We start from the raw sequence: 57,671 nt of genomic DNA on the forward strand, positions 1-57,671 counted from the left end.
ACATGCACAACGAAAACCCAAAACCATTCCAATGGACCGCTACGCCGGATTCCATCTTCGAGAAAATGAACCACTCGCTTTCTTAAGTGAATTTAACTCGCGGGACACTAGCGTGTTTTCGCAGCGGCAGAGAGGCCCAGAAATTCTTCGGCGAAATGCACCATGTCGCGGTAAACGCCGTCGGCGGGCGGGTCATTGGCTTCCAGCTCTTCGACCGAATGGCTGCCCGTGGCGACCACGTAAGAACGCATGCCGCCGGCCTTGCCCGCGAGGACATCGAATGGCGAATCGCCGACCATGATCGACGTCGCCGGGTCGGCCTTCATCTGCTCCAAGGCATACTGTGAAAACTCGGGCTCAGGCTTACGCCAGGGCGTGTCGCCGGTGCCGATAATGCCATCGAGATAGGCGTCGTAGCCGAGGTGGGCCAGGATCGCGCGCGCACCGTTGCCCTCCTTGTTCGTAAAGACCGCCGACTGCACGCCCTGCTCTTTCAGCGCCTGCAACAGCCACTCGACACCGGGCAGCTCGACCAAATCCTCGAGCATGATCTCGTCAAAATGCTTGCGAAAATGCTTCACCCCCTCGGGCGCGCGCTCCTCTCCGATCAGCCGCGCCATCGTCACCGGCACCGAGCCGCCGACGGTCGCCTTGACCTTTTCGTAAGTGACGGGCGGCAGGCTCATCTGCTCCACCGCGTATTTATAGCAGCGGTAAATGCACATGAAGTGGTCGATCACCGTGCCGTCCAAATCGAAGAAAACCGTTTTAATGTCGGATCGCATAAGGCTCAATAAGCAAGCCCCACGCCGTAACGCAAGGCAGGGTAAATTTCGTTGCGGGCTCTTAACACTCCTCCTCGACGATCGGGTTCGTCAGTTGGCCGATGCCTTCGATTTCGACAGTGCACGTGTCGCCCGGCTGGAGCCACACATAGGGGTCGCGGCCCATGCCGACGCCCGCCGGTGTGCCCGTGAGGATCACCGTGCCGGGCAGCAGCGTGGTGCTGCCACTGAGGAATTCGATCAGCGTCGGCACATCAAAAATCATGTCCGCCGTGTTCGAGCCCTGCATCTGCTCGCCGTTGAGCGTGGTCGAGATCGCCAGCGCATTCGGGTTCGGAATCTCGTCCGTGGTCACCAGCGTCGGCCCGAGCGGGCAGAAGGTGTCAAAGGTTTTGCCGCGGCACCACTGGCCGCCGCCGCCGTGCTTCTGCCAATCGCGTGCGGAGACGTCGTTTGCGCAAGTGTAGCCGAGCACGTAACTCAACGCGTCGGCCTTGCTGACGTTTTTCGCGGCCTTGCCGATCACCACCGCGAGCTCGCACTCGTAGTCCACCTTGGTGCTGTTCAGGTGGCGCGGGAGAACGACCGGCGCATCCGGGCCGGTCACGGCGTTGAGCGCCTTCATGAACAGGATCGGGTGCTCCGGCAGCTTGGAATTCGTTTCTGCGGCGTGGGCGCGGTAGTTGAGGCCGATGCAGAGAATGCCCGTCGGCTCGATGGGTGCCAGCAGCTTTCCGCTGACCGCCTCGCCTGAGACCGAAAAGTCGCCAAAGATGTCGCCCTCCAGCTTGAGGATCGACTCGCCATCCTGTTGCGCGCCGTAAACGACGCTGCCAGATTCCGTGCGCACGCGAACGATTTTCATGCCCACCAAAGTGCGCAGCGGGCGGCTCGCTGGCAACGCTAATTCTGGCGCGCCGCGTGATCAGGTTTGCTAACCGAGGCGAACGCGGCGCGCATGGCCGTAGCACAGGCGTCTCGCCTGCGTGCTGAAAGGTAGCGGCCAAGGTGGTGAAAGGTAGTGGCCAAGGTGGTGAAAGGTAGCGGCCAGCGTCCCCGCTGGCCAAGCGTGCTAATCAGAAGGAATAGGTCCGCGCGAAGCCATATCCGCGAAAGACGCCTAACGACAACCATCTATTTGCGGCCTAAATCATGGCCAGCGGGGACGCTGGCCGCTACCTAAGAGTGCTCGATTAGACGGCATCTACATGGGGTGCAGCGCGGGGACGCGCCTGCGTTACCTTTCTCACTAACTGAAACGACACAGGCGAGACGCCTGTGCTACTTCAATCAGCTCGCATAACCATTGGCGCAATGCGCCAATCCGGATGCATCGCATCCGCCGGTCCAGCCGGAGGCTGGCCTATTTGGCGATGAAGTGTTGCCAGTCGGGCTCGGGGTCTTGCTCTTCGGCGAGGCTGACGAAGGGCTGCCACTTTGGGCGCGCGGGCTTTTTGAGCAAGCGCATGCCGGCCTGGTGAGGCATACGGTTCGCTTTCTGGGTGTTGCAGCGAATACAGGAGGTGACGATGTTTTCCCAGGTCGTGCGGCCGCCCTGATCACGTGGAATGACGTGGTCGAGGTTCAGCTCGCGCTCCTGAAAATGGTGGCCACAATACTGGCAGGTGTGATCGTCGCGCTCAAAGATGTTGCGGCGATTAAACTTCACTTCCTTGTTGGGCACGCGGTCGTATTCGCGCAGCAGCAAGACGCTGGGAATGCGCATGCGCATCTTCACGGTGTGAATGGCGTCGTAATCCGACTCGGGCGGATTGGCCAAGGAAAATTCAATCCACTGTGCTGCATCCAGCATTTGGAAACCGCCGTTGCTCGTATCGAGCGCTTGCGCATGCTCTTGCATGAGCAAGGAAAATGCACGCCGAACGCCAACAATGTTGACCGGCTGCCAGAGGCGGTTCAAGACCAGCACTCGCTTCGATGGAAGATTCTCCGACATGGGCTGCACATGAGTTATTCACAAGGTGTGAATAAGTCAAAACCAAATATTTCAAAAAACGCTGAAGGCCCGCCTGGAGTTATTCCAAGCAGATTTTTCCAGCAAAAACAGTGTATTATGCCGTGATACTGAAACCAATCAAGCCCAGAATAAAGATCGCCACGACAAATAATACAATCTGCGCCACGAGCGCCAAGGCGTAGATCTGCACGCCCTTGCCAAAAGTAACGCCGTACACCCAGCCGATCACTGCGCCATTAATCACGAGGCTGATGAACACGCCCACGACGTTGCCCAGACCGGGGATGATCGTGCCGCCGCCGCCGAGCAGCCCCAGCACAAACCAGCTGATCAGCATCGCGATGAGCGCGCGGCCAATGGTGTTTTCCCGTTTCGGAATCCCGGCCCAGCTGGCGCCCATGCGCAAACAAAGCGTGATCGCCCATAGCGCGACTAGCACCATAAGGATCGTGACGAGGATGCCGACTATTTCCATTTCAACAGGAATAAATAAGCCGTCCTTTGCATCCAAGACTGAATTACATAAAGTAGTTTTTAAGCTACGCCTATAGTTAAACCAATGAACTTTCGCGCCTACGGACGCACCATAGGGCACTTCGATTAGGACATCGTCACCGCAGTGATGCTAGGCGCCGCTCTACCCTGGCGTCGCGGACCCTCAGTCGTAGCCTCCTGAGGGTTCCCAATGTGCAACAACGAGGGAGGGCTCGAGGTCAGGCGCAATAGGCTAACGAATTTGCTCCACTCGCAATAAGGTCGGCTAAATTCTGTAATGCTCTGCAAACCGGGGAATGGACTTTGCTAGCAGTAGCCGAGACGATGAGATTTCTAGAAGAGAATTTGCTGGAGCACCTTCAGCGCCCAGAGTTTGCGGAGCTATACGCCTCGCTGACCAAGCGTAGCTACGCGAAAGGCGCGTTTATCTGCCAACCGGGCGCAGGCGACAACAAGGTCTTCATCATCGCCCAAGGCCGCGCGCGCGTCTACCTCGGCTACGAAGACAAGGAGTTCAACCTCGGCATATTGAACAAGGGCGACATCTATTCCACGCACACGCGCGCCTACGTGCAATCGCTGGAGGCAGTCGATGTTCTCGCCGCCGACGTGCGCACCTTCCGCCAAAAGATGCTCGACGATCCGGAGGTTACGAAGTCGATGGTCACCGTGCTCGGTGGCATGCTCGCCGCGTCGTTTCAGATCATCGAAGGCCTGGTGTTTAAAGACGTTAACAGCCGCCTCGCCACCCTACTCACGAGCGAATGCAAACGCAACGGCGTCCCCGATCCAGCCGGAGGCGCCATTGTGCAAATCGATCTCTCGGTGGAGCAAATCGCCGGCCTGCTCGGCTCGACGCGTCAAACCGTGTCCACGCTCATCAACGATCTCTCACGCCAAGGCCTGATTCAAAAGCTGGAGCGCGGACGCTTCCTTGTGCCCGACATCGCCGCACTCGACCGCATCGCAAACCCGGGCGACTGGTGAACTTTGCAACGCAAAGCTTACGAGTAAGTTTCCATGCTGCAGTGGTAGCGGTCAGACCAACCCAGCGAAAGACGCTTCTCGTGAACGAGTTCATCCAATCGATCAGCGCTTGCCATCGCGTCACCTGACAAACGCGCGACGGAGCCATAAATGCCCTGAAGCTGATTGAGCAACGCGTTGTTCTCCTGCACGGCATTCGTCGCCAACGCAGCGAGTGGCAAATCCTTCAGGCTCGCGCCAACGTGCTTCGCCAGCAGATAATAAAACTCCATCACATCGGCGTGGTCCACACTGCCACCCATACGGATGACTGGCGTGATGCCGATAAAGTCGCAGACTTCCGCGAGGCCTTCACCCGCATAATCAAAAGCGCCCTCGCCCATCATGCCGATCGCATCGAACGCTTCCGCCGTGCAGCCTGACACCGCCACGAGGATGTCGCGCTTGAGCAACTCCTGCGTCATCTCGACCAAAGCCGCGGTCTGAGCGGGGTCGGACTCTTGGCATGCGGCCAGCGTCACGATGCCGCGCACACGGCCAAACTGGAGCGACTTGAAAAAGACCGCGCTGTATTCGCGACACGCCTGCCAGCACGCGGCGTCAAATTGAATTTCCTGTTGGCACACTCTGCACTGGCGGGGCGACGCATCCGCCGTAGTCAGCTCGGCGAGTTCTAATTCTTCGTTCATGGAAATGTCTCCTGGGTATCTAGCTTTGGGCTCGGTGAATGGAACGAGAGCCCGCCGCGATTCCTCGCTGCAACCCCTCAAGTCTGCCCAGGATTATACCAGCTCACCCGCGCCGTGTCTGTCGGCTGGCTGACAAACGGAGAAATTTCCTAAAACTTTTTTCTGCGCCCAACCGAGCGCACCAAGACCAGCACGCCCGCGGCAATCCCCAGTAGGCTCACCGTGGTCATCGGCTCGGGCACCCCAGTGATACTGAGTGACCAGCTCTCGACCGTCGTAATTTCGCCCGGGCCAATATCCGCGAGGAAAAGTGTCCAGTTACCACTAGCTGGCAAGCCCACAAAAGATGAGAGCATGGCCGTCTGCGAGTCGGTATCCAGCACCAGCGAGGGATCAGTTTCGCGACCATCGACACCATAAATTCCCGTGTAAGGCGCATCGGCCACATGGATGTCTGGACCGTCCACAGTAAAGGTCACGTCCAAGGCGCTCGCCGAAGAACCCAGCAATGAGCCTTCATTGCGCCCTACCCGATTGAGCAACACACTGAAGCCCGAATCGTGCTGCACATAGCCGTAGATATCGCCGAGCCAACCGCCGGACAGCTCCAAGTCGATCTGGATCGTCTCGATGCTAACGATGTCTGAGGCGTCGATGAACTGCGTGTCACTCAGCCCGGCTGGATCGTTGTCGGGAATCTCCTCCCCCACCAGGAACGTTTCGTTAAACGAGGTAGCTGTTAAGGCGCCGAGAGCTGCAACTGGAATGATCGTTAAAAAGGCCATGATGCTTACCGTTTAGAGATTGTTGTGGATCAGGCGATAGAAGACCGAGCCTCCGGGCGGCGCTTCATCCGTGAAGACTCCCTTGCCATTGGAGTCGATGGTGATGCTGCCGATATCGCCCCAACCACCGTCGAGCTGTTGGCTGCGCTGGATCGTATAGCTGCGACCAGGGATGCCGTAGATGGTCACCGCGATTGCGCCGCCGTCGAGCACCTCGATGCTCGGTGCGTTGCTGCCCGTCGTGCCCGAGGTCGTATCCGGTCGTACCTCCATGAGGATCTGCCCCAGCGTCGTTGCGTCGAGGCTATCAACGAGCGTGATGTTGAAATTATCCTCGCCACTGAAACCGGTGCCCGGCGTGTAGCGGATGACCCCGCCTAGCAACTGCACCGTGCCGCCTTCGGCCGAGGCCTCATCGACGCCCTCCACCGTGATCACGTGGCCATCGGCGTCAAAGGCGCGAGCCAGGATTTTCTCCACTGCGAGATCCACCGACGTTTCGAAATTCGTCGCCACGCGCATGGGATTGAACTCTGGCGGACGATTCACGTAGCCCTCAATGCTCAGGTTGAAATCATCCACATCGGAATCGATCAGCAAGTTTGCAAAGAGGAAGCCGCCGCCGGAAACCAACGTGATCTCGAACGTCGTGCTTTGGCCGCTTTCAAGGTTCAAGTTCGTGCTGGCGGTATCGAGCGAGAACGCCGAGGCCAAGCCGCCGGAGAATCCGATGTTCGCAATGTTCAATGAACCGGTGCCGGTGTTTTCCAGCATAAGGGTTATGGTGTCGTTGAGCCCACCCACGTCCACTGTAGCGCCACGGCTGAGAGGCGACTCATCTGGACCACTTACCACGAGCACAGGAATCGGATCGCCTTCGACTTTAATCGTCAGCTCAAGCACCGTGCTTTCAGACGGCGTTCCATCGTCGGAAACTTCAACCGAAGCAGTGAAAGTTCCGCCAACGTCGCTCGCGCCAGGGGTCCAAGTGAGGATGCCCGTTTCGCTATCGACCGCCATGCCATCGGGACCATCGAGCAGCGCATAGCTCAATGTTTGCGTAGGCTGGTCGGCATCCATTGCTTCCAGCTCGACGCTCAGCTCCACGCCAACTTCCGCCATGAGCAGGCCAGGATCAGTGACCGTTGGCGCGGCGTTGCTGTCTTCAATCGCGATGCTGATCTGCTGCTGCGTCTGCTCTTGCGGCAAGCCGGTATCCGTCGCCGCCACCGTCAGTAAGACCGTTTCGCCACCGTCCACTTCGTTACTCACGAAACTCAGCGCACCGGTTGCTTCATTCAAAATGAAGTTCGGGTGGTCCGAGGAAATCAGCGAGTAGCGAATCGACGATGATGCGCCATCGGGGTCCGTTGCACGCAGGAAGGTATTGAGCGTGCCGCCCTCAGCCAGCGTAAAGCTAGCAGGAGATGTGAAGACTGGCGGCTGGTTTGCTCCAGCTTGAACCAGTGTGGTTGACTCTGCGGAGACGGGCTTCTCTTCGACGTTGCCACTGTTGTCGATGGCTACCGAGTAGAAACCGTAGGAGCTGCCAACCTCGCCCATGTAGATTGCGGATTCATCCGCGACCCGCTCCTGCCAGAGCGTGAAGGGGCCGGCATTTTCCGACACGTAAATGTTGTAGCGTGCTTTGGGATCGTCGCTGCTCCAGTTGACCACGAAGGTTTCGGGGCTCGTGCCAGGCAGCTCAGCAATCGTGCTGGTCGGCGCAGTTTCGTCACCATCATCCAGAACGTATTCCAGCGTGTAAATGCCGGTGCTGTCGTCGTCGACCAAGTGGAATGTATTCTCGCGAATCGGCGGGCGACCGAGGCCGCGGAAGGTGCGGTCCGTCACCCAAACATTGTCATCCAGCGGAATCACACGACCATCGGAGCGCATCACGCTGACGAGGCGGAAGATGCCTTTGCCCGGATCAGGTATGCGCAAGTAGGTCCAGCCAGCGTCCGCCGTGAAGTCGAGCTGCACAGTGAGATTTTCGGAAGTGACCGCCGGGTGTGTCGCCTCTTGCACGACTGCCACGGGGAAGACTTCGCCGCCGCTCAAGTGAATCGTGTCGGGCAAATCTTCGGGGTCGGCCTCATCGTTCGTCAGGAAGTCCGGCAAGCCGTCATCGAGTTCGCCCAAAGCGTAGATGGCGTGGATCATTTCATAAATCGTCACCTCCTTGATCAACGACAAGCGAGGATCGCCCAGGCCGGTGATGTGCTCGAAGGTCGCATTGTAATCGAGGAACAGGCCTTGCAGCGTCGAGGTAAAGAACCATGTGCCGACTTTGCGTTCGCCCGGCAGGATGTCGCCGAAGTTCGCGTTGAGCGAGGGCAACAGGTTTTCGCCCGCCACCTGCGTGGCGATGATCTGGAAGTCGATCAGCAGGCCCTTTTCATTGTCCACGATCTCGGGTTGCGCCGAGGTGATGGACAAAGAATTCGCCGTGCCGAAGCCGCGGTTTTCTACCACAACCGCGAGCTGATACGGAATCGCCGGCTCGATAATTTCGGTGAACGGATCGTCGGAGAACACGTCGCGCTGGTGGTAGTATTCCAGGTAAAGCGCGGCATCGGGCATCACGGTGACTTCGACTGTTTCCACCGGCACCGAGATGGTGTTGCCCTCTTGGTCATACTGGAGCAAGCCGCCGATGGTGTAAACCGTGTCACTTTCCGGCGCTGCCGTGTCGCGCGGAATAATCGTCCACTCGACAGTGCCCGCCGAACCACTGGCAATCGTGCCGGGGCCGCCGGAAAGATCAACGCCAGTCGTGCGCGTGACACTGATGTTAAAGTGCTCGCTGGCGTCATTGCCCTCGGCGTCACGGATCTCAATATCGGCCTGCACATTGGTGAGCGAAATCTCATCGTTGTTCTCCAGTTCGAGCGTTGCCAAGAAGGCCGAGCGCGTGGTGACCAGGTCCTGGTTGATGCGCAACTTGACCTGCGCGCAAACGCCGCTGCCAAAGTCGAGGTCGTCATTAAAGACTTCGTCAATCAAGTCTTGGTCTGGCACGCGGAACTGATCACCCGGCACTTCTAAAACAAACGGCTCAGGCTGGATCACGTCGTCGGCAATGATTTCCACATCGCCGTTTTTAGCGATCTTGACCAACCGCGCGGTTGCGGCGGGGCCATCACCGCCTGCACAACTGCCGATCTCGAGTTTGGGTCCGTCACCGTTGACGCCGATCGTCTCCTCACCCGCAGGCGTTTCGATGGTGACCGAGGCATTTGCCAAGACCTGCACACTGGCGCAGGCTTCAAATTTAAAGGTGCCGTCGAGGCAACCGGAAACAGTCGCCTGCGCCGTGCCGTTGGTGCCAATCGTGCCTTCAGCTTTGCCGGACACCGTTTGCTCGACGCCCGACTCGGACAGCAGCGTCAAGCTCGCTCCACCCTCGCCTTGCAAGCCGGCAAAGAGGTTTGCTGAAACGGAGCCCGATATGCAGGCATTAGTCTTGCCGCCACATTCTTTATTCAGCGTCAACGAGAGCGAACCGCTTAAATCAGTTTTTACACCGGCCAAGGCACTCAGGCTGATACTGCCATCGACAATGCCATCGCCCTCCTCCAACTCAAAGCCGCCAGAATAGCCGATGATAATCGAGCCGGAAACCGTCGCCGTCGCGCTGCCATTCCCCTTAAGCCCAAGGTTGCCACTCGCGTCGCAACAGATGCACAGCTCGCCATCGGCGCTAACGGTGATTTCGACATCTTCCACGCTGGCCCAGGGCGGCAATACGCCGCTCACCGCCGATGACAACGAGCTGGCCACAGCCTTCAAATCGACCGATGCCGAACCGCCGAGGCAAAGTTCATCGACCGGGAAGCAGGGACATTCGTTTTGCGTGGCGGGCGCCGTAAAGTTGTAAACCACATCGGGCGCAGGGAAGTAACGTCGGCCCGGACCGCCGCCAGTGCCGTAGCCACCGCCGCCACCACCGCCGCCGCCGCCACCGATGCCGCCACCACCGCCGCCGCCGCCGCCACCACTGCCGCTCGGGCAGCTGAGACCGCTTCCGGGGATGTAGATCGTCTTGTCGATATCGATCGGGCCGCAGACATAGGAATAGTGCAACGTGCCGCCCACCGAACAGGGCACGCTGCTATCGGCGCGGGGCTTCTTCTTGGCGAAGGTGTCGCCGGTCAAGTCGGCGAGGTAGCGCGGGTTGCCCTCGTCGTCAAACTCACCAATGCGGCGCACCGTCACCGGCACCGTCAAAGAACCCATCGCGGAGATCGTGCCAAACTCATCCACCAGCGGCGTGATCTCGAAGAACGGATGGTCCGTGAAATCAATGCCGCCCGCCTCAGCCGCAATCAGGCCGTGGTTCGTGACCTTGTAATTGATAACCTTGCTTTGGCCAAGCGCCACGAGATCATCGAGCTCCAACACCGCGGGCTCAATCGTGACCACCGGCTTCGGCACGTTGGTTTCAAACGTCGTTTCGATCGTGATCTGGTAACGGTCTTCGATGGTTATCTCACGCACCGAGAAATTATACGTCACGCTCTGGCGCGTGATGAACACCTGCTGGAAGTTCTCTTCGCCAGGTTCGAGGAAGACATTAAGCGTTTCCGAAGCGTGCTTTGGTCCGTTGACGCGCAGGGTGTAATAGCCGCCGCGCAAATTCGATAAGAGCACTTGGCCAGTTTCATCTGTCGTTCCGCTAGCAATGGTTTCGCCGCTGATTGCATCGGCCACAACCACATTCGCATCTTCCACCTTCGGGCGTGGACGCTCTTCGGAGAAGTAATAGAACTCGTCAATCACGTCGACGAGCAAGTCGCCGCGCTCATCCGTCACCACGCGGAAGTTAAACGGAATCGTCGCGGGGCGAACTGTTGTGCTGCCAACCGCCATCGTGCCTCTGTATTCGGTCAGCGCCACATCATCATCGGGCATGAGCAGCAGGTTAACTTCGGCCACGCCGTCGGGCTCGATAGACGGAATTTTCGCCGGCGTGGAAAGCTTCAGCCAAGGAAGCGGCGGCAGAGAAACGGTCAGCTCGCCACTCGGCGCGCCCCCCTGGTTGCTCACGCGCAACGGAATCACGCGCTGACCGCCACGCAGCACCGCAGCATTCACACTGGTGGGACTGAAGACCAACACCGCCTCTTCGGCATAGGCTTGAATCAACAGCGGCACATAGATGATCACGCCTTCGGCGGTCTGCACAACGAGCGCGCCTTCGAAGTTTCCGGTGTAGTCATCGTCCACCGCGAAATCGATGCTCAGCGGCAAACTTGCACCAGCGGCCAGCGTTTCCGGAATCGTTGGCAGCGTCGCGGTGATCTCCTCCGGGAAGCCTTCGACCATCACCTCAAGGCCCGTCAACTCGATCTCATTCGGGTTGCCGATCGTGCCAGTAATAGCCTTCGTCGTGCCTTCTTCAATGCGCGTAAAGCCATCGGGGAAACCGTCATCGCTGAGGTTGAGTAAAGTGAAGGAATCCTGGACCGGCGCATTCGACACACCCGGATGCGCAGCGCCAACTTGATAGAAGCCCGATTCGCCGAGCAACGGCGTCCAGGTGATCTCGAAGTCGCCCAAGGAATCCGTGAGCGCCGAAATGATACGCGTCACGCCATTGGATGTGATGTGAATATTGACGAGCGAGAAAGGCACCGGATCGCCATCGCTCATTGCCGAGCCCGTGAAGATGACCGGCAGCGCTGCGGGCGCCGTTACCGTCTCCGTGGAAACTGTGGCGGTGTAGGCCGGCTCAACCGTGATCGGCTGCGGGAAGAAGAACACATTGTTGTCTTCAAAGAGCTCCGCCTGCGCGTTGCGGGCGTCGACATTCAGAATCAGGTAAAACACGCCGGCCTCTTGCGGCGCACGGACCGTTTCTGAACGCGTCAGCTCGCCAATGCCGATCTGGGAGCTGTTGAAGATTTCCTTTATCTGCTCATCACCGGAATCCAGGATTGCATCGCGCGATAAATACACCCGCGTCGAGAATGGGAAGTCCGTCGGGCCAAGTCCGCTGTTGGCGAGGTTAAAGGTGAAGGAGAAAAACTCGCCCGTCGACACCGTAGCGGGGGCCGTGCCGCCCGATACGCGGAGGTCGGCCAAGCCGCGGTCGGTGACGGACAGCTCAATCGATGCTGGCGCCAAGCCGCTGGCCGTAGCGGTGATTTCCCCGAAGCGTTCGCCTTGGTCGCCACTCTCAGCAATGGCGGTAATCGTGACCGTGGTTTCGGATGCGTCGGCAGGGATGGTCGCCGTCGGCGGCAGCGTAAAGATGGAGTCAACATCGGTCAGCGTAACGACCAGCTCGGCGCTGATGTCCGGCGCCGCACGGCGAATTGTCAGCGTGCCCTCCCCGCCCTCGGGCAGGAAGCCTGCATCCGGGCCGACAAGTTCCAAACGCGGTTCTTCGTCGTCCGTCACGATGAGGTCGACCGGATCAGCAGTTGCCACAATCTCGCCAGAGATGACGACCGCAGCGCCAATGGAAGTTGTTTGCGAACCATCGAAGCCGCCATCGTCAATCGCGGTGATCGGGAAGCGCGCGTTGGACATGTTGGCAGGGATCGTAATCGAAGTCGGCACCGTCGCGGCACTCGTGTCACTGGAAGTCAATTGCACCGTGAGCGGCAAAGTGCTGACCGGCGTGCGGGTCACCGTGCCGAAGGTGGCGTTCTCGCCAGCGTTTTCGGAAACGCTTGTATTATCAAGTGCGAGCGAGATCGTCGGGAGGTCGTCGTCGAGCACGTCAATCGTCACGGCGTTGCTCTGCGCCGTGGACGTCTGCGCGCGCAGCGTCACGACTTCATCGGGCTCGATTGCGTGGTCTTGAAAGAGATTGAGCGTAAATGTCTGAGATAGGCTGCCAGCCGGAATAATAACCGGCGAAGACGCTGCGATCAACCCCGTTGGCGAGATGGCGAACGAAAGCTGCGTATCTACGGTGCGCGCGACATCGATGGATACCGTGCCCGTAATTTCGTCGCCTTCCAGGTAGGCCGCGCTATCGAGCGCAAGGGTGATGACGGGGCGTATCTGAAACTCGACCGTGCGCACGATTTGCACGGTGACGTCGTCCATCGCCGTAGCGATGGCGCGCAGCTCGAAAATGCCGTCGCCATTTTCCGTGACGGGCAAAGTCGCGGCCCAACCACCAGCGGCGTCACTATCAGTAGCGAAGTCCGTAAAGTTCGCCTCGCCAGATTTGCGGAGGGCGAAAACCACGTCGGCAATGCCGATGTCGTCGAGCACCACGAGCTCAACGGAGGGCGCGCCGGTTTGGAAAATGCGACCATCGTTGATCAACGCGCCGGACGTGGTGAGCCCGGAAATGATCGGCGGCAAGCGCAGCGTTTGCGTTTCCGAAACGGGCAAGAATTCACCGTTGCCTTCCTGTGCTGCGGTGACCACCACTTCGCCGCCACGACGCGCGATCAACGTATTGCCCTCGATGACTGCCACACGCGACGGCGTAGCCGAGAACACCACCGGTAGCCCACTCGAAGCGGTCGCTGAAAGCGTTGCCGTTGGTCCGGGCGTGATGGGATCAAAGGTGAGTGTCTGGCTAGCCACGATATTCAAGCGACCCGTGGCGCGGCCCAGGTAATTGTCGTCAACGATTTCAGCAAAGACATCATAGCTGCCGACCGCAGTGGGAGGAGTCGATGAGCCGTTGTAAGTGACAGCAACGGTCAGATCAGCGGGATCAGTCGTCACGGTGACGGGCTTGGGATTGCCGTCAAAAATTTGGTCGAGATCGGTCAGCACCACATCCGCCACGCGCTTGGTCGGGTCAACCGCAGCCGCGAAGTTGGAGAGCTCAATCGTGGTGCTGGTGATGGTAACATCGAACTCGCCTTCCGGGAACACCACTTTGCCACCGATCACGTTGTCAAACGCACCGCTGATCGAGCCAGCTTGGGCGATCGTGAAGACGGCGCCCGATGGCGGCAGGTAATCGTTGATGAGTGAGACATTCAGGTTGCCATCCAGCGTCATGCTTCCCGACACATTGAGGACGTCGTATTCCGTGCCCGCAGTCACGCCGCCGATTTCGATGTCGAGCGATGAGGTCGCCGCGAAGGGCACATTACCAGTAATGCTCAAGGCGCCCGCCGATGTTCCCGGCGCAATGGAGCCGTTATTCGTGAAAGTTGCGTTGGTCAGGTTAACCGTGCTCGTGCCGCCAATCACACCTCCCTCGGCATTCGTGAATGGGCCACCGTAAAAATAAACGCCACCTGAACCAGTCGCCAGCAAGCGGCCTTCGTTGGTAAAGCCACTGGCGTTCGGATCGATGTAAAGGCGATTGGAGCGGTCGGCAATGATCGTGCCCTGGTTGATCATCGCACCACCATTGTTGAGCAGGTTACCGGCGCCTCGAATCGTTTGCTCAGGACCAACGGTCAGAATGCCTGAGCTGGCAAAAATAAAGTTCGCGTTGTTATTGCTCAACACCACTTCTCCCGAACCGTTCAGAGCCGGATTCGCACCGAGGAAATTCAGGTAGGTGGTGTTGCCAACCGAGTTCAAGGTGATCGTTCGGTTGTTCGTGAACGTGCCACTGAGGTTAATCGAACGGTTGTTGCCAATCGACATATTCGCCGAGAGCGTAACGTCGGTCAGCGTGGGCGTGCCGCCCAAATTCACCGTGCCCGTTCCATCATCCGTTGCCAGCAGTTCGCCTCCGACCAAGCTCGTGCTGTTGTATAGCGTGACCCGGGAGCCGCTACCGATTTCGATCACGTTATCGGTGTTGTCAAACGAGCCGCCGTAGAGTGCGAATCCCCCTGAACCTGTGGTGCGCATCGTGCCCTGATTGACAAAGCCGCGACTGTCCGGGTCGATGGCCAAGGCCGTGCTACGATCGGCGATAATGGTGCCGAGATTTAGCATGCCCCCACCGTTGTTCAGGAAATTACCGGCACCGCGCACCGTCTGCTCGGCTGCGAGCGTCAGCGTTTGGCCGCTGGCGAAAAGATAGTTTGCGCTGTTGGTGCTCATCACCACCTCCCCCGTTCCCTGTAAGACCGGGTCCGCGCTCAGGAATGTCAGGTAGGTTGCATTTCCAACCGAGTTCAGGTTGATCGTATCGTTGTTGGTCAAATTACCAACGATGTTCACACCTCGATTGTTGCCTACCGGGACCGGGACGTTGAGCGTGATGCTGTTCAACGTGGGATTGCCAGACAGCGAAATAGTCCCCGTGCCCTCGGCGTCAATTGAGCCACCATTAATGACCGTAGAGTTGTAAAGCCGCAGATAAGATTCATCGCCGATTTCGATGGTGTTGTCGGTATTCGTGTAAGTTGCGGCGTAAAGGTGGAGACCGCCAGTCCCAGTCGTGCGCAAAAGGCCTTCGTTGAGGAAACCGCTACCGTTGGGGTCAATGGCCAGAGCGACACTGCGATTCGCCAGGATGGTCCCTTGGTTGATCAATCCGCCACCGTTGTTCAGCAAGTTACCAGCGCCACTGATCATGTGGCCGTCCGCCAGAGTCAACACAGTGTTCGGCGCAAAGATGAAATTGGCACCGCTGTTCCCCATGACCACCTGCCCATCTCCCTTGAGGACCGGGTTCTCGTAGTTGAACGTAAGGAATGTCGTATTGCCAACCGAGTTCAGGCTGATCGTATTGTTGTTCGTAAAATCGGTGTAGAGATTAACACCCCGGTTATTCGGTACGGGCAACGGCGCATCCAGAGTGACATTTTCAAGGGTTGGATTGCCCGACAATGAAATCGTGCCAGAACCGCCCTCCGTCGCCAAAATATTCCCATCAATGATGTGAGTGCTGTTATACAGGCGCAGCAGCGAGCCATTGCCAATTTCGAACGTGTGGTCGGTGTTGGTATAGACACCGGCAGCCAGTGAAATTCCCCCTGTGCCCGAGGCCAAGAGGGTGCCTTCGTTCACAAAACCCAGCGCAGATGGATCAATGAAGAGCGCAGTGCTACGATTGCCAATGATGCTCCCCTGGTTGATGATACCGCCGCCGTTATTGAGCAAATTACCGGCTCCGATGATGGTCTGCCCGCTGCCAACTGTCAGCACCGCGTTGGGCGCAAAAATATAGTTGGCGCTGCTGTTACCCATGGAAATTGTTCCAGTACCGGAGAGCGTCTGGTCTCCGCCACTAAACGAGAGAAAGGTAGTATTACCTACTGAACTAAGATTGACCGTGCCGTCATTGACGAACCCACCGTAGAGATATACCCCGTGGTTATTCGAAACGTTCAAGACCCCATTTAACCGAATGCCGCTAGTAAAAGATGGATTGCCCGATGTGAAAAAGTCACCGGAGCCCGTCGTCTGTAGCTCACCGCCATCGATAACCGTGCTGTTGTACAAGCGAATCCGCGAACCATCCCCCACGGAAATCACGTGCCCGGTATTCGTGTAGGTCGCCGCGTAGAGATTCATACCGCCCGAACCCGTCGCGGAGAGGACCCCCTGATTCACAAATCCACTGGCACTCGGGTCGATGCTTAAGGCAGACGTGCGCGTCGCGATGACGCTGCCCTGGTTGATCATGCCACCAGAATTATTCAAAAGATTTCCAGCCCCGTAAATGGTGTGCCCCGGCCCGTTGGTAATGACGTTGCTAGACGTTAAATAATTTGCCCCGCTATTGCCCATGCTGATGCTGCCGCTGCCGCTGATCGTCGAGGCATTGGGAAAATAAAGCTGAGTCGTGTTGCCCACGCTGCTCAGGCTAAGCAGACCGTTATTCTGAAAGGCCACGACCGGATTCGCCCCGGCCAGCGTCAACGTGCGATTGTTGGTAATATTGAGGCTGTCACCCGAGCTGATGTTGAGCGAATTCAGCGTCGTACTGCCGAGGTTGAACGTCACGGCGGAATTGCCAGCAGCGCCGCCATCGATATACACGTCGAAGGCTGAACTATTCGGAATCACGAAATCGAACCAATTGCCTTGGGTGTTCCAATTACTCGTCCCGCCGACCCAGGTCGCGTCCGTAGCATACGCAGCGTTACTGGCCCACAGCGACAACGAGGCGCTGCAGACAATCCGCCAAAGCGGTGTGCAGAAAAGGTGTTTCATGGCAGTTTGAGTAGAAATTAAAATTTTGTCATGTGATGCAGCCAAATGCCCACAAATCAAAAAGCAGTATCATCAAACTACAGGAAACACCTGAGACAGGCAACTCATTATCCTGCACATAAAAACTTTTAACAATTGATTGAATCAATGCGGAAAAAGTGACTTTTCGCAGTGATCAAGCGAACAAAAACCAGGGCCATCCAGCCCCGATTTCCCTATTCAACAACAATGAAGTAACATTATGGCGTCACGCCAGTGCGCGGATCGCTCGTCACCACGTCCCAAATGGTCTGCTGAACCGCGCGCACGAGCTCCGCGTATTCGGGCTTATCGAGGCCATAGGGTGCCGCCGACATGCCCACCGGATTCTGGCCGCTGAGCACGGTGAAAATCGTTGAGCCAGAAATAAAGATGCCCAGTGCATTCTCTTTGTGTGGGATGGGATTAAAGTGAATTGCGTCGGCGTAGAGGATGTTTGCGCCGTCAGCAAAGGTCGTGTCATCGTCCAGACCGGGAAGCAAATCGGGGTCCTGCGCAGCTAGTTTCTCCAAGCCCGGGAGCTCGCCTGCCTTGATCTTGGCGTCGATCCGAAAGACCACTTCGCCTACCGGAATCAGTCGCACCGGCGTTTTCAGCATCGGGTATTTGTCGTTCAGGTAGTTTAGCAACTGACCATAAAAGTCGCGCGAGGCGGCGTTCTTGGCCGCGGTCCAATCGTCATCTTCGAGCGTTGCCGTGTAACTGGCCTCCCAGGCAGCGGGGAAGTCGATATTGAGCGGCTTCTTCGTGCCCTTCTCCTTATCGCGGCGCGGCCAGGTCGCGTAGATGTAAAACGTGTCCGTCGCCTTATGCTCCAGCGCGAGGTCTATGAAGTTGCACGCGCCACCGTAGGTGTCCTTCATCTTGCTGAGGAAGGGCTGCATGACGAGCGCATCCCATTGGTGCTCGGTCAGACCGGTTTCATAACGACCAAAGCGCGGCTCCGGGCGCTTGTCGAACGGGTTGGTGTCGGGGGCAAACGTATCGCCGCTGGGCACATTCGTTTCCCAGGCGATCCACTTCTGGCTGGGCTCGTCTTTGTAATTCCAGTGGCGGATCAGCGACTTGCCACCCGAGAGCTGCGAACCGAATTGCAGATCAATCCCCCGCTCCCCAAAAAGCGTGTGCACGCGGTCAAGCGTCGTGCTGGCAGTCAGGCTATTGCCGATAAAATAAACGTTCAGCGTTTCTTCGGCGCGCACGCACAGCGGCGCCAGCGCAAGGAGGAGGTAGGGGAATACTTTCATGGGTCTTGAAAAGAATTCACTATGACGACCATACGCCAAAGAAGAAAGCTTCAAACCATGACTTCATTTGCACTTAAGCATACACTAAACCGCGATCAATCTTCCGCTAAAACCCTCACCCGAATGAACGCCGCTTCCTCTGGATTGACACCTACTGGCAAGAGCGAGCGCACCACCACGAGGTCATAATCAACGCCGGGTTCACGCTCAACGACTTCAGTGTAGGCGTCCCCACTGCGCCAAGCCGCGTCGAAGCCATTATTGGTCTCGACGATGTATTCCAATCCTTTGGCCGAACGACTTTCGCGGTATTCAATACCCAGGTAGAGCACGTCATCCTGATCCTCGAAAAGAATGATCTGCGGCGCGCCATTCAGTGAATCCGAAGCCGTCGGATCGAGGGCAAATGCATACTCCAGGAGCGTGGGCAATCCGTCCAATTCGCTGTCGGCCAAATACCCACTGATCGCATCATTCGCACCATCCACAGCGCCATATGCCAATACGCGAAACTGGTTAAAAGGAAGGTCGTTAATCGTCACTATTGCCTCACTTTGATAAGGCAGCAAATCATAGCCAACGCCATCAAGCAGCGTTAAGATTACATCTTCGGGCCCTTCCAAATCATTGTCCGCCAAGGGAGCAATCACCACTGTGGTGAATGAGGCGCCGGCAGGTATTTCCACGGAATGACTTTGCGATGCAAAGTCCACACCTTCCACAGCCACGCCACTCAGTTCAAAGCTGACCGTGAGTGCGCCGCTGACATCATCCACCACCCGATAAATCTGGAACGAAGCTGGCGTTAAGCCCTCTTCGCTTGCAGTTGCATCCAAGGCAACCACGCCCACACCATCGGAGCCGACGCCGGGATAATCGTCCGGATCAATCGGATCGGTGCCTGCGGCAATTTCAACGGCGTTCGTTGCGCCGTCGCCGTCAAAGTCATCGCTGCCCAGCACGTCTTGAATCAAGGCAATCGCGTCCGTCCCATCGGCGTCGATGATGCGTAATTCCTCGGCGTCGGGCAGTGAATCCTCATCCAAGTCGCTATCAATGTGGCCATCCGTGGCGTCGAGACGGAATTGACGCAGCGCTCCACGTCGATCGTCGTTCATGAAGCTCGCGTAGAGCGTGGCTTCGCCGTCGCCAGTGCTGACCAGTTCGAGTTCGGTGTAGGCACCCGGCGTTTGCGAAATGATGGTTCCGCTGTCGATCGGCGCCATTGGCGAACGCTGAACCACTGCATAGTTTAAGTCTTGCTGCTCGGTCGTTTCGTCTGTCTCAGTCCACGCCACGAAATACTGCCGCGACTGATTCTGCACGGGCTCAATAGCGATGATCTCAGGGATCGTTCCCGCCAACACCGTGCCGTAATAAATCGAGCCGCTAATTGCGTCACTGGCATGCAACGAAATGCCACTGTTGTCAATTGAAGCCACTAAAATATATGGACGCGAAGCACCAGTCGCATCCCGCTTCATGTCAAACGGCCGGTTCCGGCTCGGCAATATGCTTATCGGCGTATCGGAGCCTTCGGGCAGGTAGCGCAACGCGGAGTCATTTCGGTAAAACAGGCCAGCAGCATCGGTCGCTTCAACCCCCACCGGCGTCTCCAAATTGCGGAGGGCGTTATTGAGCGCATAGGCTTCGGGCGTCTGCCACGATCCATTCTCGTAGCGTGCGGAACCGAGATCAGCCACTTCGCTGTCGCGCCCTTCCAAAGCCAATTCCCAAGCCACGTAGGAGAACGTTCCTTCTGCGCGACCAGCCGTTACCCGACGCGCCACGCCATTGAGCTCCGCCACGGTTTCCGGAGCCGACCAAGTTGCCATATCTTCACTGCCGACAATCGCTCGGATCGTAGTTGGCGGCGATTCGAGATTGGCGTCATCAGCTGCAATTTCACTCCATGCGACAATCCATTCGCCCGTCCAATGTTCGACGACTGCGAGGTCCACCACATACTCCGCTAAACCAATTTCAGAGGAACCAACAGAACCAAAGGAATGATCGTCCACGCGGTTCAGGAGACGAATCGACGTCCCTCCCCCATCGGCCCCTTCGGTGAAAATCAGGAAGCTCGCATTCGATTCCGGCACGGCTATGTGGCTGTGCACCGTAAGGTCGCTCAAGATCTCCGGCGCCTCACCGGTCACTTCGACCAGCGCATTCGCAGTTGAACGCTGCACCACCGTCATCGGAATGAACTCGATGAGCGAATCCGTCGTGAACTGATGGTCGAAGCGAATCAAATCCCACTCCCAAGACTTTTCCAACGTGGTCACGTAGAGATCGGCAAAGGCCTCAAGCGAACCCGTCATGCGACCGCTAATGCGTTCGATAGGCGGCCAGTCTCCAAATTTATTGGGCACAACGAGCACAGAGTTTTCGCTGCGTTCTTCGCTGTCTCCATCGAGTCCGGTCAGGTTAAAACGCGCCTTGGCGCCCGCATTTCCGCCGACCACATCAATGTCCATTCCAACCCCAAAGTTAAAGGTGAGAATGAATTCATCCGTTGGCCCGGGCTCATCTTCGGCTCCACCTAGGAAGTGGTTGCGCGGCGTGGTTTGAATCGGGTCATTGGTCGAAATAATGACGTATTCCTCAGAACCAGGAGTGGATGAAACCGGGAACTCTGGCTGCTGTAGCGCGGTGCGAGTCGGGTTATCTGTTTTCCAGGTGCGAGTGGCGTTCAGTGCGATATCTGCGTCCACAGCACCATAAATGACGAGTGCTTCCGAAACCGACAGCCCGGCGAGAATGGGTCCGATGTAGGGCACCTTGCCCGTGACGGGTTCGAGGTTCATGCGCATGTTGATGTCGCTCATGCTGAAGTCCACACTGTGCTTCATGATGAGCTCTTTTTGCTCGGTCGAGCTGATTTGCTCCATAGCCGCTTTCACCGCGACTGAGCCAATCGAATACTCGACGCCCAAGTTTTGAATGATCGGCGGGAAGTAACTTCGCGGGTCAAATTTGCCGTCACCCTTGAGCTCGATGTTTCCCTCAGTGAGGTCGTCGATGCGGAACTCCGTGCCAATGCCTAAGCCGACATCTCCGCTGTCGCCATCGAGCGTAAAAGCGCCGTCGCTCTCAAATGTGCCGCCCAGAAAGCCTGGAGCGAGACTAAGGATGCCAGCCCCGGGCACGCCGAGCCCCTCAGACCAATCGACGGCGAATTCGTAGTTGTAATTCACATGCTTGGGGTCTTCTTCACCTTCGGCTGCGATCTCCGCGGTGAAATCCGGCAAGGCCACAAAACGCCCGTCCGGAAGGATTGCTTCGAGCTCTTCCCTGGTTGCCTGAGCACCGGCAATCAGCGCTACGGCATCCAACAAAGTGGCAAATGAGTCCGGCAAGCGAATGCCAAACAGCGCGGTGCTTTCGGTCGACGCCAGCTCTGGAATCTCTTCGACCAAAACTGCGCCGCCGCGCGTAACGACCACGAGAACCGGGTCAAAATAGCCCGGAGGCAAGTCTGCTAAAGTCAGCGTGGCATCGATCGATTGCGTCAAATCCGTGGTCTCGAAATCCGTAGCGAGCAGGCGCTGAAACCAGACATTGCCGCGGTTCAAATCGACTTCGCTCGTGGGTTCTCCTTGCGAGGCAGTGTCGTCACCGTCGTCAGCCAAGTCAGCCAGCCAGGACAGGCGTTCGTCGTTCCCCGCAGGCAATGTAAAGGTCGCGAAACCTCCTAGTGTCCACGAACCATTCGACCAGATTCGCTGGTCGATCAACCAAACTTCATCGACTGGATCATCGTAGTTGTAAGTTTCACTGCCAGAAGGAGTCGACGCGCCTTCTTCGTAAAAGCCGGGCAAGGTGGCGCTGTAGCTGCGCCCTTCAACGCTTGCTTGCCAAGTCATTTCCAAGGCTTCTTTAGCGCTGTCTTCAGAAAACAGCGTCGGATCACCAGCCCGTTTGAGGCCAGTGAAGAAATAGCCTCGGCGGTCGAAAACAGGAGCAGAGCCAACGCTCGGCGGTTCCAATGCATCAAGGGTCACTTCAATGTTGCTCAAACTCCAGTGGCTGCCTTCGACTTGCTGAGCTGTGGATTCATCCGGCTCAACGAATACACGCACGATCTGATACCCCGGCGCACGCACTTCGATGTAATGTGGCACCCAATCCGTGATGTAGGTGAACCCTCCTTCAATCGCGGCGCCTCCGCCTTCAGGATAGCGCTCCTCGATGCTCACTGGCAGGATTACACCCGTAGGTCCCTTGATAGTGAATTGCACTCCCTCAACATCAATTGCAGGGCCTGTTGTTTCCTTTAGATCAAACTCCACCGTGAGCGTTCGGCTCAGCAACATCGTCGTTGAATAAACTGGAGACAGCGCATCTCCACGATTGACCAAAGTCGCATAGGCCTCGCTATCGCCAGTCTCAAAAGTCCAGCTATCACCGTTGAGCGCCACGCTCGGGTATTCATCCGGCGTTCCCGAAAAAGTGCCCGGAGCTGCGTTGGCCTGATTATTGATCAACACACCCACGTTGCTCAATTGCAGGCTCGGGTAAGCCGCGTTACGGACATCGACTGCGACAGAATAATTGACGCCCGGCGGAATGGATGGATTGGCGTTATTGCCTGGTCCGCCAATGATGATTTCCAAATTGTCCGAAGAACTCAGTTTATACCAGTCGTCTTCGGTGTAAAACCAGGCATCCGTCCAATGCCCCGTAATGGGGTTTCCTGAAAACGGCAAACTGCCAGCGTAATCGACCTGATAAATCCGCGCTCCTGTCGTGTGGCTGGAATACGCGCCATCACCACCATCTGCATCGGGATCCCACACGGCAACGGCGGCAATGACAGGGCTCGTGCCAAGCGTCGAGTCGCCCTCGATCTGAGTCGCGGCACCATCGATTGTTTCACCGGGAAACACTGACACTTCGCCGTAATCGAAGTCCACACCGCCCGGTGGCAAGCCCGGACCTGGGAAATCGATCAAGGTAATCTCGCTGGCGTCGGTTGGCGCCAAATTCGCACGCTCAGCTGTCAACGTGGGCGCATATGTGCCGGGGGGCAATTTTTTACGCTCAAATCGATAAGCTTCACCATCGGCATAAAGCGGCGCAGTCAACTCATCAACACCGAGGTCTACTTCTAGCTCTTGAAGTTCGATCAAATCCATGAAGCGATGCGCCACGACAGCTGACTCACCCCCTTGATCAAAACTCAAAATTGCATTCTCGTTCGGATCGTTGTTCACAATGACTTCTCCGGCGATCCCGTAAACTTCCTCGCGCACTAACAAATCGAGTTGATAAACTCCGCCAGAGCTTATGCTCAAGCCTCGCGGCTCGATGTAGTCACCCCACGAGCTACGAGGCGTGCTGGGCTCGTAAATATCCGCCAGTGGCCAACCACGACTGTTTGTGAACCCGACACCCGACGGCTCATCTTTGGAGAGTCGTATACCCGCGCCCCAATAGCCATCCATCATGTTTGGAAGTTTGATGCCGTAAATACCTGGTGGCAGTTCTAGCGAATAGCGACCTTGGGAATCTGTCGTAACTTCGATCTCTTGAAATGCTGACTGCACTTTGGACTTCGCCATGTCGTGCACCTCGAAGATGATCGTTTCATTCGTGCGTGGTTTGTAAGCCGTTTCGCTGCCGGGCTGTAAGTCGTCCTGCTCCATCAGAAGCAGAACGCCCTCGACCGTCGCCAGTTCCACTTGGATATCGCCGACGACCATACCGCCCTCTCCGGGCAGATTCTCGACGCTGCCGCGGAAAGTCATCGCCAAATTAAATTCGTTATCCGACTGCAAGGTCAGATCGCCATCGAAGGCAAACTCCATGCGCTGAACAATGTCGACGACGACATCGTAACGTCCGGGAGGGAAATCCGCAAATCCGCTCGCCGACGAAATCACATTGCTGTTTTCCAACGTGTTCAGCGTGTAAAAAATCAAGTCATCCTCATAAATGCCTTCACTGTTCGAGCCTTTGTGTGGGACCAGGAAGCCTTGGTCTGACTGCACTGTGCCAAAGGAATTAGCCGTGAAACCTGTGTAATAAGGCACCGTTAATTGGTGGCCAATGCCCGCCCACAGGTCTTCATCATTGCGCATGTGGACTGCTTGCACTTCCGCAGGCAACTCGCCGTCTGCATCTGGCATCACGATCACGGTGCCGTCAACCATCTCGAAACCAATGCGGCTGACTTCGACTCGCCATGCCAACTTTGGTAAATTGATAAACGTCACCTCGCCGTTTTCGTCTGTCATGCTGGAACGCGTGGGCAGCAATTCGCGCTCGGTATCGTTGGGGTCGACCCCCGTCAGCTTGATCGTGAAATTTTTGGCGGGCTGCGGATCGCCAAAGCCAAAGGTTCCGAAATATTGCTCCCAATCGACGGTAAAACTCAGTTGCCCTTTCTTCGGCTCAAGCAGCAACGAAACGGTGTGCGGGCCTGTCAGCGTCACGACATCGCTGGTGTATTCGATAAAGAAATTCGACGTATCAACACTGGCTAAACTTGCAGACGTCGCATCGTTGAAGAAAAACTGAAAGGAGCCGGCGGACACGCCTCGAAAAGTTGCACAGCCATTCTCGTCAGTCACCGCTGCATAGGTTTTTGCCGTCGGCGCGCCTTCGGGGTCAAACTTGCAGCGCACGGGAATCCCCGCCGCCTCAACGCCGCTGACCACGCTGTTTAGCTGTACATAGACGTCGAACCAAGGCGTGTCGGAATCCAATGGCGTGAGTTCTACATTCAACGCTTCTTCGCCTTCACTGAGTGACAAAGGGTCAACCGTCGCCGTCTCAAATGCCGGGTGGCTAACCGCTAATGCATAGTCGTCGACCGGGAGGTCTGCGATCCGGTAAAAGCCAAAAGCATCCGCATACGTCCGCGCGGCGACTCCTTCCGCCAAAGGGTCATCGTCCAGTATAATTGCCGCGCCTTCGAGACCGAAGCCGGTGCTTTCATCAATAACGCGCCCAGCCAAAGTGGCCGTTTGAGCGCGGGCAGTGAGGCCCCCAAACACTGTAAAAACTATGAGGCAGTAGCTAAAGCATCTCAATAGATACATGCTAATAACCCTAGCAAAGGTAACTAATATTTACTAGAAAAATATGAGTCAAATACCCAATACGGAAGAGAGTCTTCTTGTAGGATCAAGAGTCCACGGCCCATCCCCAATGAAGAAGCCGGAAGTAGTTCACCATAAAAAACCGGCGGCCCCATGTGGGAACCGCCGGTCGTAAAATCAAGCCGTCCGGTCGTGCTTACTTGGCTGCGCGCTTGGCGATGCGACGACGCTCTTCCGAGTCGAGCACACGCTTGCGGAGACGCAGGAACTTCGGCGTTGCTTCGACGAGCTCGTCGGCGGCAATGTATTCGATCGCACGCTCAAGAGAGAAACGGATCGGCGGGGCGAGCTGCACGTTGTCGTCCTTACCGGAGGAGCGCATGTTGTCGAGCTGCTTGGCCTTGCAGGGGTTGACCGGAAGGTCTTCCTTGCGCGGACATTCGCCAACAATCTGGCCGTTGTAAACTTCGTCACCGGGTGCCACGAACAGCTTGCCGCGCGCCTGGATCATGTTCAGCGCATAGCCCATAGCCGGACCAGTCGCCACCGAACAAAGTGTGCCGGTGTTCCGCGTGATAATCTCGGCACCCTTCGGACGGTATTCCAGGAACATGTGCGAGCAGACGCCGTGACCGCTGGTCAGCGTAGTCAGGTCGCTCTCAAAGCCGATCAAGCCGCGGGTGGAGATCGTCGCCTCAATGGTCACGCCTGCGTGGTGGTGCTCCATGTTGGTGATCTGCGCCTTACGGTTGGACAAGTTTTCCATGACCGAGCCCATCATCTCTTCGGGCACTTCCACCCAAACTTGCTCGAAAGGCTCGCACTGCTTGCCGTCGATCTCCTTAAAGAGAACCGTCGGGCGGGAAACCATCACTTCGTAGCCTTCGCGGCGCATCGTTTCCACGAGCACAGCGATCTGCATCGAGCCACGGGCGTTGACGAGGAAACGGGTGCCTTCAGTCGTGTCGGCGACCTTAATCGAAATATTGGCCTTGGTTTCCTGAATCAGGCGGTCGCGGACCTGGCGGGAAGTCACCTTCTTGCCGTCCTTGCCGGCGAGGGGGCCGTCGTTGACGTGGAATTCCATCTGCACGGTGGCAGGATCGATTTCCATGAACGGCAGCGCCTCGGCGTCCTTGCTGGCTGCGAGGGTATCGCCAATGTCGACGTCTTCAAAGCCGGCGATGCCCACGATGTCACCTGCTTCGCAGGATTCAACGGGCTGCACGCCGAGGCCGGTAAAGCGGATCAGCTTGGTGATCTTCACGCGGTCGACCTTGCCGTCCTTGCGGAGGGCGTGGATCGTGGCGCCGCTCTCGATCTTACCCGAGAGGATACGGCCAATGGCCAAACGACCGACAAAGGCGTCCCAGTCGATGTTGGAAACGAGCATGCGGAAGTCGCCTTCTTCGACGACGGGTGCCGGGATACGCTCCACGATGGTTTCGAACAGCGCGGTCATGTTTTCGCGCGGGCCGTCTTCTTCGCGGTCAGCAAAGCCGTTTTTGGCGGATGCGTAGAGGAAAGGCGCGTTGAACTGGTCTTCGTCGGCTTCGAGGTCGAGGAAGAGTTCCAGCACCTTGTCGTGCACCCACTCGGGGCGCGCGGTGTCGCGGTCCACCTTATTAATGACGCAAATCGTCTTGAGGCCGTGGCTGAGCGCCTTGCGGAGCACCCAGCGGGTTTGGGCCTGCGGGCCGCCCACGGCGTCGGTCAGCAGCAGCACGCCGTCGACCATCTTCATCACACGCTCCACTTCGGCACCGAAGTCAGCGTGCCCGGGGGTGTCCACGATGTTAATCGTATAGCCGTTCCACTGGATGGCGGTGTTCTTGGCCTTAATGGTAATGCCCTTTTCGCGCTCCAGATCCATGCTGTCCATGGCGCGCTCTTGCACTTCCTGGTTTTCACGGAAAGTCCCGGATTGTTGCAGCAAGCAGTCCACCAAGGTGGTCTTGCCGTGGTCAACGTGTGCGATAATTGCGATGTTGCGGATCTTCTCCGCAGTGCGTGTTGGTTCTGCGAGCGCGCTCATAAAAAGAAAAATAGCGCGTCACGCTGACAGTTTTTCGCTATTTGGCGAGGATCATTTTTTGTTCAGGACCCAAAAAGCGTGAATAATACCGCCTAAACCGAAGAGAAACACCCAAAGAAGGATGTTGATGATCAAATCAGCCCCAGCGCCCTTCTTCATCGCAACAGCGACGGGCGGCAGGAAGATGCATAGCAGAATTTCGACAATACTCATAGCAGCTCCATGCATAGCAGAAAGCCCGCCATTGTCGATCTCCGAGCGAGTCTCTGAAGAAAAACCTAAAAAATTGCGGAAAAACACCTTGACCCGGCTAGAATCAGCGCAATTATCCCCCTCTTTCCTAAATGGCCAGATAGCTCAGTTGGTAGAGCAGAGGACTGAAAATCCTTGTGTCCCGTGTTCGATTCACGGTCTGGCCACCATTTTTTAGAAACCCCGCAAGCACACCACTTGCGGGGTTTTCTTTGGTCTACATTTCCTGACCTGCAAACCAGCTACCGCCAAGACAACCGAGCTCGGCCAGGAAGAAGGCGTCATCGCAAGCCTCATCATGGTCTTCTCCGGCCTCTTCACCGTGCTATCCGTCGCGCTCTACAGCGTATTTTAGAAACCTTCGCCCAGCGAAAAGAGGGCTCCGCCAACGAACCACGCTGGCCAATTAAAAAAAAAGCCTACACGGTTGTTTCGCAAAAGCCAACTCGGTTGTTTCGCAAAAGCCTACGTAGGAAACTCGGAAAAGCCTACTCGGTTGTTATCGAGTTTCCTAGTTAGGAAACTCAAAATAGCCTATGCGGTTCTCTCCCCAACAACCGCTCGGTTCTTGGTCCAGTACAGCCACTGTTGTTGACGTAACAACCGATGCTGTGTTTTAGAGAAACCTACTCGGTTGTTTTGCAAAAGCCTACTGTGCTTTCTCAGCCAACGAGCGAGTGTTCCTCTAACAGATGCCCATGTCTTGCTCTTAAAGATCGCAGTGATTTTGGATAAAAAAACTGCCACCCATATCCATCAGAAACACTGGCTCTTCATCACATACCTTGACGAGCTGAGTCACTGCAATCAAGATACACAAGCTCAACATGATGCCTAATTGGGCGTTCTGCAGGATCTAGAAGGCTGAGGCGCATTAAATGAAAAAACTCCTTCATCTCATAATTCTCCCAGTTCTATTGGTGGCCTGTAAGCAAGACCGACCAAAATGGAGCATGAGCAACGAATATAGGTATGTCGAACATCTGGGCATCGTTTACATTGTCGATGACACTGAAAACATAGTCTACTGGTCTGTAAACGGGGAAGAAAGAATCCACAAAGCTAACGACGGTAAATTCATCTGGAATGGCCTACGAAACAGCGAGCATCCATCGATAAACAAGAAGATCCCAAAAGACCAAAATCCATTCAATTGGAAACCTTCACGAGAAGAAACAATTTTCAAAATTAAAGAGTGGGTTATGAATCAAGCACCATTGGATGGAAGTTCAGAAAGCGATCTAGCCATAGTAAATGCAAAAAGAGAAAAGTTGATCACTCAAGTCGATGATCTCTATCCGAGCTATCTGGAGCAACTGGAGCGCAAAACAATTTCGACAAGCAGTGACTAGTTAAATCTCCCTGCTGCCCACAACCAGTGTTCGCCTTCCGCCCAACATCCGCCCTTGACCTAACAGGCCCATGGTTTTTCCTGATTTTTAAGGAATATTTCCCTCTACTTCAGCTCATAATATTTGAAACCAACCGCCTGAACTCTTGTCTTTCGTTTTTAGCGAGCCTTGCTAGCGAAAAGGCAGGGCCTCGGGCTTAACCCAATCCAATCAGCTATGTCCGCTTCCTCCCTTTCAGAAGTCAACGAACGCGTGAAAGAGGCGTCGTCCTGGGTCCCGCTCTTGCGGCAGGAGATCGCCAAGGTAATCGTCGGCCAACAATACCTGGTTGACCGCCTCATTGTCGGCATTCTGGCCAATGGCCACGTCTTGCTGGAAGGCGTCCCCGGCTTGGCGAAAACGCTGTCCGTGCGCACGCTGGCCAGCGCGATCCACGCCGACTTTTCGCGCATCCAGTTCACGCCCGATCTGCTGCCCGCCGACATCGTGGGCACGCTCATTTACAACCCGCAAAAGGGCGAATTCTTCACCAAGAAAGGCCCGGTCTTCGCGAACATCGTTCTGGCAGACGAAATTAACCGCGCGCCGGCCAAGGTGCAGTCCGCCCTGCTCGAAGCGATGCAGGAGCGCCAGGTAACGCTCGGCGACGAGACGCACAAGCTGCCCGCGCCGTTCCTCGTGCTGGCCACGGAAAACCCGATCGACCAGGAGGGCACCTACCCGCTGCCCGAGGCCCAGGTTGACCGCTTCATGCTCAAGCTGAAGATCGGCTACCCGACCCGCACCGAAGAGCGCCAGATTCTCGACGCCATGGCCTCGACCGCGCCCAAGATGGAAACCACCGCCGTCATCACACCGGAGCAGATTCTCGAAGCGCGCAAGGTCGTCGACGAAATTTACATCGACGAAAAGGTCCGCGACTACGTGGTCGACCTCGTCTTTGCGACCCGCAAGCCGAGCGACTACGGCCTACAGATCGACAACTTTGTGCAGTTTGGCGCCAGCCCGCGCGCCACGATCGCCATCACCCTCGCCGCCAAGGCCTGGGCGTTCCTCAACGGCCGCGGCTACGTGACCCCGCAGGACATCAAAACGATCGGCGTCGACGTACTCCGCCACCGCGTCATCCCCTCCTACGAAGCCGAGGCGGAAGACTTCACCAGCGAGCAGCTGGTCGCAAAGATTTTGGAAACCGTGCCGGTTCCCTGAGGAAAAAGGAAAAAGATTAAAGGAAAAAGGGAGTGGCGCGTAGTCGAATGAAACGACCAGCGCTAATGGCTTAAACCAATTCCCTTCTTCCAATCCATGACTCTGAAACTTTAATCTTTAATCTTTTTACTTTAAACTTCCATGCCCTCCACCCGTGAAATATTGCGCAAGGTGCGCCAGATCGAAATCCGGACGAATCGACTCGTTACGGACTCGCTGACCGGCGCTTACCACAGCGTGTTCAAGGGGCGCGGGATGGACTTCGAGGAAGTCCGCGAATACGCGCCCGGCGATGACGTCCGCGCGATCGACTGGAACGTCACCGCGAAGATGGACCGCCCGTTCATCAAGCAATTCCGCGAAGAGCGTGAGCTGACCATCGTGCTCATGGTCGACCTGTCGGCCTCGGGTGCCTTTGGCTCGCTCGACGAATCCAAGCGCGAGCTCGCGGCCGAGATCGCCAGCGTGCTCGCCTTCTCCGCCACCAAGAACAACGATAAAGTCGGCCTGCTCCTCTTCACGGACGAGGTCGAGCAATACATCCCGCCGCGCAAGGGCCGCCAGCACGTGCTGCGCGTGATTCGCGAAATCCTTTTCCACGAGCCACGCCACACCGGCACGAATGTCGTCAAGGCGCTGGACACCGTGAACCACATGATCAAGCGCAAGGCCATCGTGTTTCTGCTGACGGACTTTCTGCAAGGCCCCGACGGCCGCTTGCCCACGCCCGAGGAGCGCCAGGGCGACGACCTTTTCCGCGCGCTCGGCCTCACGAACAAGCGTCATGATTTGACGACGATTCTGCTCTCCGACCGCCGCGAAGTCGAGTTGCCCAACATCGGCATCATCGCCCTCGAAGACGCCGAGACGTGCCAGCTGGTTGAGATCGATACCGGCAGCGCCAAGGTCCGCAAACTTTACGCCAAGCAAAACCGTGAACGCCTGGCCGGCCTCCACCGCGGGCTGCGTCAAGCTGGCGTGGGCGCCCTGCCCGTCGTCACCGGCGAGCCCTACGTCAATAACCTGCGCCGATACTTTGAGGCGCGCAGCCAGCGGAGGCACTAAGATGAACTTTGCATCGCAAATGAACTTTGTCCGGCAAAGCTTATTCGGGCTGTTGATCGCAACGCCCGCCCTCTCCTTTGCTCAGGAAGCCGATGGACTGCGCCCCATGCGCGGCCTGCGCACCACGTCGTTCTGGGAGCAGAACTGGCCGTGGCTCACCGCGTTGATCGTGGTTGGCGTCATTGCGCTAATCGTGCTCACCGTGTGGCTCGTTAAACGCAAACCCGTCGCGCGCACGCTCTCGCCCGCCGAAGAAGCGCGCCTGCGCCTCGGCGAAGCGGCCAGCCTCGCGACGCAGCAGGACGACAAGGCGTTCTCCGTCACCGTGTCCGACGCATTGCGCGTTTACATGGAGCGCGCGTTCCACTTGCGAGCGCCGGAGCAAACGACCGAAGAATTCTTACAACACGCCAAGCAAAGCCAGCGCCTGCCCGAGCAGTCGTTGACTACGCTCGCGAAGTTCCTTGAGCTTTGCGACTTGGCCAAGTTCGCCCAACACGCCTTTGGCGATGATGAGCGCAAGGAGCTGCTCAACACCGCGCGCAACTTCGTGGACGAAGCCGAGCAGCGCGCCAAGGCGGCAACCCCGGAGGTGACGGCATGATTCAAGACGGCTTCGAATTTCACGACCCGTGGATGCTGTGGTTCCTCCTGGCGCTGCCCATCCTGCTCTTCATCAAAGGGCGCACCGGGCGCTCAGCATCGTTGCTCTTTTCATCGACCGCGATTGCGCGCGACGTCGCCAAGCAGGCCAAGAGCCGCGCCGGTGGTTTCCTCTTCTTCCTGCGCTTGCTCGCGCTGGCGGCATTGATCGTCGCCCTGGCGCGTCCGCAGATTGGCAAGGGTCATTCCGAAGTCGAAACGAGCGGCATCGACATCGTGCTCGCCGTCGACGTCTCCGGCTCTATGGCCGCCCTGGACTTTGCGACGCAAAGGGACTTGGCCACGCGCCTCGACATCGTGAAGCGCGTCATCAGCGACTTTATCGAAGAACGCCCTAACGACCGCATTGGCCTTATCGCCTTTGCCAAAGAGCCGTTCCTCGTGAGCCCGCTCACGCTGAACCATGATTGGCTGCGCAAGAACCTTGAGCGCCTGGACTTGGGCATCATTGATGGCGCGGGCACCGCAATCGGCCCGGCGATCGGCATGAGCGCCAACCGCCTGCGCGACCTGCAGGCCAAGAGCCGCGTGGTGATTCTGCTGACCGATGGCGAAGACACCGTCGGCCAGATTCCGCCCATCGCCGCCGCGGAAGCCGCCGAGTCTTTTGACGTAAAGATCTACACCATCGCTGCCGGCAAGACCGGCCGCGTTCCCGTGCCCCGAACCGATCGCTACGGCGTGCCGCTGCGTGATCAGGACGGCAACATCATCCCTTCGCGCCAATACATGGACAGCCATGTCGACGAAGAAACACTGGAGAAGATTGCCGACATCACCAACGGCAAGTTCTACCGCGCCACCAACACCGACGAGCTGGCCGCGATTTACGAAGACATCGACGAGCTCGAAAAAACCGAAGTGAAGCTGAAGCACTACGCCGAGTATGAAGAGCTCTTCTTCTGGCCCGCTTTGCTCGGCCTCGGGCTCATCTCACTTGAACAACTTTTGGGCAACACCCGCTTCAAACGACTGCCATGAATTTTGAATACACCAGTTGGTTGATCGCCATTCCCGTGGCCCTCGCGCTGCTGGGCGGATTGTTCCTGGCCAATAGCCGCGCGCGCAAAAAGCTCGTGCGCGAGTTCGCCAGCGACCGCCTCGTCAAGCAGCTCCTCGCGAGCTACAGCCCGATGCGCCGACGCTTTAAAAACGGGCTACTCCTTGCAGGGCTGGCGCTGATCGTCTTTGCGCTCGCTCGCCCGCAATGGGGCTTCACCTGGCGCGAAACGAAGAGCAAGGGCATCGACATCATGTTCGTCATGGACGTCTCCCGCAGCATGCTCGCCAAGGACATCAAGCCGGACCGCTTAGAGCGCTCAAAGCTCGCGATCATGGACTTCCTCGACAAGCTCGAAGGCGACCGCGTGGGCCTCGTCGCCTTTGCCGGCAACGCGTTTTTGCAGTGTCCACTCACGCTCGACTACGATGCGTTCCAACAATCGCTCGAAGCCGTGGACACGAATGTCATTTCGCTCGGCGGCACCGACATCGCCCGCGCGATCAACGAAGCCGAAGCTGCGTTCTCCGACCAGAACAACCACAAGCTCCTCGTCATGATCACCGACGGCGAAGACTTGGAAGAAGCTGGCATCGAGCGCGCCAAGGAAGCCGCCGAGAACGGCATCACGATTTACACGGTCGGCGTGGGCACGCAGGAAGGCGAACTCATCCCGATGAAGAATCGCTACGGCCAGCTGACCTACCTGCGCGACGACAACGGCGAATACGTCCGCACCAAGCTCGATGCCGATACGCTGACCGAGATTGCGGAAGTCACCAATGGCTTCTACACGCCGCTTGGCCCGACAGGCTACGGTCTGGAACAAGTTTACGAAGCTGGCTTGGAAGCTATACCGGAACAGGAGCTCGCATCCCGTATGCAGAAGGTTTGGCTGGAGCGCTTCCAATGGCCGCTTGGCATCGCGATCATTCTGCTGGCTTGGGAGCCGCTCATCGGCACCCGCCGCCTTACTTTGCGTCGCAAAGCAAAAACCGGAGTCGCGACGTCCGCTGCCCGCACGGCGATGAAAGCCGCAGCCTGGGCCATCCTCATCGGCATCGCCTTTGCGTCGAGCAATCTCGCAGCGTCCGTCCGCGAGGGCGAGAAACTCTACCGCAATGGCGACTACACCGCCGCCGCCGCTCAATTTGAAGGTGCGCTCGAAGCCGACCCGCTCAACGCGCAAGCCGCGTTCAACCTCGGCAACTCCCTGCAAGCGCTCGGCCAAAACGAACAGGCGCAGGCCGCTTACGCCAAGGCCCTTGCCACCACCGATTTCGAACTGCAAGCCGATGCGTTCTACAACCTCGGCTCGCTGCGCTACGCCGCGGCAAAGGAAAAGCTGGGCGAGACCGACCTCGACACTATCGTTGAGCAAAGCCAGCAAGCCAGCCAGCAGAACGACATGGCCATCCAGCAAGGCAACAACGTGCTGCGAGAGGCACAGGTCCTCAACAGCGACCAACTCTCCAAAGAGGAAAAAAACTCTGCGTTGCAAAGCATTCAGCAAAAAGCACAGCAGGCGCTGCAGTTTGCTGAGCAAGCCAAACAACAGGGTGAAGAAGCTGCGAAGCTAGCCAAGGAGGCGCAGGGCGCAGCATCGCCGATTAGCAAGGCATGGGAGCAGGCCGCGAACGATTTCAAAAGCTCGCTGGAGCTGAACCCCGCCGGCGAAGACGCCGCGCACAATTACAACTACGTCACCGAGCAAACGGAGTCGCTGAAAGCCAATCTGCACAAGCTCAAGAACGCCAGCCAGCGCCTCAACAACGAAGCGGCCAAGGAAGAACTCGAGCGCGTGATCGAAGAGCTGCGCAAGCTCGTCCCAGAGCAGGACCAACAGAATCAAAATCAGCAAAACCAGGATCAACAACAGAACCAAGACCAGCAGCAGAACCAACAAAACTCCGACCAACAACAGCAGGAGCAGAATTCCGAGCAGCAACAGCAGCAGCAGCAACAAAACCAGCAGAGTCAGGATCAACAGCAGTCGCAGAACAGCGAGAACGAAGACGGCCAGGAAGGTCAGGAAAACCAGGAGCAGCAGTCCGGCGAAGACCAACAACAGCAGGAAGGCGAACAAGCCGATCAGGAGAAGTCCAATCAACAGCAGCAGGACGAGCAGTCCGGCGAGTTGAGCGAAGAGCAGGAGCAATCCGAAGGCCAGGAAGGCGAGCAGAGTTCAGAAGATCAGCGTGGCCCCGAGCGTGACTCCGAAGAGGTTGATCAGATGATCGACGACATGCAGCAAAACCAGCAGCCCGGCGAGGAGGAATCGACCGCCCAGGAACAGGGTGAGGAATCTCCCGAGAAAGGTAAGCAACAGACCATGCAGCTCTCCGAAGAAGACGCGCAAGAGGCCGCCGAACAGGCTGCCCAAGCCGCCGCCATGCAGGAAGCCGGCGAACCTACGGGCGAGGCTGTGCCGCTCGGCGTGATGTCCCGCGACGACGCCCGACGCTTGCTCGAATCTTTAAAACGTTCCGAAAAGAAATTGCCCGTCTCCGGTTACGGACGCCGCGAATCCAACCGCGACGAAGAGGGCAAGCGAAAGGATTGGTAATGAATCATCAAAAACTTTTCACCACCCTGTTTCTGCTCTGCGCATTCGCGGCAAGCCTATTTGCGCAGCAGGGCGATCTGGAGATTAGCAGCGGCTTCGAGCCCAACGTGATCCGCGTGAACCAGTATGCGAACTATCAGTTCAGCGTCAGCAACTCGCGAGGCAGCGTGAAGCTGGAGGAAGCGCAGAAGCCCGAAGTTCCCGGCCTGCCGATGCAATATTTGGGTCCCAATACGCAGACCATCATGAACAGCACGAACGGCCACGTGCGCCACATGTATATCAACGCCTACGCGTTCCGCGCCGCTCCGGAAAAGCCCGGCGAGTACACCGTGCCTGCCTTCAAGATTCGCGTGAACGGACAAGACTTGGAGGTGCCGGCAGCGAAGCTCACCGTGCTCGATGCACAAGAGCCGGACGCGAATGGCAACGGCCCAGCAGTCGTCACCGAGATCGAATGGCCGCGCGAAAAGTTTTACGTCGGCGAAGCGATCAAAGCGAAAGTGAAGCTCATCGTCGACCCCGAGCAAGTCCAACGCATGCGCGTGCTGCGCGACGTGCCCTTTATCGTCAAGGAGGGCGACGCTTTCACGATCAGTAATTTTAGCCAATCGGATTCCAAGCGTATCGTGCGCGACAATCAGGTACTGGAAGAACACAGCTGGGAAGTTGTCATCACGCCGCTCAAAACCGGCCAGCAATCCATCACTTTGCAGAGCGATTGGGCCGTCACCACTAAGTCCGACCGCAACCAGCGCCGTGGTCGCAGCCTGATGGACAGCTTCTTCATCAACCCCTACGACACGCAGCAAGTCACTCTATATTCCGAACACGACACCATCGATGTGCAGCCGCTGCCCAACGAGGGCCAACCGACTTATTACACGGGCGGCATCGGCATGTTTACCGTCGATAAACCTCGCCTTTCCGAATCCACGGGCAAGGCGGGCGAGCCGCTCACCATGATCCTCACCGTGCGCGGCCAGGGCAACTTCGAGCGCCTGCAGGCCCCCACCCTCGCCGAGTCCGACGCCTGGCGTGATTACGCGCCGGAAGAGGAATTCTTCGCCGCCGACCAGATCGGCTACACCGGTGCCAAGACCTTTGAATACACGCTCATTCCGCGTGACTCGGGCGAGCTGACTACGCCCGAGATCGCATTCAATTTCTTCGATCCCGAAACCGCGAAATACGTCGAACTGCCAATCCCCGGACAGGCGATTACTATTGCGGAAAACCCCAATGCACAGCGCCCGAAGCGCAACCCCGTTGCCGCTCGCCGTGGGCCAGAGCTTTTGCCGATTGCGACCACCGCGGGCGCGTTCGTGAGCGCGATTTCACCCATCGTGAAAAATCCGGTTTTTATCGCTGGGCAGATTGTGCCAGCCTTGGCGATTGGCCTACTTTTCCTCAGTCGCCGTCAAAAGCTGCGTTTGGAGCAAGACGCTGAGTATGCACGCAACGTCCGCGCTAACCAAGCCACTAAGGCCGAGCTGGCCACCGCGAGCAACGCAGCCCAGCAACAGGACGCCACCGCCTTCTACGCGGCCGCCCAACGCGCCGTGCAGGCCGCCGCCGGACGCCATGTCGAGCAGGCACCGGAGTCCCTGACCATTGCAGACCTCGAATCCGTGGCCACCAAGCTCAAGGCCGACGAGACGACTTTAAAGAACATTCGCGCATTCATGGAGGCCGGCGACGCCATTCGCTTCGGCGGGCTCGCCAACGCAGACATCGATTTCAGCGCCGAGCTCGCGCGCTTGGAAACCACCGTCAACAACTTGGGAGGCAAACAATGAAACAGCTCTTTCGCACCACTTTGATCCTTTGCGCGTGGCTCTGCGCGGCCATTTCCCACGCCGCCACGCCCACCGAGCAATTCGACCAAGCCAACGCCCTCTACGCCGAGGGCGACTACCAGCAGGCCATCGAGGCCTATCAGCAACTCCTGCCCGACCACCAGTCGGCGAGCTTGCATTACAATCTTGGCAACGCGTATTATCAACTGGGCGACTTCGGGCCCGCTGTTTTGCACTTCGAAAAAGCACTGGCGCTCGACCCGCGCAATCCCGACATTCGCGCCAACCTCGAGCTCACGCAGGAGGCCGCGCAGCTCACGCCCGCTCCGCCCACCTGGGCGCAGATCATCGGCGACCTCGCGCCCGTCAACGCCTGGGCTTGGCTTGGGGCCATTACCTTTTGGGTCAGCGTGGCGCTGGTCTTCCTCGCCCCGCTTTACCAATGGAAGGGCCCGCTCCGCGGCGGGCTGACGGCGCTCAGCGTCCTGCTGCTCTGCTTCAGCGGCATTGGCCTCTACGGCTGGCACACCCGCGGCGCACAAGGCGTCGTGCTCACCGACCAGGCCACACTCAACGTCGCGCCGACGTCCACCAGCCCGGCGGCAGGCTCGGTCAAGGCCGGCCAGCTGGCGCACATCCGCGAGCAGCACGGAGACTATTACCTGGTTTCCTTGGGTGAAGACAAAATCGGCTGGCTGTCGAACGAGGCATTTGCGCCGGTGTGGGATTAGGCTGCCCTCGCTTCTAGCGCCAAGCACCAGTTGCGCAGTCCCAAACTGCCAACAGCATTTCGGTTACTAATCTTCTTGCAAGAAGCCATTAGCAGACCTACAGCCAGCATTAGAAACGCGGTCATTTTTGACCAGACGAAAGTCCTCGTGCGTCGCTCTTTTGTTCAAAAAAGTGGCTATTTGGCCCCACTGCCTGGAGGCGTAATCGCAACTTTGGGCCAAAATTCGGGCATTTTAGCCTCAAAAGGCTGAAAAAACCCGCCCAGACGCAGTTTGTTGCAGATTTGTCGCTCAGCCGCACGAAAATTGGAACAAGATATGGTTATGTTGGGCGTCACTCAAATAACCCAAAGCAACGACCTAATGAAAAATACTGCTCTTATTCTAGCCGCCGGCTCACTGCTGGCCTTATCCGCAAACGCGCAACTAGTCCTCACTGGCGTCATCGACGGCCCACTATCTGGTGGTGTGCCTAAAGCGATTGAACTCTATGCCACCGAAGACATCGCCGATCTGTCAATCTTTGGCATCGGTTCCGCAAACAATGGGGGTGGCACGGATGGTGAAGAGTTAACTCTTTCAGGCAGCGCTACTGCTGGCCAATTTATTTACGTATCTTCTGAGTCCACTGGATTCACGACGTTCTTTGGCTTTACTCCTGATTTTGTATCAGGAGCAGCAAACATTAACGGTGACGATGCGATCGAGTTATTTATGAATGGCTCAGTCATTGATATCTTCGGAGATATTAACACCGACGGGAGTGGAGAGGCATGGGAATATCTGGATGGTTGGGCCTATCGTGATGATGGCACTGGCCCAGATGGCACCAGCTTCAACATTGGTAATTGGTATTTTAGCGGTATTAACGCTCTTGATGGCGAATCTACGAATGCGACGGCTAGCACGCCTTTTCCAACTGGCACCTACGCCGTTCCGGAGCCCTCCACTTACGCGATGATCGCAGGCGTCATGGCCCTCGGCCTGGCATACATGCGCCGCCGCAAGTAAACTTTATACTTACCACTACGCTCGGACCTCGACTCGCATGAGTCGGGGTTTTTTGCATTTACAAATAGCACTTAGTGATTTCCCACAACAGCATTAAGTTCATAACATTTTCATTACTTGCGATTCTTATCAGCACACAGCTCTCCAAAGCCTCCACAACAATTAGCACTGAGATCACGCCTTGCCATATACCATTTCTACGTCAGGTGTTTATTATTTAGGGCAAAACCTGTCGGTAACATCCGGCAATGGAATTACTATTTCTGCCTCCGATGTAGTGCTCGATTTGGCGACGCGCGATTTTGACAGATAAAATCGCGCCTCTCCAAGCACGCAAATCAATCAAATAGCCAAAACGATAGGTCGCCCAATACAATATAAGGACCTTGGGAAGACCCACAGCGAATCCAATCACCTATTCGACAGAGTCGGTCGCTTGACCAAAAACGCCTCAACCTACCGTATTACCAGGCATAGTAGGAGAAAGGTTATTAGGTATTCGGAAAATTCAGGCTCAACCGGGCCTTGTTGGTGTCTTCACGGACGAGCGTCACATCCCCAAAGTGACGCTTCAGGATGATGCTGCAAAGGCGCAGTGGCATGCCAGAAGTATCTCCATTGGGGGCGCTGAGCTCCAAATCCCGCAGGTCTGGAACCGCGTCGAGCTTATCCTCAGAAGCCGACCAGCAAATCTCAATTTGCATGGCGTCGACAGCAGGAGTCGTTACCACCTGCACGAGCGATCCGGCTTCTGCCAGCTCAACGACCCAAGGTAATACCTGACCGAGGAGCAGGTTAACCATCCGGATATCGGCAAAAATCTCGTCGTCACGCTCGCCCACAAAGTTAAGGGTGATGCACTTGGACTCCAGTAAATCCCGCCACTGGCTCCAATCAATTTCCTGGCTCAGGTTCAGCATTGAGCGCATGGTGGCATCGTTACCGGCTAAGAGCTCGCCCCACTGGCGCACATTTTTGAAAAACCGCTGTAGTGCAACAAGCTCCCCCTCGTCCACTGGCTCGCTGGAAATTTCGGTCAATTGCTGCTGAATAGGCTCCCAGCGCATTGTCTGGCGCTTGAGCTCCTCATTGAGCGCGTGGCTAAAGGTTTTTTGCTCAGACGCCAGCCGCTGCAAACGCCGCTGGATCGTATAGCTATGCAAGTGCTGTCGCACGCGCAGGATGAGCTCCTCCCTATCGAAAGGCTTGACCAGATAATCTGAACCACCGACTTCAAGGCCGCGCACAATCTCCTCCTTGCGAGCGAGGCCGGTCAGGAAAATAACAGGGATGTCGCGAAAACGCGGATCGAGACGCATCTTTCGGCATACCTCATATCCGCCCATTTCCGGCATCATCACGTCGAGCAGCACGAGGTCGATTGGCTGCTCTTCAAGAATTTTCAAAGCCTTAACCCCATTTTCAGCCGGAAACAACCGGCAACGGTCGTCTTGCAGAAAGCTCTTGAGGATAATTAAAATACTCGGGGCATCGTCAACAATCAGCAAATTGCCAGATACATGTGGCAAGGACTTGGTGGAAGCTTTCAACATTGATCGCTGTTATAGGGGGATCGGTGATCAGATTTGGCGAAACCTCAATCGCCCGCTTGCTGGTATACTTAAGAAAATACAGGCAATTTATGAACCGAACTACACAAATCACCCGACGTTGATGAATCACATAACTCCATCGAGCGCCTTATTGGTCTTAATAAAAACCCCCAGTTCATAGAACCGGGGGTCTTGCAAAAAATGACTGTCGCTCTTATCGGCGGCGGCGGCGGAACTTGCTTTCGAACTTCTCCACGCGGCCAGCGGTGTCGACGAAACGCTTCTCACCGGTGTAGGCGGGGTGCGAATCCATCGTCACATCGCAAACCATAACGCTGTATTCAACGCCATCGATGGTTTCCTTCTGCTTGGACTTGAGAGTCGAGTGGGTCAGAAACTTCTTGCCGCTGGAAACGTCGACAAAGCAGACTGGATTGTAAGAGGGATGTAATTCGGTTTTCACGGTAAGAAAAGTAAGCTGATTAACCTTGGCGCGCCTTGAAACGCGGGTTGGTCTTGTTAATAACGTAGATGCGACCGCGACGGCGAACAACTTGGCAGTCCGGGTGGCGGTGCTTCAGCGACTTGATGGAAGATACAACTTTCATGATTGCGAAAATTTGGAAAAGGGGAGAAAAAAGCCTTTCCGCAGCAGACTGTCAATGGCTATTTAGTGGAAATGTTATTTTTCTAAAAAATGATCTTGCCAAGGTGATGAGCGCGGGGCAAGTTCTTCCGCTTTTTAGCAGACAAATCTCAACCACTTAGGCAACCATGTCACGAATTTGTTCAGTAACCGGCAAGCGTCCCGTGAAGGGCCGTCGCATTCACCGTAGCGGTCTTACCAAGAAGAGCGGCGGTATTGGCACGCACGTAACCAAGACGGTTAAGCGCACCTTCCGCCCCAACCTGCAGCACATCCGTGTGAAGCTGCCCAGCGGCCAGGTGAAGCGCATGTGGGTATCCGCCAAGGCAATCAAGGCCGGTAAGGTCGTTAAGGCCTAAGCCCACCCCTACTTTAGAAACACAAACCGTCTCGCAATGCGTGGCGGTTTTTTTGCGTCCAAACGCTGGCCTCCCGTAGGCCGACATTTACGTTAGAGGGCGTCTAAAAAGTCTGATCGAGTCGGCGAGATGTATTCGAGAGGCAAAATTTCGGCTTCTGAATCGAGGCGAAACCAGTTTCGTCGAGATGAAGAAATGATATTTTGACCTCGAAGACGCACTCCGGCGAAGACCACTTGAGTTTTTAGACGCCCTCTTAGAGATAACATGAAGTTGCCGGGTTGAGCAAGTGCTGGACCCGGCAACTTCATGTTATCTCTAGTAACGAAATTCATAGATAATCCGTCTTATATACGTGGGGTTCAGACTTGCCAAAGAAATGGAAAATTCCGAGGGTGGCAGACGGTTTCCACCCATGCCAAGCAAAAGCCTGAATCGACATTACGCGATCCCCTATCTGGATTTCACTGATTTCTGGGATATCTGTGGCTATTTACTGCGCGTTCAGCCACAATTCCCCAAGGTGCGCTACAGCATCTATTCCGCAGACGGCCCCATCGTCGAAGACGAACAGGACATATCGCTCATTCTCAGAGTCTTGCACGACAAGGCCACTTCGGTTTGCCGGTTTCAGGCCACTCTCTACAACAACAGCATGGGCTCCGCAGGGCCTTGCGCCACCCTCGACTACGTAACAGAGGAAGGCGATAGCAAGGCCACTCCCATGGGCCTCACCGTCCAGACCCCCGAGATCTCCCGCCTCAACACCTTTGAGTTCGAGGGTGTGCTTCTCGAAAAGTACCAACTTGACGCCGACGAAGAGCCAAGGATTGAGTTCGGCATCCCCTGCGAAGTTCTCACCGCAATTGTCGACCTGCGCGGCTTCTCAGCTTTCTGCGAGCAGCCTCAAATCGAGAGCCCCTACACCTGCGGGCTGATGTATGCCTTTTATCAGAGCGTTGAAAAACGCTTTAATAAATACCGTCCTGACCTCATCAAATACTTAGGAGACGGTGTCCTCGTTCTTTGGGAAACCACTTACGAAGACCGCCCGGCCGCCCTAGATGTAGCACTGACCGGTCTGCGCGAACTACAGGACCAGTGGGACATCGTTCGACGCGCGCCTCAGTTCAGCCACGGCGCTCCCCAGGAAGTCGCCTCAGGCCTTTCCTTTGGTCTGGCCAGCCAGATTCCTGGGGCTGAAGACTATATTGGCCGACCGATCAATGTCGCCAGCCGCCTATGCAGTGTCTGTGCTGGCTCAGAAATCATGATCGACAAGTCCGTGCCAGGAATCGACCCAAGCGTCCCCAAAGACGACATTTCGGTTCACATAAAGTCCTTTGGTCGCTACCAAGTTTGGCGCGTCAAAACACGCTAGGCAACATGCCGTTACATCCGTAGATTTGCCCAATGGGCAAATGACGGAGAGGCAGGAGCCGAATCATAGGGCCCCTACTTTACACACCTACACACGTTCGCATTTTCAAATTTCCCGTCCCACTAATACAACATAAGGTGACTTGGGTAATTTATAAAATTCTTTTGAAATATGTAAAATACAGCATTCGACGTCGCGTTGTAGGGCAGAAAGGACAAAGCTTTCACTCGCAATCTGAGGATTTAAGCAATAGGCTTCTAACTCCGTTAATATCAGGGTGTGAACTACTTACTGTCAAAGACAACCACGATGCGCATCTTGCTCATTGAAGAAGATCAGGATTTGGGCCAAACACTTATCCAGGCCTTGGAAGAACTGGAATGCGTGGTTGATTGGCAGACAGAGACGTCCCCTGAAAATTCCACTTACGATGCCGTAATTGAACAGCGCGAACTGCATTGCGCCAGCGATGAAACCCTCAGCCCACAAGGACAAATCGCCGCCAGCGTAGTCAACAGCTTGGCCAAAGCTTGGGAGCAAATTGACAACGCACACCGCGCTAAACGACGCGCACTGCAACAAGCACGTAACTATAGTCGCCTAGCCGCCAATTTAAGCCACGAACTCAAAACGCCTATTGCCGCGATTTTGACTACCGCACAGACCATGCTGCGCTGCGAGCGCACCAGCGATAAATACAAACAGGCCCTGCGTCTGTGCGAGCGAAACTCCCGCAGCATGAGCCAGTTGATCCGCCGCATGCTGGATCTCTCCAAAGCCGGCTCTGATGCTTGGGAACCCAAATTCCAATCCACGGATCCACGCACTTTGCTCGCCACCTCGATCGACCTGCATACGCCAATTGCCGACGACGACGGTGTGGTCATGCTCATGGTCTGTCGCGAAGACCAGCTCATCGAAACCGATGCAGACTTATTGCTCATCATGATCAATAATTTGCTGGGAAACGCCATTCGCTACACGCCACGTGGCAAGACCGTCATCATCCGCTACATCCCGGAGTCCACCGAACGCGGCGCCACGATCTCCGTCATTGACGAAGGTCCGGGCATTCGGCCTGAAGTCCGCCCACATATTTTCGATGCCTTCTACCAGGACGAAGCAGTCCAGAGCTATAAGGTGCGCCACAACTCAAACTACGGCCTAGGCCTCGCACTTACCGCCGAACTTGCAGAACGTTTGCAGATCCGTATAGCTGTTGATTCCTCCCCCGGCAAAGGCGCAGCCTTTCATCTGACATTGCCGAAAAAGGATGCGTGAGAGCGCCGTTGCAGACTGCGAGGACTCTTCGATTACAGGCTTCCCAGTTCACGTGGTAACGGCTTTGTAAAAGCCCTGGCCAAAGACGTGGCGGAAATGACGGGCATTGACCTACAGGTCTTTATACGACAAAAACAGGGATTAACTTTCATTCGACCGGCGAATGAACAACTTCTGATTTCGCATGAGAAAGTCCCCACTTTTCATTGCAGCGGCAATTGCGTTGCTTCTGTTCTACGCAATAACGACTCGCCAACCAAAGCCGCAAGCTTCGCCAGTTGAATCCGTCGTCAACGAAGCACCCGACCTCGCCGAGGCAACGCCCCACACTCACTTGACGAAGGCCGCGCCGCCGCATGCAGCCAGCGTTACGAGCTTTGAGGGGTGGCTGGCGACCGAGCCGCTGTCCGTAACCGATAACACCTTAGCCGTCGCACAAGAGCGCAGGGAGCGCATGCGCTGGCTCATGCAAAACGATCCAGAGCAAGCCCTGGTGGAATCCGTCAGCTGGGCGGAATACCAGAAATTGCCGGACGCAATCCGCCCTTACGTTGAGCAACCATTTTCCGAAGTGGCCACTCTGCGCGCACTGCCTGTGTGCGATCTGGACCACGACCATGCAACGCACCACGAGGGACCACACGTCGCCTTCGTACTGGAGATCGGGCGCGAGAGCTTTCAGGCCGGCGTTTATGGCCGCCGCCTCGAACTCGACACCAAGGAGGGGCTATCGCTGCAAGGCATTGTGCTCGATGATCTCGCTGCGATTCGCGAAACCGTCCTGCAACCGCTCGACTCGGAAGACACCAAAGCGCTTGCCGGGCTGCCCTTACTCAATCCCGATACGCAGCGCGGCTTTTACACGGGACAGCCTTTGGGTGCCGATACCGTCGTTGCGTTAGCCGGTCGCCGCAAAGCTGCTTTCGTCAACGAACAAGCGCTAGCGGAGTTTAACGACAAGCTCGCGCAGCTCGACCAATACCCCGGCCCTTACAGCCACGCAGAGCTCGCCTTTGCGCTGCCCTACGCCGCCGATGGTGACGGCTCATTTGACTTCAGCTCCTTGGAGCAAATCGTCATCGAACAAGCCAGTACGTGGACCGAAACCGAGAAGAGAGTATTTTTCATCCGCATCGATTTCTCCGATCTGCCTGGAGAATCCATAAGCCAGGCCTTGCTTCAGGAGCGACTGACCAACGATGTCTCCCCATCGATCTACGACATGTCTCTGGGCAAAACATTCATCACAGCGGACGTCAGTTCCATGGTGGTGCGTATGCCCAACCCAACCACGACTTACCTGCCCCTTGACAACACCCCCCTCTACAACGATGCGATCGACGCGTTCAATGCCTTGGGCACGGGCATCAACCTGGGCGAGTATGACATAATTGGCGTGCACTTCGCCTCAATCGGCATTTCCAGTGGCGGCCAGGTTTATGCTGGCCTGGCTGGCGGTAGCCGTCAATGGCTGCAAGGCACCTCCAGCGCAAAAACCATCGTGCACGAATTCGGCCACAACTATGGTTTGGCGCACGCGAATTTTTGGTACACTACGGATGGTACCGTTCTGGGCGACGGCAGCTCCATCGAATACGGAGACAATTCCGACATAATGGGCAGCGGTTCTTACCCCTATGGATTTTTCCACGGTCAAGCTCGCGACAAGCTCAATTGGTTTGAAGACGGAGTTCATTGGACAGACGCCACCATAAACGGCGCTGGCGATTACCGAATTTACCAGTTGGACGACGCCGAGACAAGCCAACCAGTACGCAGCGTGCGCATAACCCGAGATGGTGGGACGGGCGAGTATTTCTGGATCGGCTATCGCGCCAATCTGGACCGCGAATACTATGACAACGGCGCATACCTGGTCTGGCAACAGGCGGGCACAACCTCTGGCTTGCTGATGGACGCCAATCCCGGCACTGGAGACTCCGCAAGCACGGACCGAACCGACGCCCCTCTGCTTGTCGGCAAAACCTTTTCCGACGCAACCTCGGATACCCACATCACCCCCATTGCTCTGGGCGGAACCAGCCCGGATGCCTGGATCGACGTGCACATAGAATTTGGCCCCTTCCCAGGTAACAGCAGCCCCACCGCCAGCATCAATGGCGCAACCACATTAGCCGCGCGCACCAGTGAAACCTACACTGCTTCGACCAGCGACGCCAATGGCGACACGCTCGCCTACTTCTGGGACACTGGGGATGACGCGTTGCATGGCAACGTGAACAGCGTCGAGCAGATCTTCAACGTCGGCGGTAGCTACGATATCGAGGTCACTGTCAGTGACCGCAAAGGCGGCGTGACCACGGTAATGAAGTCCGTGACGGTCACTGATCCGCTGGACAACTGGGTGCCTGGCACAATCACCGCTGAGCGCGACATTGACGACATTGACTTTTTAAATGGCCGCTTCATCGCAGCGGGTGACGACTACATCTACACCAGCTTCGACGGCGTAACGTGGTCGGAGCAATACATCTCTATCAACTTCAATGATGGCGGCACCGCCTATGGCAACGGCGTTTACGTTATCGCGGGCTATGACTACCGCAACGGCGCTTTTCGCGGTGTTCTCTATACCTCCCCAAACGGCTTCAACTGGACTGACCGCACGACGGAGGAAACGGAAGAATTTCGTGACATCGCCTTTGGCAGCGGCCGCTTTGTCGCAATCGGCAATGCAGGGCTCGTCCAGTATTCTGAGGATGGAACCAGCTGGACAAACGTCATCTTCACCAGTGATGACCTGAAGCAAATTGCCTTTGGTGACGGGGCTTTCATTGCCGTGTCTGACAACGGAGTCTGGCGCTCGGAAGATGGCGTCAGTTGGACAAACTACTGGAGCGCGACTGGCCTGGATTCCTGGCGCAGCGTGCGCGACGTGTTTTTCCATGATGGCAAATTCTATATCGGCGGCTGGTATGCGGGTATCCACTATTCAACTGACGGCGGAATCACCTGGGCAGAGGCGAAGCTGCCTGAGGGCAGTTTCACCTCCAGTGACTTCGCCGCCCATGAGGGCACAGTGATGGCATTAGCCTACGATCAGTCCACAAGCACCTCCGTCAATTTGGTTTCGGCAGATGGTGCGACCTGGAGCGTAAGCAGCGCGGCACCAGGGGGCGGCGACAGCGTAACGTTCGGCAATGGCTATTTCATAACGGTCTATGGCGAAGACGGCGCCAAGGACCAGTCCGACAATGTCATTACGGGCAACACCGCGCCAACGGCTTCCATCGTAGGTCCAAGTGCGGGCAATGCGCGCGAATACCTGACCTTCACCGCAACCGTCAATGACGCTGACGGAGACGAATTGATTTACCATTGGGAACTGGGAGATGGCTCACGCATCGATGGTTCCTCGGTTACCCACCGATACGCCAGTGGCGGGCAGTATGACATAACACTCACTGTCACCGACTCCCAAGGCGGCGTCACGACAGACACACAGCAATTGACAATCACCGACCCAATCAATAACTGGACACTGCGCAACTCCGCCAGCGGTGAATCACTCTATGATATCTGTTTCGGCAATGGACGGCTGGTCACTGCCGGTAAAAACAACAACACAGCCTACGGCATCTACCGCTACTCGGATGATGGCAGCACTTGGAATGGCGGCAACTTCGGCATAAATGTTAAGATAGAAGCAGTCATTTGGGATGGCTCGCAGTTTGTCGCCGTTGGTGAAGACTACGATTTCGACATATCCCAATTTGTTGGCGTCATCTATACTTCCCCCGACGGCGTCTCCTGGACCAGACGCTACAAACAAGGCGGCCTCCTCAATGATGTTGCAACCAACGGCAGCTTACTGATCGCAGTGGGCACTAGCGGCACGATCGTCAAATCCTCCGATGGCGTTACGTGGCTTGACGACTCACTAGCCATTAGCAACACGCTAGACGGCATCGATTACAGTGGGAGCACATTCGTCATTGCTGGCAATATCAACGGGGCGTCCCCTATCATATTAACGTCCATCGATGGCTCCAATTGGGCTGACACAACCAGTGGATTCTCCTCCCTCCAAGGCCCTTACAAACTACAGTTTTGCCATGATCGCTTCCTTAGCAGTGGGTATTACACAAGACTCCGACACTCAACCGACGAAGGAGTTACCTTCTCAAGCAATCGGGTTAACTACGAAAGGATCGAAGGCTTTGCCCACGGTAATGACGTTTTCCTGGCCACCGGCGTTGATCAATCAAACAGCAACGCCCCCATTTCCCTGACCTCGCTGGATGGCGAAAACTGGAGCGAAATCACAACGCCCGCAGTCTCCTACATTAACGCAGCAGTTTTTTATAACAACACCTTCGTCATGGTTGGCAGCAACGGCGAAATCTGGCAGACGGACGCCTTCTCCGGCCTGTCCAACGACCCTTGGATCGACTGGCAGCTCACGTATTTTCCATCCGTGGTGGAAAAGGCACTGCCCCACGCCGACTCCGAAAACGACGGTCTGCCTAACCTCTATGAATACTACGCTGGCGGCAATCCGCTGAAGCCGGATACCGGCTTGGCACCGCTGATGTCCTGGAACGACGGCTTCGTCTTAACCCTGCCACACAATGTGAGCGCCACCGACGTGGACCTGGCGATCTTCAAGTCGACCAATCTCGTAGACTGGTTCCCCGCCAGCTACACGGACGTCTCGGTGACACAGGGTGAAGTCATACTTGATGTGTCCGACATGCCGTCCGGCGGCGACCCGCTCTTTCTCCAAATTGAGTTCACGCAGAATTAGCGGCTGGTGCCATCAAGTTTAAGCAACGCTTGGCATGTGCCACTCGCCACGCAGGGATACCATCTGTGGCGTTTCAGGCGTCCCATAATCGCGACGTAAAAGCAAGTGGTGCAGCAAGCGCGCGCCTTCCATCCCGATGACTTGCGGGTTCGATACGAGGCGTGGCTGCGGGCTATCGGCTTCGCCGTAATCGTTGAGCAAATAAAAACGCTGCGCGGCACCCCGCCACTGTGCGATGTATTGCTGGTGATTCGACACGATGCCATCCAACTGCTGCCGTCTCGCCCACTCACGGAACATCTTTGGCTCGCGGCAAGTCCCCTGATACACATAGGCCTTGCGCCCCAGTAACGCCGCAGTGTAGCCACCCAACCAACGATGCCCGGTGCGCGCTTCCAACTCGGCATCCACGGCAAAACCGATGCGCTGTGCGCCACTGGCCAACAAACTTTGCACCGCAGAGTAAGTCGCGTAAAAATAGTCCGACGCCACGGCATGCATCAGCGGGCGGTGGCATAAGGCGCCGAGCGAAACCGCCGCGTAGTTTTCCATACTCCAACCCAAGAAACTACGCTCGGCGTCCGATGGCCCCAGCAGCAAACCGCGCACGCCACGGTGAAACAGCTGTCGGTCGAGCTGCCGTTGTTTCACATTGGACTCTGGCATGAATTTCCTTTCGACCAAGTAGCCATGCCGCCGTGCTTCTTCCTCCACGCCGGCTAAGACTTGCTGGCTAAACTCCGTACCATCGCAGTCCAGGAAAACCAGCACGCTGCCATCTCCCTTCGACTGCCCCTGAGCACGATAACTCGCGAGTGCTGACATCGTTGGGTCCGGCCGGTAACCTAAGCTTTCGATCGCGGCATTGACTCGACGCGCCGTCTCGCGGCTCACGTTTTTTACCCCACGCACCACCCGCGACGCCGTCATGTGACTCACACCCGCAGCGGCGGCAACGTCTTTCAAAGTCGGGCGTTTGGCGGGTTCACTGGGCACAATTGTTACTGTGAACAATTTGGCGCGATTTACAATGCGCATTTTGAAATGCAGGCTGAGAAACATGGAAAACACCACCCCTTCACACACGGTCCCGGCCAACGTTTCCGGCGTCGTCCCCTCACTGGCCCAAGTCGCGGACTTTGGCCCACCGCAATCCGAAGTAGGCATCGGCTGCCTGATGCCGTGGCTCGGCAAGTTGTACATTTTGAACTACGTCTCCCACCGCAGCAATACCGGCACCGGTGTCGGATTGCGCGTCGTCGAGGGCGACTTCTCGATGAGCATTCACCCGGCCGCCGTCGATGGCACCTATGCAAACCGCTACGTGCACTCGCCCAGCAGCCAGATGATCATCGGGCCACACGTGATCGACACCAAGCACAACGTGCGCACGGTCGAGGCGTTGATCGACATTCGCCTTTGCGGCACGGCCACTCACCTCACCGATCCCGACAACCTCGTTTACATGCTTGGCATGGAAGGCGAGCTGTTCGAGCTCAACGTGCACACACTGGAGTCGAAGCTGATCTTTGACCTCACCCAGGAGCTCGGCACGCCCGGCGAAGGTTCCTGTCATTTCAAGGATTGCTACACGAACCACGACCGACTCGTCATCACTAACAACGATTACAACGGCGACGACTTCGAAGGCAAACGCAACGAGGGCACCCTCGCTGAATACGACGGCAAGTCGTGGAAAGTCCTTGAGCGCAAGCCGTTCATCTGCGTCAACGGACTGAGCTATTTCGGCGGCACGATTTTCGCTAATGGCTGGGACCGCGCGTCTGCTATTCTCAAGGTCTACACGAAAGACGACGACCAGTGGACGACCTACCGTTTACCCAAGGCATCGCATTGTTTCGATCACAAGTGGCAAACCGAGTGGCCACGCATTCGCTCCACCGAACACGAGCGCTTGCTCATGGATCACCACGGCATGTGGTATGAACTGTCGCCGTGGGCATTCGGCAACCGCGTTTGGGGCATTCGTCCGATCTCCACGCACCTCTGGGTACATGGCGACTTCTGCTCGTGGAAGGGCATGTTTGTAATCGGCGCCGACAACACCAGCCACGAAGGCGGAGGCAACCTGCAATGCGCCGAACCGCAGTCCGGCATTTGGATGGGCAAAACCGACGACCTCTGGAACCTCGGCAAACCGACTGGTTGGGGCGGCCCGTGGTGGGAAACCGAAGTCGCAGCCGACGAGGCATCCGACCCGTATTTAATGACCGGCTTCGATAAGAAGGTCCTCCACCTGAGCCACGAATCGGACGGCCCCATCAGCTTCGATGTGGAAATCGATTTTCAAGGCAACGGCAAGTGGAAGACCTACCAGACCATCGAAGTGCCTGCCAACGGCTACACGCCACACGTCTTCCCTGAAGGCTTCAGTGCGCATTGGGTCCGCATCGTCGCGAAGAGCGTCTGCACCGCCACGGCGCAACTTCACTACACCTAACGGATCAAGTTTGCTGAGCGCCTATTGCTTCAGCTGAATATTCCGAAAACGAACGGGGGCGCCTTCGCTTTGCAGAGCGATGGCACCTTTGCTCGGTTCGACCTTGCTGATCTGGTTAACCGTCTGTCCGTTGACGATCACCGTCATTTCTGCGCCCTGCGCAATGACCTCCAGGGTGTTCCATTCGCCCACGGGCTTATCGGCTGTTTCCTTGCGATCCAAGCGCGTCACGGGCACGCCCGGCGCCACAAACATCGAGCCCTCCCCCACGAATCCAGGTAGTTGACCAATGGCGTAAATATCACCCGCCATGCCATGCTGAAGCTGCACCTCGATGCTGCTCGGCCACGTGCGGAAGCCACTCGTCGCCGGCAAAGCATGGAGCAAGACGCCGCTATTGCCGCCGGTTTCGGAGTCCCACTTCCACTCGAGCGTCAAGGTGTAGTCGCTGACATTTTCCGCGAGTATCAGGTAGCCGCGCGGCTTGCCGCTGCAGACCAACTCCCCTGCCTCTATCGTCCAGGCATGCCCACTATCGAGCTGCTTTTCGCCGTCGTAAAAGCTCAACTCGACCAAGGGGCCCTGGGGGAGCGTTTGGGTATCGGCGCTGGCCGCGCAAGAGAACATCTCCGCCAAAACTATGGCAACCGAACAAAAGCAGGTGTTTCGCATGCGCCAGACTATGGCGTTAGATAGCAGCGGTTAAAAGGGAAATCCGAGCGTTTAGCACGTCTTTGCCGCGACTTTCTTGCGCCGGCGATAGTAGTCTCCAACGCCGAGCAATAACAAGGTTCCGCCAAAGGCGTATGTGGAGGGCTCGGGAATGACCCCTGGCACGATCTCTCCAGTGCTCAGAATGTAGGCGTCGTAAATACCCGGCTCCAGGCCATAGGGATTTACAAACTTGATCTTGCTCAGCTGATCCGCAGTTAGGCCCGAGCTATCCGTGCCGATGTAAAACTGGTCGGTGCCGCCCCCACCGGTGCCGGTTACAATGTTGTAAGCATTGCCAGACCATTCCGTGATGAGCAAAGTTTCGGAGCTCGACCAATCGATGCCCGAGCTATCCGCAAAGGAAATGATGGTGCTCGTGGAGTCGCCAGTGAAATTCATTTCGGAGTCCGCACTGAGCGTGAGGCTAAGTGTGCCCAGGCTTTCATTAACGTTGTTGAGTTCAATGTAGCCACTGCTGTAGTTAACCGTCGTCGTGCTGCCAAACTGGACATCGGAAGCGGGCGTAGTTTCAGAAACAATCAACGAGCCGCCCTCGATGCTGATATTAGTCGTGCCACCGCTGTTAAAGCCAAGGCGCGGATTCGTGCCCGTGCCTTCCAGTTCTAGCGTGCCACTTTGCAAGGCCAGTGTTCCATCGATTTCACCAGTCTGCGAACCCGCGAGCACCAATGTGCCACCGCCTGTCAGGTTAACATCCTGAGTGCTCGAAATCGCGGTTTCGATCGTTGCGGTATTACCACTGTAAACATTGATAAACGCGGTATCGATCATACTGTTGTTACCTTCACCGTCGTCGAAGGCAATTAACTGGTCGTCAGTATCAAAAACAATCTCACCGCCAGTCCCATGCCCGATCGTCACCGTGCCGTCCACAAAGTCCAAACCGAAAACATTCGAGCTCCCAGCCTTGGTCACGGTAAAGTCACCACTGGCCTCTCCAGTTCCACCGTCATTCGCGGAAAAAGTCGCCACTTTATATTCGGTATAGGCACCGGTCGAAACATTGCCCGTAGGATCATCACTCCAATTGGTATTGGTGCTGTTCCATGTGCCTGCCGCATCACCACCTCCATCGTTGGTTGCGCCCGCTGTCGATCCGTTAATGTCCCAATAAACCCCAGCAGTGAAACCCGCCGTTTGCACGTGGTATGAAGTGGGCGATTCATAGATACTACCGCCACCGGTGTCAGCGCCGCTATCCACCGATCCCCAAACAGCCGTGTCGGCTGAGCTTACGTACCAGGAGCGGGTAGTCGTCGAGCTGCTGGCGTCTGGCATTTGCCATGCGGCGTCGATACTACTGGAACCGTCAATCAACTGTGTATAGAGCGCCCACTGTGTGGTCGTATCCATCGAATCCACATCATTTTCGTTGTAGATCCAAACATAGGCCTGCTGACCAGCGGCAAAGGTGTAGCTGCTATCGGCGCCTGTATAGGTGGAGGTCGTTTGCTGGCTGGAATCCAGCCCGGCACTATCCAGATAGAGCCCGACATTAGTTGCCCCAGCTGTATAGAAAAACGGATCACCATCAAAAGCATGCCAGTTGTCTGCCCATTCATCTATGTTGTCCGCCGTCGGCACAAAGCTGCCAAAGGTGCCGAGTTCATAGGTGTACCCATTGCTAGGTGACGGAATCGACGTGCCATCCTGCTGCACGATACGATTGAAGGAAATTCCCGTCCCCCAATTGATCGTAATCTGGGCGACTAACGCACTCGGCAAGAGGAAGAGGATTGCTAGATATGTTCTTTTAAAAATCACTGTAGCAGGAAAGTCATCAAGGCGTGGGCTCGGGGACGATGAGCACAGTCTCATCGCCCTCGGGTAGCTTAATCAGGCTCGCACGGTCACTGCGGAATTGCAGCGTATTGGGCGAATCATTGAGGTTCGTAAAGGGTGGTCCACCAACTTCAGCATAGTCGATCCATGCATCCTCGGTGTCATCGAAGAGGAAGAATACTGTGGCGCGACCATCTATTTCTGGATCAGTGTCCCAGAGTAGGATTTCCGCAGCGTTATCCGGGTCTGCCCCCGCCTGGAATACACTGGAGGTCATGCCGCGACCGTTTTGCCCGTCGTCTGCGCCATCCACGGGCACCTGGGTGACAGGATAGAGAGCACCAATGAGGTTATACCCAGCAATGGTTGGGTCGCCGCCATTGTCGTTGAGCACAACTGCGGAATCATGGTTTCTCACCTTACCGTAAGCGTAGATCTTCGAGGCTTCCTGACGGGAAATAATCACAAAGCCCGTCGCAGGATCGATAGTCAAACTGCCCTGATCTTCGAATGGATAAAGCTGGTCCTCACGCACCCAATAGGCACCCTCTGTCACGCCAAAGAATGCCCACTCGGGACCATAATACCCCAGCATGAAGGCTTCGTATTCAGGTATGGAGCGGCGGTTATTGAAGATGTAAATGTGAGTCGCCAAGTTCGGGTCTCCGCTGTCCTGACCAACGAACGTGCTATCCTTATCAAAGAGCTCATCAAATGTGCGGTAGCGGCGAATCTTAATGTCGGCACCCGTGAGTGCAGGCATGTCGTTAGCGGTGTTGAAAGTATCTCCGCCAGTTGGGGAATAGATATCGGTATCAGTGGTGAGTGTCACTTCGTCAACATCGCCGCTGGCGATTTCAAAGCGGTGCCCTTCAAAAGCGCCACTAGCCACCTCCACGTAGTAACCTCCGCCATTGACCAGCGCCCCGAGGTCAGAGCCATTGGCCGTGCTACCCAAGTCAAGGATCTGCCCCGCAACGGCATCTACCGTGCCGCAGAAGACTTCATCCATCGTAAACGGATTGCTCCAGGAGTTGGCCTCCGCCAGCTCCATCTGAGTAGCCTGCCAACCATAGACTTGCGTGTAGAGCGTTGTCGCGCCAGTAGTCACGGCTAAGCGCACGAGGCCGAAATCGGTAGAGTTAAAGCCCGATGCAGCTTGTATGTTACCGTAGGTAATTGTTTCAAAACTGCCGTTGTCTATGCTGGTGAATGGCGCCGATACCGAGCTATTGGCTGGAATAGTTGCGATAGTGAACCAAGTGCCCAACAAGTCATTGGTGCCCTCCAACGTGTAGCTAACGTTGAGCAGATTATTCGGACGCGAGAAGACGACATCAAAACGCCCAGTAGATGCATCGATCAACTGCAAGCGCAATAGACCGTTGGCGAGGACGCCCGTGCTGGTGTCGCCATTAAGTGCGAGTTCGAGGAAGTCGGATTCGCAATCGCTATCGCTGTTAGCCGTGGCACTAGAATCAAAGAATGACGTGCTGCTAGTAATAGAGCCACCACTGGTCACCACTATACCCGTGATGATCGCATTATCATTGGCGCCATCGTCGTCACCAGTACTGTAGTAGCCACTGGGATCAGTTTCGCGGATGATGTAAGTTCCAACCGGCACAGAGGCAAATGCGTAATCGCCATTTACATCGCTGGTAGCCGGAAAGTCATAAACAATGTCTACGCCATCGATGAGGCCGTTACCGTTCGCATCAAGAATCAAATCGATAGTTGCGTTGGCCAAACCTGGCTCACCGCTATCATAATCACCGCTCAGGTTGAGGTCGTCGTATACCGTGCCGGAGATCGATCCATATTCAGCCTCAAGGAAAATCAGACTGGTGAGGGTATCGCCATTACTGGCTAGGCTCAGCGCATTCTCGTCACCAATAACGTTGTTGATCGTATTATTAAATCCGTCTGTGTCCGAAACGCTGATGTAACCGACTGGCTGATTGAGCTGCACAACGCGATAATCGCCCAGCGGCAGGTTCTCAAAGCTGAAGGTGCCCAAGCCATCCGTTGTCGACTCCGGTTCTTGCACACCGGCCGTGTTTGGATCGGTGTCGATTGTTGAGCCGTCAGCGTTTCGCAAGGTAATGACAATACCAGCAAGTCCTACATCACCCACACCATTGCCATCGGCATCTGCCAAAACTTGCCCCGAAATCACGCCCACGTTGACTGCATCAAATACCGATGATGTCAGCGGCGATGTTTGCTGGACACTAGTGTAAGATGCAGTGTTGTTGATCGAAGAGACGTCGGGAAAATCGTTAACCGTAACTGCGTATGTAATGGTGAGAGTGTCACCAGCATTCATATCAATATCGTCCGCAGCGGTAATTAACTGACCTGCTGTAGTTGGGTCACCTGCATCGTCAGTTATCGTAAAGACTGAATTGGCGACAATCTCTATTTCGTTCACCGACATGTAACCGGTAAACCCATTACCAGTAAGGCGGATCACGCTGTTCGCGCCGATCAAAGCAGACGGTATGTCAACGGCAAGTTGGGATGGGTTGGTACCAAGCGCACCGACCAACTGATAAACTTCAGTCCAAGTCGAACCATTGTTTCCGGATACTTCTATCGTGAAGGTATCCGTCCCATTTATCGTGTTGTATTGCTGAAGATTAATATTGATCGTCGCCGACGTCATTGAGGTCAGATCGATCGGGCGTTGCAGGGTGTAATCGCCCCCGCCCAGTCCGGTCCAGAAAAGATCTTCGTAACTGCCTCCATCAATCTGAATGCCTCCAGCAGCAGGATTGTCTCCTGACTCCGATCCGCCTTCCGTCCAGGAGCCTGACCAAGTATCGCTACCAAAACTATTACTGTAGGATTGGGTCGAGAAGTCATCCAGGTATTCCAAACCACCAGCGTCTCCAGACCAGGTGTAGCTGGCGCTGTCGGCTACGTAAGTTGTGCCAGCAGGTAGTAAGTCCGTAATCGTTACGTTCTCCTGCACCGATCCGGTATTATTTGTGATGACGATTGTGTAGTTGACCGTGTCACCGGGATCGAGGTCCCCTGCAGCATCCGAAGTCTTCACCACATCGATCAACGCCGTTTGCTGTTGATAGCCAAAGTCCACATCGGTTTGGTCGGTATTATCACCCAAGGTTACCTCGACCGGAACGCTAGTCGTCGCATTATAGGCCGGCGGCCCGGGCAAAGTGCTTTCGTCGACTCGAACGTCGTAATCTCCGGCATCAAGATTCGGGAAAGTATAGTCGCCATTGGCGTCTGTATCTGCGGTCGGCTCGTTTAAGTCGAAAACACCATTCTCGTTAAGGTCGAGGTAAACGGTGATGCCGCTCAAACCGCTTTCACCACCACCCTGTGACTGATCACCATCGGCGTCATCCCATACACGCCCCGTTACACTGGATGTTTGCGTGGTCAACAAAGTATCGCTGGCGCTAGCGTCAAGCAAGTTGGCAAATTCATCTTCAGCATCGTCAACAATGGCTGAATTGGCAACGGGATTCGACTCGCCAATGACTCGGAACGTAATCGTTAAGTCGGTTGACTCACCGGAGTTAAGCGATCCCAAATCATCCCATACAATCGAGCCGCGTGTTACTGAGCTGGGCAAGATAGATGCGGAAACGTACTCAATGTGGTCAGCATTGTAGCTATCTTCCAGCGGTAGTGTGAGGACGTTGGTATTGCCATCGTTGGCAATACTTATTGTGTAGGTCGCCAAGTCACCATAACTCAGGGTAACAGCGCCGCCATCCAAACTCTTGGTGACTGATAGATTCGGGCCCTGATTACCATCGAGGAAGTAATTGCCCGCATAGGTGGTGTTTGGCGCAGCTGTGATGCTGATCTGGTTGTCATTCGCACCATCGGTGTCTGCGGTGCTCAGGTAATTCGCTGGATCCGTTTCAAGCAAAACATAATC

Annotated in this window: 33 protein-coding genes and 1 tRNA gene (1 of these 34 running past the window's edge); 16 read left to right on the forward strand and 18 right to left on the reverse strand. The window is 56.3% G+C overall.

What is annotated here, in order from left to right; genetic code table 11:
* Positions 1–107: 107 nt before the first annotated feature.
* The 4 genes from RBB62_RS15985 to RBB62_RS16000 form a co-directional block, all read right to left on the reverse strand.
* Positions 108–785: an HAD family hydrolase gene (locus RBB62_RS15985; RefSeq protein WP_309400049.1), complete on the reverse strand. Its 678-nt coding sequence runs from the start codon at positions 783–785 to the stop codon at positions 108–110.
* Between the two features lie 61 nt (positions 786–846).
* On the reverse strand, positions 847–1,650 hold the full coding sequence (locus tag RBB62_RS15990; RefSeq protein WP_309400051.1) for a fumarylacetoacetate hydrolase family protein: 804 nt from the start codon (positions 1,648–1,650) through the stop codon (positions 847–849).
* A 498-nt stretch (positions 1,651–2,148) separates the two neighbouring features.
* Positions 2,149–2,742 (reverse strand): HNH endonuclease, encoded by a 594-nt coding sequence (locus tag RBB62_RS15995; RefSeq protein ID WP_309400052.1) that lies wholly within the window; start codon positions 2,740–2,742, stop codon positions 2,149–2,151.
* Positions 2,743–2,857: 115 nt separating this feature from the next.
* Entirely contained in the window at positions 2,858–3,238 is a 381-nt protein-coding gene (locus RBB62_RS16000; protein WP_309400054.1) for a hypothetical protein, read from the reverse strand.
* A gap of 344 nt (positions 3,239–3,582) precedes the next feature.
* Between RBB62_RS16000 and RBB62_RS16005 the strand changes: the two genes are divergently transcribed.
* Positions 3,583–4,245: a Crp/Fnr family transcriptional regulator gene (locus tag RBB62_RS16005; RefSeq protein ID WP_309400055.1), complete on the forward strand. Its 663-nt coding sequence runs from the start codon at positions 3,583–3,585 to the stop codon at positions 4,243–4,245.
* 17 nt (positions 4,246–4,262) lie between these two features.
* Here RBB62_RS16005 and RBB62_RS16010 read toward each other — a convergent pair whose 3' ends face one another.
* The 7 genes from RBB62_RS16010 to RBB62_RS16040 all read right to left on the reverse strand — a co-directional run bounded on the left by RBB62_RS16010 (position 4,263) and on the right by RBB62_RS16040 (position 27,438).
* Positions 4,263–4,934: an anaerobic carbon-monoxide dehydrogenase catalytic subunit gene (locus tag RBB62_RS16010; protein WP_309400056.1), complete on the reverse strand. Its 672-nt coding sequence runs from the start codon at positions 4,932–4,934 to the stop codon at positions 4,263–4,265.
* Positions 4,935–5,083: 149 nt separating this feature from the next.
* Complete coding sequence (locus RBB62_RS16015; RefSeq protein WP_309400057.1) at positions 5,084–5,719, reverse strand: hypothetical protein; 636 nt, start codon at positions 5,717–5,719, stop codon at positions 5,084–5,086.
* A 12-nt stretch (positions 5,720–5,731) separates the two neighbouring features.
* A complete protein-coding gene (locus RBB62_RS16020) occupies positions 5,732–16,768 on the reverse strand; it encodes an MBG domain-containing protein (RefSeq protein ID WP_309400059.1) in 11,037 nt (3,678 codons plus the stop codon).
* A 239-nt stretch (positions 16,769–17,007) separates the two neighbouring features.
* Positions 17,008–18,054 (reverse strand): hypothetical protein, encoded by a 1,047-nt coding sequence (locus RBB62_RS16025; protein ID WP_309400062.1) that lies wholly within the window; start codon positions 18,052–18,054, stop codon positions 17,008–17,010.
* Positions 18,055–18,149: 95 nt separating this feature from the next.
* Positions 18,150–25,019 (reverse strand): carboxypeptidase regulatory-like domain-containing protein, encoded by a 6,870-nt coding sequence (locus RBB62_RS16030; protein ID WP_309400064.1) that lies wholly within the window; start codon positions 25,017–25,019, stop codon positions 18,150–18,152.
* Positions 25,020–25,299: 280 nt separating this feature from the next.
* Entirely contained in the window at positions 25,300–27,138 is a 1,839-nt protein-coding gene (typA, locus tag RBB62_RS16035) for a translational GTPase TypA (RefSeq protein ID WP_309400065.1), read from the reverse strand.
* 51 nt (positions 27,139–27,189) lie between these two features.
* Positions 27,190–27,438 carry a YqaE/Pmp3 family membrane protein gene (locus RBB62_RS16040; protein ID WP_309400068.1) on the reverse strand — a complete coding sequence of 83 codons (249 nt, stop codon included), beginning with the start codon at positions 27,436–27,438 and terminating at the stop codon, positions 27,190–27,192.
* A 46-nt stretch (positions 27,439–27,484) separates the two neighbouring features.
* Here RBB62_RS16040 and RBB62_RS16045 point away from each other — a divergent pair.
* From RBB62_RS16045 to RBB62_RS16090, 10 genes are all read left to right on the forward strand, one after another.
* A tRNA-Phe gene (locus tag RBB62_RS16045) sits at positions 27,485–27,560 on the forward strand.
* A gap of 783 nt (positions 27,561–28,343) precedes the next feature.
* Positions 28,344–28,742 (forward strand): hypothetical protein, encoded by a 399-nt coding sequence (locus RBB62_RS16050; protein ID WP_309400069.1) that lies wholly within the window; start codon positions 28,344–28,346, stop codon positions 28,740–28,742.
* Between the two features lie 216 nt (positions 28,743–28,958).
* Positions 28,959–29,951 (forward strand): AAA family ATPase, encoded by a 993-nt coding sequence (locus RBB62_RS16055; RefSeq protein ID WP_309400070.1) that lies wholly within the window; start codon positions 28,959–28,961, stop codon positions 29,949–29,951.
* A 141-nt stretch (positions 29,952–30,092) separates the two neighbouring features.
* Positions 30,093–31,016 (forward strand): DUF58 domain-containing protein, encoded by a 924-nt coding sequence (locus RBB62_RS16060; RefSeq protein WP_309400072.1) that lies wholly within the window; start codon positions 30,093–30,095, stop codon positions 31,014–31,016.
* Positions 31,017–31,035: 19 nt separating this feature from the next.
* A complete protein-coding gene (locus RBB62_RS16065) occupies positions 31,036–31,620 on the forward strand; it encodes a DUF4381 family protein (protein ID WP_309400074.1) in 585 nt (194 codons plus the stop codon).
* A complete protein-coding gene (locus tag RBB62_RS16070; RefSeq protein ID WP_309400075.1) occupies positions 31,617–32,660 on the forward strand; it encodes a VWA domain-containing protein in 1,044 nt (347 codons plus the stop codon). Before RBB62_RS16065 ends, RBB62_RS16070 begins: the two co-directional genes overlap by 4 nt.
* Positions 32,657–35,245: a VWA domain-containing protein gene (locus RBB62_RS16075; RefSeq protein WP_309400077.1), complete on the forward strand. Its 2,589-nt coding sequence runs from the start codon at positions 32,657–32,659 to the stop codon at positions 35,243–35,245. The genes RBB62_RS16070 and RBB62_RS16075 overlap by 4 nt, the downstream gene beginning before the upstream one ends.
* Complete coding sequence (locus RBB62_RS16080; protein WP_309400079.1) at positions 35,245–37,044, forward strand: BatD family protein; 1,800 nt, start codon at positions 35,245–35,247, stop codon at positions 37,042–37,044. Before RBB62_RS16075 ends, RBB62_RS16080 begins: the two co-directional genes overlap by 1 nt.
* Entirely contained in the window at positions 37,041–37,775 is a 735-nt protein-coding gene (locus RBB62_RS16085) for a tetratricopeptide repeat protein (protein WP_309400081.1), read from the forward strand. The genes RBB62_RS16080 and RBB62_RS16085 overlap by 4 nt, the downstream gene beginning before the upstream one ends.
* 363 nt (positions 37,776–38,138) lie before the next feature.
* Positions 38,139–38,786, forward strand: coding sequence for a PEP-CTERM sorting domain-containing protein (locus RBB62_RS16090; protein ID WP_343219099.1), 648 nt, complete (start codon positions 38,139–38,141; stop codon positions 38,784–38,786).
* A gap of 491 nt (positions 38,787–39,277) precedes the next feature.
* On the opposite strand, the gene RBB62_RS16095 is transcribed toward RBB62_RS16090, so the two are convergent.
* The 3 genes from RBB62_RS16095 to ykgO form a co-directional block, all read right to left on the reverse strand.
* Positions 39,278–40,339, reverse strand: a complete 1,062-nt coding sequence (locus tag RBB62_RS16095; protein ID WP_309400084.1) for a response regulator — start codon at positions 40,337–40,339, stop codon at positions 39,278–39,280.
* 214 nt (positions 40,340–40,553) lie between these two features.
* The gene (locus RBB62_RS16100) at positions 40,554–40,802 is read right to left on the reverse strand and encodes a type B 50S ribosomal protein L31 (RefSeq protein ID WP_309400085.1); all 249 of its coding nucleotides are present in this window, start codon (positions 40,800–40,802) and stop codon (positions 40,554–40,556) included.
* Positions 40,803–40,821: 19 nt separating this feature from the next.
* Positions 40,822–40,947: a type B 50S ribosomal protein L36 gene (gene ykgO / locus RBB62_RS16105; RefSeq protein ID WP_189511251.1), complete on the reverse strand. Its 126-nt coding sequence runs from the start codon at positions 40,945–40,947 to the stop codon at positions 40,822–40,824.
* Positions 40,948–41,113: 166 nt separating this feature from the next.
* Here ykgO and rpmB point away from each other — a divergent pair, with 166 nt between their 5' ends.
* The 4 genes from rpmB to RBB62_RS16125 all read left to right on the forward strand — a co-directional run bounded on the left by rpmB (position 41,114) and on the right by RBB62_RS16125 (position 48,774).
* Positions 41,114–41,344 carry a 50S ribosomal protein L28 gene (gene rpmB / locus RBB62_RS16110; protein WP_309385821.1) on the forward strand — a complete coding sequence of 77 codons (231 nt, stop codon included), beginning with the start codon at positions 41,114–41,116 and terminating at the stop codon, positions 41,342–41,344.
* Between the two features lie 415 nt (positions 41,345–41,759).
* Positions 41,760–42,725, forward strand: coding sequence for an adenylate/guanylate cyclase domain-containing protein (locus tag RBB62_RS16115; protein WP_309400086.1), 966 nt, complete (start codon positions 41,760–41,762; stop codon positions 42,723–42,725).
* A 309-nt stretch (positions 42,726–43,034) separates the two neighbouring features.
* Positions 43,035–44,006 (forward strand): sensor histidine kinase, encoded by a 972-nt coding sequence (locus RBB62_RS16120; RefSeq protein WP_309400087.1) that lies wholly within the window; start codon positions 43,035–43,037, stop codon positions 44,004–44,006.
* Between the two features lie 184 nt (positions 44,007–44,190).
* Complete coding sequence (locus tag RBB62_RS16125) at positions 44,191–48,774, forward strand: PKD domain-containing protein (RefSeq protein WP_309400089.1); 4,584 nt, start codon at positions 44,191–44,193, stop codon at positions 48,772–48,774.
* Between the two features lie 18 nt (positions 48,775–48,792).
* Here the strand turns inward: RBB62_RS16125 and RBB62_RS16130 are convergent, their stop codons facing one another.
* Entirely contained in the window at positions 48,793–49,812 is a 1,020-nt protein-coding gene (locus tag RBB62_RS16130) for a LacI family DNA-binding transcriptional regulator (RefSeq protein ID WP_309400090.1), read from the reverse strand.
* 22 nt (positions 49,813–49,834) lie between these two features.
* Here RBB62_RS16130 and RBB62_RS16135 point away from each other — a divergent pair, with 22 nt between their 5' ends.
* Positions 49,835–51,235, forward strand: a complete 1,401-nt coding sequence (locus tag RBB62_RS16135; RefSeq protein ID WP_309400091.1) for a hypothetical protein — start codon at positions 49,835–49,837, stop codon at positions 51,233–51,235.
* Between the two features lie 21 nt (positions 51,236–51,256).
* On the opposite strand, the gene RBB62_RS16140 is transcribed toward RBB62_RS16135, so the two are convergent.
* The 3 genes from RBB62_RS16140 to RBB62_RS16150 all read right to left on the reverse strand — a co-directional run.
* On the reverse strand, positions 51,257–51,862 hold the full coding sequence (locus RBB62_RS16140; protein ID WP_309400093.1) for a 3-keto-disaccharide hydrolase: 606 nt from the start codon (positions 51,860–51,862) through the stop codon (positions 51,257–51,259).
* 96 nt (positions 51,863–51,958) lie between these two features.
* Positions 51,959–53,734 (reverse strand): autotransporter outer membrane beta-barrel domain-containing protein, encoded by a 1,776-nt coding sequence (locus tag RBB62_RS16145; protein WP_309400094.1) that lies wholly within the window; start codon positions 53,732–53,734, stop codon positions 51,959–51,961.
* A 16-nt stretch (positions 53,735–53,750) separates the two neighbouring features.
* Positions 53,751–57,671 carry the final stretch of an SdrD B-like domain-containing protein gene (locus RBB62_RS16150; RefSeq protein ID WP_309400096.1) on the reverse strand. The gene runs 8,157 nt beyond the window's last position, so the window shows 3,921 of its 12,078 coding nt (coding positions 8,158–12,078); its start codon lies off the right edge, out of view; it ends in the stop codon at positions 53,751–53,753.

The sequence above is a fragment of the Cerasicoccus maritimus genome, from assembly GCA_031296935.1.
Lineage (GTDB): Bacteria > Verrucomicrobiota > Verrucomicrobiia > Opitutales > Cerasicoccaceae > Cerasicoccus > Cerasicoccus maritimus.

Coding starts and splice junctions, on each gene's coding strand:
- RBB62_RS16080 (WP_309400079.1), top strand. CDS start 35,245: ATGAATCATCAAAAACTTTTCACCACCCTGTTTCTGCTCTGCGCATTC.
- RBB62_RS16130 (WP_309400090.1), bottom strand. CDS start 49,812: ATGCGCATTGTAAATCGCGCCAAATTGTTCACAGTAACAATTGTGCCC.
- RBB62_RS15990 (WP_309400051.1), bottom strand. CDS start 1,650: ATGAAAATCGTTCGCGTGCGCACGGAATCTGGCAGCGTCGTTTACGGC.
- RBB62_RS16075 (WP_309400077.1), top strand. CDS start 32,657: ATGAATTTTGAATACACCAGTTGGTTGATCGCCATTCCCGTGGCCCTC.
- RBB62_RS16010 (WP_309400056.1), bottom strand. CDS start 4,934: ATGAACGAAGAATTAGAACTCGCCGAGCTGACTACGGCGGATGCGTCG.
- RBB62_RS16085 (WP_309400081.1), top strand. CDS start 37,041: ATGAAACAGCTCTTTCGCACCACTTTGATCCTTTGCGCGTGGCTCTGC.
- RBB62_RS16120 (WP_309400087.1), top strand. CDS start 43,035: ATGCGCATCTTGCTCATTGAAGAAGATCAGGATTTGGGCCAAACACTT.
- RBB62_RS15995 (WP_309400052.1), bottom strand. CDS start 2,742: ATGTCGGAGAATCTTCCATCGAAGCGAGTGCTGGTCTTGAACCGCCTC.
- RBB62_RS16095 (WP_309400084.1), bottom strand. CDS start 40,339: ATGTTGAAAGCTTCCACCAAGTCCTTGCCACATGTATCTGGCAATTTG.
- RBB62_RS16115 (WP_309400086.1), top strand. CDS start 41,760: ATGCCAAGCAAAAGCCTGAATCGACATTACGCGATCCCCTATCTGGAT.
- RBB62_RS16070 (WP_309400075.1), top strand. CDS start 31,617: ATGATTCAAGACGGCTTCGAATTTCACGACCCGTGGATGCTGTGGTTC.
- RBB62_RS15985 (WP_309400049.1), bottom strand. CDS start 785: ATGCGATCCGACATTAAAACGGTTTTCTTCGATTTGGACGGCACGGTG.
- typA (WP_309400065.1), bottom strand. CDS start 27,138: ATGAGCGCGCTCGCAGAACCAACACGCACTGCGGAGAAGATCCGCAAC.
- RBB62_RS16020 (WP_309400059.1), bottom strand. CDS start 16,768: ATGAAACACCTTTTCTGCACACCGCTTTGGCGGATTGTCTGCAGCGCC.
- RBB62_RS16025 (WP_309400062.1), bottom strand. CDS start 18,054: ATGAAAGTATTCCCCTACCTCCTCCTTGCGCTGGCGCCGCTGTGCGTG.
- RBB62_RS16140 (WP_309400093.1), bottom strand. CDS start 51,862: ATGTTCTCTTGCGCGGCCAGCGCCGATACCCAAACGCTCCCCCAGGGC.
- RBB62_RS16005 (WP_309400055.1), top strand. CDS start 3,583: ATGAGATTTCTAGAAGAGAATTTGCTGGAGCACCTTCAGCGCCCAGAG.
- rpmB (WP_309385821.1), top strand. CDS start 41,114: ATGTCACGAATTTGTTCAGTAACCGGCAAGCGTCCCGTGAAGGGCCGT.
- RBB62_RS16125 (WP_309400089.1), top strand. CDS start 44,191: ATGAGAAAGTCCCCACTTTTCATTGCAGCGGCAATTGCGTTGCTTCTG.
- RBB62_RS16055 (WP_309400070.1), top strand. CDS start 28,959: ATGTCCGCTTCCTCCCTTTCAGAAGTCAACGAACGCGTGAAAGAGGCG.
- RBB62_RS16000 (WP_309400054.1), bottom strand. CDS start 3,238: ATGGAAATAGTCGGCATCCTCGTCACGATCCTTATGGTGCTAGTCGCG.
- RBB62_RS16060 (WP_309400072.1), top strand. CDS start 30,093: ATGCCCTCCACCCGTGAAATATTGCGCAAGGTGCGCCAGATCGAAATC.
- RBB62_RS16050 (WP_309400069.1), top strand. CDS start 28,344: ATGAGCAACGAATATAGGTATGTCGAACATCTGGGCATCGTTTACATT.
- RBB62_RS16090 (WP_343219099.1), top strand. CDS start 38,139: ATGAAAAATACTGCTCTTATTCTAGCCGCCGGCTCACTGCTGGCCTTA.
- RBB62_RS16135 (WP_309400091.1), top strand. CDS start 49,835: ATGGAAAACACCACCCCTTCACACACGGTCCCGGCCAACGTTTCCGGC.
- RBB62_RS16065 (WP_309400074.1), top strand. CDS start 31,036: ATGAACTTTGTCCGGCAAAGCTTATTCGGGCTGTTGATCGCAACGCCC.
- ykgO (WP_189511251.1), bottom strand. CDS start 40,947: ATGAAAGTTGTATCTTCCATCAAGTCGCTGAAGCACCGCCACCCGGAC.
- RBB62_RS16015 (WP_309400057.1), bottom strand. CDS start 5,719: ATGGCCTTTTTAACGATCATTCCAGTTGCAGCTCTCGGCGCCTTAACA.